Source organism: Aeromicrobium halocynthiae, assembly GCF_039531385.1.
GTDB lineage: Bacteria > Actinomycetota > Actinomycetes > Propionibacteriales > Nocardioidaceae > Aeromicrobium > Aeromicrobium halocynthiae.
In genome coordinates this window covers 113062-167258 of record NZ_BAAAPY010000005.1, presented here as the reverse complement: position 1 = coordinate 167258, position 54197 = coordinate 113062, and the positions used below count along the sequence as shown (strand labels likewise).

63 protein-coding genes and 1 riboswitch (2 of these 64 only partly in view) are annotated in these 54197 nt (G+C 71.7%); of the genes, 44 read left to right on the top strand and 19 right to left on the bottom strand.

What is annotated here, in order from left to right:
- The 6 genes from ABD213_RS09230 to ABD213_RS09205 all read left to right on the top strand — a co-directional run.
- On the top strand, positions 1–2134 hold the 3' portion of the coding sequence (locus ABD213_RS09230; RefSeq protein WP_344327235.1) for a molybdopterin cofactor-binding domain-containing protein. Its footprint begins 242 nt before the window's first position; 2134 of the gene's 2376 nt are visible here — the last part of the coding sequence; its start codon lies off the left edge, out of view; it ends in the stop codon at positions 2132–2134.
- A gap of 8 nt (positions 2135–2142) precedes the next feature.
- Positions 2143–2625 carry a (2Fe-2S)-binding protein gene (locus ABD213_RS09225; RefSeq protein WP_344327232.1) on the top strand — a complete coding sequence of 161 codons (483 nt, stop codon included), beginning with the start codon at positions 2143–2145 and terminating at the stop codon, positions 2623–2625.
- Between the two features lie 2 nt (positions 2626–2627).
- Complete coding sequence (locus ABD213_RS09220; RefSeq protein ID WP_344327230.1) at positions 2628–3788, top strand: XdhC family protein; 1161 nt, start codon at positions 2628–2630, stop codon at positions 3786–3788.
- A gap of 97 nt (positions 3789–3885) precedes the next feature.
- A complete protein-coding gene (locus ABD213_RS09215; protein WP_344327228.1) occupies positions 3886–4215 on the top strand; it encodes a WhiB family transcriptional regulator in 330 nt (109 codons plus the stop codon).
- 298 nt (positions 4216–4513) lie between these two features.
- Positions 4514–5230 carry an ANTAR domain-containing protein gene (locus ABD213_RS09210; protein WP_344327226.1) on the top strand — a complete coding sequence of 239 codons (717 nt, stop codon included), beginning with the start codon at positions 4514–4516 and terminating at the stop codon, positions 5228–5230.
- A 36-nt stretch (positions 5231–5266) separates the two neighbouring features.
- Positions 5267–6493 (top strand): FAD-binding domain-containing protein, encoded by a 1227-nt coding sequence (locus ABD213_RS09205; RefSeq protein ID WP_344327224.1) that lies wholly within the window; start codon positions 5267–5269, stop codon positions 6491–6493.
- A 21-nt stretch (positions 6494–6514) separates the two neighbouring features.
- Here the strand turns inward: ABD213_RS09205 and ABD213_RS09200 are convergent, their stop codons facing one another.
- On the bottom strand, positions 6515–7678 hold the full coding sequence (locus ABD213_RS09200) for a PQQ-dependent sugar dehydrogenase (RefSeq protein WP_344327222.1): 1164 nt from the start codon (positions 7676–7678) through the stop codon (positions 6515–6517).
- Between the two features lie 97 nt (positions 7679–7775).
- On the opposite strand from ABD213_RS09200, the gene ABD213_RS09195 reads away from it, so the two are divergent.
- Genes ABD213_RS09195 through ABD213_RS09185 form a run of 3 tightly spaced genes read left to right on the top strand, consistent with a single transcriptional unit; the run spans position 7776 to position 9664 of the window.
- Positions 7776–8210: an SRPBCC family protein gene (locus tag ABD213_RS09195; RefSeq protein ID WP_344327219.1), complete on the top strand. Its 435-nt coding sequence runs from the start codon at positions 7776–7778 to the stop codon at positions 8208–8210.
- A gap of 42 nt (positions 8211–8252) precedes the next feature.
- A complete protein-coding gene (gene nadE / locus ABD213_RS09190) occupies positions 8253–9077 on the top strand; it encodes an ammonia-dependent NAD(+) synthetase (RefSeq protein ID WP_344327217.1) in 825 nt (274 codons plus the stop codon).
- Positions 9065–9664: a cysteine hydrolase family protein gene (locus ABD213_RS09185; RefSeq protein ID WP_344327213.1), complete on the top strand. Its 600-nt coding sequence runs from the start codon at positions 9065–9067 to the stop codon at positions 9662–9664. Before nadE ends, ABD213_RS09185 begins: the two co-directional genes overlap by 13 nt.
- Positions 9665–9673: 9 nt before the next feature.
- On the opposite strand, the gene ykgO is transcribed toward ABD213_RS09185, so the two are convergent.
- The 4 genes from ykgO to ABD213_RS09165 are packed head-to-tail and all read right to left on the bottom strand — an operon-like array spanning position 9674 to position 11389.
- Entirely contained in the window at positions 9674–9796 is a 123-nt protein-coding gene (gene ykgO / locus ABD213_RS09180) for a type B 50S ribosomal protein L36 (RefSeq protein WP_344327211.1), read from the bottom strand.
- Entirely contained in the window at positions 9793–10008 is a 216-nt protein-coding gene (gene rpmF, locus ABD213_RS09175) for a 50S ribosomal protein L32 (RefSeq protein WP_344327208.1), read from the bottom strand. Before rpmF ends, ykgO begins: the two co-directional genes overlap by 4 nt.
- A gap of 38 nt (positions 10009–10046) precedes the next feature.
- A complete protein-coding gene (locus ABD213_RS09170) occupies positions 10047–11132 on the bottom strand; it encodes a GTP-binding protein (RefSeq protein WP_344327206.1) in 1086 nt (361 codons plus the stop codon).
- Positions 11129–11389 (bottom strand): type B 50S ribosomal protein L31, encoded by a 261-nt coding sequence (locus ABD213_RS09165; protein WP_344327204.1) that lies wholly within the window; start codon positions 11387–11389, stop codon positions 11129–11131. The genes ABD213_RS09170 and ABD213_RS09165 overlap by 4 nt, the downstream gene beginning before the upstream one ends.
- A gap of 54 nt (positions 11390–11443) precedes the next feature.
- On the opposite strand from ABD213_RS09165, the gene rpmB reads away from it, so the two are divergent.
- Both rpmB and rpmG read left to right on the top strand, forming a co-directional pair.
- Entirely contained in the window at positions 11444–11680 is a 237-nt protein-coding gene (gene rpmB, locus ABD213_RS09160; RefSeq protein ID WP_344327201.1) for a 50S ribosomal protein L28, read from the top strand.
- A complete protein-coding gene (gene rpmG, locus ABD213_RS09155) occupies positions 11680–11850 on the top strand; it encodes a 50S ribosomal protein L33 (protein ID WP_344327199.1) in 171 nt (56 codons plus the stop codon). The genes rpmB and rpmG overlap by 1 nt, the downstream gene beginning before the upstream one ends.
- A gap of 20 nt (positions 11851–11870) precedes the next feature.
- Here rpmG and ABD213_RS09150 read toward each other — a convergent pair whose 3' ends face one another.
- Genes ABD213_RS09150 through ABD213_RS09135 form a run of 4 tightly spaced genes read right to left on the bottom strand, consistent with a single transcriptional unit; the run spans position 11871 to position 15094 of the window.
- Positions 11871–12317, bottom strand: a complete 447-nt coding sequence (locus ABD213_RS09150) for a hypothetical protein (RefSeq protein WP_344327197.1) — start codon at positions 12315–12317, stop codon at positions 11871–11873.
- A 49-nt stretch (positions 12318–12366) separates the two neighbouring features.
- Entirely contained in the window at positions 12367–13323 is a 957-nt protein-coding gene (locus tag ABD213_RS09145; RefSeq protein ID WP_344327194.1) for a glucosyl-3-phosphoglycerate synthase, read from the bottom strand.
- On the bottom strand, positions 13316–14182 hold the full coding sequence (gene folP / locus ABD213_RS09140; RefSeq protein ID WP_344327192.1) for a dihydropteroate synthase: 867 nt from the start codon (positions 14180–14182) through the stop codon (positions 13316–13318). Before folP ends, ABD213_RS09145 begins: the two co-directional genes overlap by 8 nt.
- 9 nt (positions 14183–14191) lie before the next feature.
- Entirely contained in the window at positions 14192–15094 is a 903-nt protein-coding gene (locus ABD213_RS09135) for a MerR family transcriptional regulator (RefSeq protein WP_344327190.1), read from the bottom strand.
- Between the two features lie 116 nt (positions 15095–15210).
- Between ABD213_RS09135 and ABD213_RS09130 the strand changes: the two genes are divergently transcribed.
- Complete coding sequence (locus ABD213_RS09130) at positions 15211–15498, top strand: WhiB family transcriptional regulator (RefSeq protein ID WP_344327188.1); 288 nt, start codon at positions 15211–15213, stop codon at positions 15496–15498.
- A 12-nt stretch (positions 15499–15510) separates the two neighbouring features.
- Here the strand turns inward: ABD213_RS09130 and ABD213_RS09125 are convergent, their stop codons facing one another.
- Both ABD213_RS09125 and ABD213_RS09120 read right to left on the bottom strand, forming a co-directional pair.
- Positions 15511–16746 carry an AI-2E family transporter gene (locus ABD213_RS09125; protein WP_344327186.1) on the bottom strand — a complete coding sequence of 412 codons (1236 nt, stop codon included), beginning with the start codon at positions 16744–16746 and terminating at the stop codon, positions 15511–15513.
- 9 nt (positions 16747–16755) lie between these two features.
- Positions 16756–17472, bottom strand: coding sequence for a uracil-DNA glycosylase (locus tag ABD213_RS09120; protein ID WP_425546045.1), 717 nt, complete (start codon positions 17470–17472; stop codon positions 16756–16758).
- Between ABD213_RS09120 and ABD213_RS09115 the strand changes: the two genes are divergently transcribed.
- Positions 17462–18676, top strand: a complete 1215-nt coding sequence (locus ABD213_RS09115; RefSeq protein WP_344327182.1) for an MFS transporter — start codon at positions 17462–17464, stop codon at positions 18674–18676. The two genes, ABD213_RS09120 and ABD213_RS09115, sit on opposite strands and share 11 nt — an antisense overlap.
- Positions 18677–18685: 9 nt before the next feature.
- On the opposite strand, the gene ABD213_RS09110 is transcribed toward ABD213_RS09115, so the two are convergent.
- Positions 18686–19276: a GNAT family N-acetyltransferase gene (locus ABD213_RS09110; protein ID WP_344327180.1), complete on the bottom strand. Its 591-nt coding sequence runs from the start codon at positions 19274–19276 to the stop codon at positions 18686–18688.
- Positions 19277–19455: 179 nt separating this feature from the next.
- The gene (locus ABD213_RS09105) at positions 19456–20067 is read right to left on the bottom strand and encodes a TetR/AcrR family transcriptional regulator (RefSeq protein ID WP_344327178.1); all 612 of its coding nucleotides are present in this window, start codon (positions 20065–20067) and stop codon (positions 19456–19458) included.
- A gap of 69 nt (positions 20068–20136) precedes the next feature.
- On the opposite strand from ABD213_RS09105, the gene ABD213_RS09100 reads away from it, so the two are divergent.
- Positions 20137–20853 (top strand): GAP family protein, encoded by a 717-nt coding sequence (locus ABD213_RS09100; protein ID WP_344327176.1) that lies wholly within the window; start codon positions 20137–20139, stop codon positions 20851–20853.
- An 11-nt stretch (positions 20854–20864) separates the two neighbouring features.
- Here ABD213_RS09100 and ABD213_RS09095 read toward each other — a convergent pair whose 3' ends face one another.
- On the bottom strand, positions 20865–22301 hold the full coding sequence (locus ABD213_RS09095; protein WP_344327174.1) for an alpha,alpha-trehalose-phosphate synthase (UDP-forming): 1437 nt from the start codon (positions 22299–22301) through the stop codon (positions 20865–20867).
- Positions 22302–22347: 46 nt separating this feature from the next.
- Positions 22348–23304 (bottom strand): Gfo/Idh/MocA family protein, encoded by a 957-nt coding sequence (locus ABD213_RS09090; protein WP_344327172.1) that lies wholly within the window; start codon positions 23302–23304, stop codon positions 22348–22350.
- 54 nt (positions 23305–23358) lie between these two features.
- Between ABD213_RS09090 and ABD213_RS09085 the strand changes: the two genes are divergently transcribed.
- From ABD213_RS09085 to otsB, 3 genes are read left to right on the top strand one after another with little or no spacing between them, the layout of a single operon-like run.
- Positions 23359–23655, top strand: coding sequence for a DUF3263 domain-containing protein (locus ABD213_RS09085; RefSeq protein ID WP_344327170.1), 297 nt, complete (start codon positions 23359–23361; stop codon positions 23653–23655).
- A gap of 15 nt (positions 23656–23670) precedes the next feature.
- Positions 23671–24225, top strand: a complete 555-nt coding sequence (locus ABD213_RS09080; protein WP_344327168.1) for a LytR C-terminal domain-containing protein — start codon at positions 23671–23673, stop codon at positions 24223–24225.
- Positions 24226–24233: 8 nt separating this feature from the next.
- Positions 24234–25058 carry a trehalose-phosphatase gene (otsB, locus tag ABD213_RS09075; protein ID WP_344327166.1) on the top strand — a complete coding sequence of 275 codons (825 nt, stop codon included), beginning with the start codon at positions 24234–24236 and terminating at the stop codon, positions 25056–25058.
- Here otsB and ABD213_RS09070 read toward each other — a convergent pair.
- Positions 25004–25432 (bottom strand): hypothetical protein, encoded by a 429-nt coding sequence (locus ABD213_RS09070; RefSeq protein WP_344327164.1) that lies wholly within the window; start codon positions 25430–25432, stop codon positions 25004–25006. The genes otsB and ABD213_RS09070 overlap by 55 nt on opposite strands.
- 184 nt (positions 25433–25616) lie before the next feature.
- A riboswitch (SAM riboswitch) is annotated at positions 25617–25729 on the top strand.
- An 11-nt stretch (positions 25730–25740) separates the two neighbouring features.
- On the opposite strand from ABD213_RS09070, the gene thrC reads away from it, so the two are divergent.
- The 12 genes from thrC to ABD213_RS09010 all read left to right on the top strand — a co-directional run bounded on the left by thrC (position 25741) and on the right by ABD213_RS09010 (position 36892).
- The gene (gene thrC / locus ABD213_RS09065; RefSeq protein ID WP_425546043.1) at positions 25741–27030 is read left to right on the top strand and encodes a threonine synthase; all 1290 of its coding nucleotides are present in this window, start codon (positions 25741–25743) and stop codon (positions 27028–27030) included.
- A 12-nt stretch (positions 27031–27042) separates the two neighbouring features.
- Positions 27043–27318, top strand: coding sequence for a ubiquitin-like small modifier protein 1 (locus tag ABD213_RS09060; protein ID WP_344327162.1), 276 nt, complete (start codon positions 27043–27045; stop codon positions 27316–27318).
- Between the two features lie 299 nt (positions 27319–27617).
- Positions 27618–27818 (top strand): cold-shock protein, encoded by a 201-nt coding sequence (locus ABD213_RS09055; RefSeq protein ID WP_344327160.1) that lies wholly within the window; start codon positions 27618–27620, stop codon positions 27816–27818.
- 97 nt (positions 27819–27915) lie between these two features.
- Positions 27916–29760 (top strand): hypothetical protein, encoded by a 1845-nt coding sequence (locus ABD213_RS09050; protein WP_344327158.1) that lies wholly within the window; start codon positions 27916–27918, stop codon positions 29758–29760.
- Complete coding sequence (locus ABD213_RS09045) at positions 29757–29936, top strand: hypothetical protein (RefSeq protein WP_344327156.1); 180 nt, start codon at positions 29757–29759, stop codon at positions 29934–29936. Before ABD213_RS09050 ends, ABD213_RS09045 begins: the two co-directional genes overlap by 4 nt.
- Entirely contained in the window at positions 29933–30361 is a 429-nt protein-coding gene (locus ABD213_RS09040; protein ID WP_344327154.1) for a hypothetical protein, read from the top strand. Before ABD213_RS09045 ends, ABD213_RS09040 begins: the two co-directional genes overlap by 4 nt.
- A gap of 15 nt (positions 30362–30376) precedes the next feature.
- Positions 30377–31666: a hypothetical protein gene (locus ABD213_RS09035; RefSeq protein WP_344327152.1), complete on the top strand. Its 1290-nt coding sequence runs from the start codon at positions 30377–30379 to the stop codon at positions 31664–31666.
- A 178-nt stretch (positions 31667–31844) separates the two neighbouring features.
- Positions 31845–33476, top strand: a complete 1632-nt coding sequence (gene groL, locus ABD213_RS09030) for a chaperonin GroEL (RefSeq protein ID WP_344327150.1) — start codon at positions 31845–31847, stop codon at positions 33474–33476.
- A 247-nt stretch (positions 33477–33723) separates the two neighbouring features.
- Positions 33724–34101 carry an MmcQ/YjbR family DNA-binding protein gene (locus ABD213_RS09025; protein ID WP_344327148.1) on the top strand — a complete coding sequence of 126 codons (378 nt, stop codon included), beginning with the start codon at positions 33724–33726 and terminating at the stop codon, positions 34099–34101.
- 139 nt (positions 34102–34240) lie between these two features.
- Positions 34241–35167, top strand: coding sequence for a MetQ/NlpA family ABC transporter substrate-binding protein (locus ABD213_RS09020; RefSeq protein ID WP_344327145.1), 927 nt, complete (start codon positions 34241–34243; stop codon positions 35165–35167).
- 7 nt (positions 35168–35174) lie between these two features.
- A complete protein-coding gene (locus ABD213_RS09015) occupies positions 35175–36233 on the top strand; it encodes a methionine ABC transporter ATP-binding protein (protein WP_344327143.1) in 1059 nt (352 codons plus the stop codon).
- Positions 36233–36892 carry a methionine ABC transporter permease gene (locus ABD213_RS09010; protein ID WP_344327141.1) on the top strand — a complete coding sequence of 220 codons (660 nt, stop codon included), beginning with the start codon at positions 36233–36235 and terminating at the stop codon, positions 36890–36892. Before ABD213_RS09015 ends, ABD213_RS09010 begins: the two co-directional genes overlap by 1 nt.
- A gap of 3 nt (positions 36893–36895) precedes the next feature.
- Here the strand turns inward: ABD213_RS09010 and ABD213_RS09005 are convergent, their stop codons facing one another.
- Together ABD213_RS09005 and ABD213_RS09000 are read right to left on the bottom strand one after the other, a co-directional pair.
- The gene (locus tag ABD213_RS09005) at positions 36896–37606 is read right to left on the bottom strand and encodes a hypothetical protein (protein WP_344327139.1); all 711 of its coding nucleotides are present in this window, start codon (positions 37604–37606) and stop codon (positions 36896–36898) included.
- Positions 37607–37675: 69 nt separating this feature from the next.
- The gene (locus tag ABD213_RS09000) at positions 37676–38836 is read right to left on the bottom strand and encodes a class I SAM-dependent methyltransferase (RefSeq protein WP_344327137.1); all 1161 of its coding nucleotides are present in this window, start codon (positions 38834–38836) and stop codon (positions 37676–37678) included.
- 46 nt (positions 38837–38882) lie between these two features.
- On the opposite strand from ABD213_RS09000, the gene ABD213_RS08995 reads away from it, so the two are divergent.
- The 14 genes from ABD213_RS08995 to ABD213_RS08930 all read left to right on the top strand — a co-directional run bounded on the left by ABD213_RS08995 (position 38883) and on the right by ABD213_RS08930 (position 52875).
- Complete coding sequence (locus tag ABD213_RS08995; protein WP_344327135.1) at positions 38883–39287, top strand: VOC family protein; 405 nt, start codon at positions 38883–38885, stop codon at positions 39285–39287.
- 3 nt (positions 39288–39290) lie between these two features.
- Positions 39291–39650, top strand: a complete 360-nt coding sequence (locus ABD213_RS08990) for a hypothetical protein (RefSeq protein WP_344327132.1) — start codon at positions 39291–39293, stop codon at positions 39648–39650.
- Positions 39651–39797: 147 nt separating this feature from the next.
- Positions 39798–40088: a co-chaperone GroES gene (gene groES / locus ABD213_RS08985; protein WP_344327130.1), complete on the top strand. Its 291-nt coding sequence runs from the start codon at positions 39798–39800 to the stop codon at positions 40086–40088.
- 79 nt (positions 40089–40167) lie between these two features.
- A complete protein-coding gene (gene groL, locus ABD213_RS08980) occupies positions 40168–41769 on the top strand; it encodes a chaperonin GroEL (protein WP_344327128.1) in 1602 nt (533 codons plus the stop codon).
- Between the two features lie 191 nt (positions 41770–41960).
- The gene (locus ABD213_RS08975) at positions 41961–42893 is read left to right on the top strand and encodes an AurF N-oxygenase family protein (protein ID WP_344327126.1); all 933 of its coding nucleotides are present in this window, start codon (positions 41961–41963) and stop codon (positions 42891–42893) included.
- 7 nt (positions 42894–42900) lie between these two features.
- The gene (locus ABD213_RS08970; RefSeq protein ID WP_344327124.1) at positions 42901–44529 is read left to right on the top strand and encodes a 4Fe-4S binding protein; all 1629 of its coding nucleotides are present in this window, start codon (positions 42901–42903) and stop codon (positions 44527–44529) included.
- A 76-nt stretch (positions 44530–44605) separates the two neighbouring features.
- Positions 44606–45589, top strand: coding sequence for an ABC transporter substrate-binding protein (locus ABD213_RS08965; protein WP_344327122.1), 984 nt, complete (start codon positions 44606–44608; stop codon positions 45587–45589).
- Positions 45586–46578, top strand: a complete 993-nt coding sequence (locus ABD213_RS08960) for an ABC transporter substrate-binding protein (protein ID WP_344327119.1) — start codon at positions 45586–45588, stop codon at positions 46576–46578. The genes ABD213_RS08965 and ABD213_RS08960 overlap by 4 nt, the downstream gene beginning before the upstream one ends.
- Before the next feature lie 2 nt (positions 46579–46580).
- Positions 46581–47348 (top strand): SIP domain-containing protein, encoded by a 768-nt coding sequence (locus tag ABD213_RS08955; RefSeq protein ID WP_344327117.1) that lies wholly within the window; start codon positions 46581–46583, stop codon positions 47346–47348.
- Between the two features lie 85 nt (positions 47349–47433).
- Entirely contained in the window at positions 47434–48192 is a 759-nt protein-coding gene (locus tag ABD213_RS08950; RefSeq protein ID WP_344327116.1) for an ABC transporter permease, read from the top strand.
- Positions 48193–48407: 215 nt separating this feature from the next.
- Positions 48408–49922 carry an IMP dehydrogenase gene (gene guaB, locus ABD213_RS08945; protein ID WP_344327114.1) on the top strand — a complete coding sequence of 505 codons (1515 nt, stop codon included), beginning with the start codon at positions 48408–48410 and terminating at the stop codon, positions 49920–49922.
- A 6-nt stretch (positions 49923–49928) separates the two neighbouring features.
- On the top strand, positions 49929–50426 hold the full coding sequence (locus ABD213_RS08940) for a hypothetical protein (protein ID WP_344327112.1): 498 nt from the start codon (positions 49929–49931) through the stop codon (positions 50424–50426).
- A gap of 152 nt (positions 50427–50578) precedes the next feature.
- Positions 50579–51706 carry an HNH endonuclease signature motif containing protein gene (locus tag ABD213_RS08935; protein WP_344327110.1) on the top strand — a complete coding sequence of 376 codons (1128 nt, stop codon included), beginning with the start codon at positions 50579–50581 and terminating at the stop codon, positions 51704–51706.
- 62 nt (positions 51707–51768) lie between these two features.
- Entirely contained in the window at positions 51769–52875 is a 1107-nt protein-coding gene (locus tag ABD213_RS08930; protein WP_344327107.1) for a GuaB3 family IMP dehydrogenase-related protein, read from the top strand.
- Position 52876: 1 nt separating this feature from the next.
- Here the strand turns inward: ABD213_RS08930 and ABD213_RS08925 are convergent, their stop codons facing one another.
- Positions 52877–53122 carry a hypothetical protein gene (locus ABD213_RS08925; RefSeq protein WP_344327105.1) on the bottom strand — a complete coding sequence of 82 codons (246 nt, stop codon included), beginning with the start codon at positions 53120–53122 and terminating at the stop codon, positions 52877–52879.
- Positions 53123–53211: 89 nt separating this feature from the next.
- Between ABD213_RS08925 and ABD213_RS08920 the strand changes: the two genes are divergently transcribed.
- On the top strand, positions 53212–54197 hold the 5' portion of the coding sequence (locus ABD213_RS08920; protein WP_344327103.1) for a succinic semialdehyde dehydrogenase. 565 nt of this gene lie beyond the right edge of the window; 986 of the gene's 1551 nt are visible here — the first part of the coding sequence; the start codon lies at positions 53212–53214; its stop codon lies off the right edge, out of view.

Here is a 54197-nt window from a genome sequence, read left to right as displayed (position 1 = left end):
GTGCGCGCTCCCGACGTCCAACCTCATCGCGATCGAGATCCGCGAGGACGGCGACGCCTACTTCGCCCTCCCGCGCGCCGAGGTCGGCCAGGGCATCGTCACGTCGACGGCGATGATCATCGCCGAGGAGCTCGACCTGCCGCTGGAGCGCGTGCACGTCGAGCTCGCGCCGGCGCGCCCCGAGCTGCTGTTCAACCAGCTCACCGGCGCGTCCAACACGACGATCTCCACCTACACGCCGATCCGCACCGCCGCGGCGATCGCCCGGCAGTCGCTGCTGGAGGCCGCCGCCATCTCCCTCGGCGCGCAGGTCGACAGCCTCGTCATCCGGGCGGGCACCATCCTCGACTCCCTCGGCTCGTCCCTCAGCTTCAGCCAGGCGTCCCAGCTCGCGGCGGCCTCGGAGACCCGGGAGGTCGAGGTCGACCTCGAGCCGCCGTCGGGCAACAGCGTCGTCGGCACCCACCAGCGTCGCACCGACGCCCGCGAGGCCGTGACCGGTGCCAAGAAGTTCACGCTCGACCTCGACGTCGAGGGCGCCCTGCCGACGATGGTGTGCCGCGCCCCCGACCTCAACGGCAGGCCCCGCGCGCTGAACAACCGTGCGGCGATCCTCGCGATGCCCGGCGTCACGCACGTCGAGGTGATCCCCACCGGCGTCGCGGTCCGGGCCGCCACCTTCGGCCAGTGCATCGACGCGATCCGCGCCATGGATGTCGAGTGGAACCCCGGCACCGTGGCCGGCAAGGACGCCGACGACATCCTGCGCGAGCTCCGTGCGGCCGAGCTGCCGCTCGCCGCGCCCGCGCTCGGCGCCCTGAGCGTCGAGGGCAACTTCGTCTTCCACTTCCGCAGCGGCTCGCCGCTGGAGCCCAACTGCGCGATCGCCGACGTCCGCGCCGGGTCCGCCGAGATCTGGTCGGGACTCAAGTCGCCGATCGACGCGCAGGGCAAGGTCGCCAAGGCCGTCGGACTGCCGCAGTCGGCGGTCACGATCAACGTCGTCACCTCCGGCGGCTCCTTCGGGCGCAAGCTCTTCAGCGACGGCGCAGTCGAGGCCGCCACCGCCTCCAAGGCGTTCGGCGCCCCGGTCAAGCTCATGTGGCACCGCGCCGACGAGCCCCGCCAGGGCCGGGTGCACCCCATGACGACGTCGCGCATCCGCGCCACCATCGCGCTCGGCACGGTCGCCACGTTCGAGCAGCGGCACACGTCGGTCACGACCGACTACACCCACGGTCTCGGCGAGCGGATCACCGCGGAGGCGTCGGCACTGCCCACGGGCCTGGCCAACCAGGGCTTCGCCCAGACGATCTTCCTGCTCACCCAGGAGCTGCCGTACAACTTCGGCGTCGTCACCCAGCTGCTGAACGAGTCGAACTTCGACTTCCAACGCTTCAACACCAGCAGCGTGCGCAACATCTACTCCCCGGAGGTGCGCGTCGCGAACGAGCTCATCGTCGACCAGCTCGCGAAACGGATGAGGCGCGGTCCCTACGAGTTCCGGATGTCGTTCCTCAAGAGCAGCCTCGTCAAGCGGGTCCTGAAGCGGGCCGCGGAGCTGGGGGAGTGGGGCAAGTCGATGCCCGCCGGCACCGCCCAGGGCATCGCGATCCACAAGGAGTACAAGGGCGCCACCGCCGTGGTCGTCGAGCTCGACTGCCGGCCCGAGACCGTGAACCGGCAGGTGCGCGACGCCGTCACCGGGCCGCGCGTCACGAAGGCCACCGTGGTCATCGACTGCGGCCTGGCGATCAACCCGCTCGGGGTCGAGGCGCAGATGATGGGCGGCTTCAGCGACGGCATGTGCCAGGTGCTGTCGTACTCCAACCACCTCGTCGACGGTCGCTTTCTCGAGGCCAGCTGGGACAACTCGGCGTACACCCGGCAGTGGAACACGCCGTTGGAGTTCCAGTGCGAGGTCATGGAGTCCGACCGCTTGGAGCCGGGCGGTGTCGGCGAGGCCGGAGTCGCCGCCTCCGCCGCAGCGGTCGCCTGCGCCTACGCCCGCGCCACCGGCACGATGCCCACCGAGTTCCCGATCAACTTCCGGGACCCGCTGTTCTTCGAGCCCAAGTCCTTCGTCCCGCCCGTCCCCGAGTCGCCGACCAACGGCCTCGACGTCGTCTCCTGAGGTGCCTGATGCCCCGATACAGCTTCCAGCTCAACGGTGAGAACGTCACGGTCGACGTCGAGGAGGGCGTGCGCCTGCTGTGGGTGCTGCGCGACGTCCTCGGCGTCACCGGCCCCAAGTACGGCTGCGGGATCAACGTCTGCAAGGCGTGCACGTCGCACATCAACGGCAAGGCGTTCAACCCGTGCGCCGTCCCCGTGGAGCAGGTCACCGAGACCGACGAGATCACGACGATCGAGGGGCTCGCCGACACCGTGCCCGGCGACGGCCTGCACCCCATGCAGGAGTCGTGGATCGAGAACGACGTCGCGCAGTGCGGCTACTGCCAGCCCGGACAGATCATGACCGCCGTCGACCTCGTCCGCCGGGTCCGGGCCGAGGGTCGTGCGATCACCGACGCCGACCTCGACGCCATCCGCAACGTCTGCCGCTGCGGCACCTACTCGCGGATCCGCGACGCGATCCGCGACGGCGAGCGGGCGATGCAGTAGTCATGGCGGTCGCGGACGACGTCCTCGCCGACGCGGCGCGCTGGGTCGCCGACGGTCCGGTGGTCCTCGCCACCGTCATCGGCGTCTCCGGGTCGGCACCGCGCACCCCGGGGGCCTCGATGGTCGTGGCGGCCGACGGTCGCGTGTCCGGCTCCGTCTCCGGTGGGTGCGTGGAGTCGGCGGTCTTCGAGTCGGCGCAGGAGGTCCTCGTGTCGGGCCGCCCGAGGCACCACACGTTCGGGGTCGCCTCCGACGACGCCTTCGAGATCGGCCTGACGTGCGGGGGAAGCATCGAGGTGCTGGTCCAGCGACTCGAGGTCACCGACGGCCTGGACCGGCTCTCCCGTCAGGTCGACGCCGGAACCCCGGCGGCCGTCGTGACCGTCGTCGACCACCCCCGGGCCGAAGTCGTCGGCACGCGCATCACGCTCGACGCGCCGGCGTCGGCGCCGCTCGGCGCGGTGTCCCGCACGCTCCGCCGCGCTCTCCTCGCACGCGCCGAGGCGATGGTGTCCGCCGGCACCAGTGGTCAGGTCACGTGTGGTGCGGACGGCTCGCCGCTCGGCGACGAGGTGCGTGCGTTCGTCCAGACCTGGAGCCCGCCCCCGCGACTCGTCGTGGTCGGGGCCGTCGACTTCGCCAGTGCCCTCGCCGGCGCGGCCAGGTTCCTCGGGTATCGCGTCACGGTCTGTGACGCTCGCGCCACCTTCACGACGGCGCAGAGGTTCCCCCTGGCGCACGAGGTCGTCGTCGACCAGCCGCACCGCTATCTCGCCGCCGAGCAGGCGGCAGGGCGGATCGACGGCCGTACGGCCCTGTGCGTCCTGACGCACGACAGCCGGTTCGACGTCCCGGTGCTGGTCGAGGCCCTTCGACTGCCCGACATCGGGTACGTCGGCGTGATGGGGTCCCGGCACACGCACGACGACCGTCTCGCCCGTCTTCGGGCGGCAGGGGTGAGCGACTTCCAGCTCGCTCGTCTGCGCTCGCCCCTGGGGCTCGACCTCGGCGGGACCACACCGGAGGAGACGGCCCTCAGCATCGTCGCCGAGCTCGTCGCCGACCGACGCGGTGGGACGGGTCGGCGTCTCGGGCAGCTGCGCGGCGCCATCCACCACGGCGGCCGTGGGGGTCGGGACCGGACGGACGTCGTCACGGCGTGAGCGCCCCCTGCGCCGGCGTGCATGAGCCTGCGGACGCGGGGTACTCCCGCTGCGTCGAGCACTGACGTCTCGACGTCGTCGAGCACAGGAGACACCGATGGTCCGCCGGGATCCGCTGGTCCACAGGCTGCCGAGTGCCACCCAGGACGACTGGGAGTGGCAGTACCAGGGCCTGTGCGTCACGCTGGACTCGGACATGTTCTTCGCGCCGTTCAACGAGCGCGGTGAGGCCAAGCGGTTGCGCGAGCAGGAGGCCGTCCAGGTCTGCGAACGGTGCCCCGTCCTCGCGCGGTGTCGTGAGCACGCCCTGACCGTCCGCGAGCCGTACGGGGTCTGGGGCGGCCTCACCGAGGAGGACCGCGCCGCACTGCTGCCCGGGGGCGCTGCGAGCACGGACCCTGGACTCGACGGCGTCCGGACGCCCTGAGGACAGGGCAGTGACCCGGCGGTGTCGAGCACCGGTCGATCCGGTGACGGACCGCGGTGCGGCGTCACTTATGATCTGGCATCGAACCGCTGATGCCACCGGCGGCGCCGCTCTCTCCTGCAAGGGTTCGACGTCGAGTGAACGAGCTGATCAGAAGGTGTCCGGCATGCCGCGAACGTGCGGCCGTGGAGCTGGGTAGGGACGCCCGTTCGCGGGTCTTCTCCTGCGGAGTCTGCGCGCACGAGTTCGTCGATGCCGGGTCCGACGACCCGACCGTCGACCAGCCCGGGGTCGAGTCATGAGGGACCCGCAGTCGGTGACGCCTGAACGCCTCGCCGAGCAGCTCGCCGCAGCCGCGACGGTCGAGGACTCCGTCCGCGAGCTGGTGGTCTTCCTCGGCGAGGCGCTGGGCAGCGAGCACGTCAGCCTGACCCGGACGGCGCGGTCGCGACTGCGGCCCGTAGCCCGGACGTCCGAGCTGGTCGGTCGCGCCGACGAGCTCCAGGTCACGACGGGTGAAGGCCCCGGGTTCGACCTGACGCCGGGAAACGTCGCCCCGATGGTCGTCGATCTCGGGGGCGACCCGCGCTGGCCCGAGTGGGGCCCGGCTGTCGCGGCCCTGGGTCTCACGGGGGTCCTGTGGGTGCCTCTGCAGGCCGGCGGACGTCGGATCGGGACACTGACGGTCTACGCGGTCGGACCCGAGGGCTTCGGCACCGACGAGCTCGACGCGGCGCAGCGGCTCGCTCCCCAGGCAGCCGCGACGCTCCGTGCCGCACGCGAGGTCGAGGGTCTCACCCTCGCCCTGGACTCCCGCACCCTCGTCGGCCAGGCCCAGGGGATCTTGATGGAGCGCTTCGGCGTGGACGACGCGCAGGCGTTCGCCTTCCTGCGCCGGTACTCCCAGGACCACAACGTCAAGCTGACGGAGGTGGCGCGGGGGATCGTCGATTCCTCGGTCCTGCCCGACGGCCGACGCCTGGTCGGAGGGGCGGACGAGCCGCCCGGCGACTGACCCGCGGCGGGCACCGTCTGCTGGCACCCTGGGCGAGTGCCCGTCCTGCCACCGCTGCCGCCGGTCGACGACACCGCGGGCGTCGTCGCGTGGGTGGCCGAGCACCTCGGTCACCTGACGCTGGAGAGCCCGGACCGGATCGCGCCGGGCGGTCACCGGGGTGGGCAGACCGCCGCCGACGTCGCGCTGGCCGGCCTCGACGTCGCGGGGTACGGCCGGACCCGCTCCACCGTCCTCCCGATCGAGGCGCGCGGCGCCAGCCGTCTGTCGCCGTACATCACGCACGGCCTGCTCGACCTGCCGACCGTCTGGTCCGCCGTCGCGGACGCACCCGCCCCGGACCGACGGAAGTACCGTGACGAGCTGCTGTGGCAGGAGTACGCGCGCCACGTCTACGCCCGTCTGGGCGACGCGACCGGCGAGCCGCTGCGCTTCGAGCCGCCACGTCCGGCAGTCGAGCCCGACTGGGACGAGCGGATGGCCTGCACGGCCGCGGTGTGGTCCGAGCTCGAGACCGACGGCTGGCTGGTCAACCAGACCCGCATGTGGTGGGCGTCGCACTGGACGGTCCGCCATGGGCGGGACTGGCGCGAGGGCGAGGACGTGTTCTTCCAGCACCTGCTCGACGGCTCCCGCGCCGCCAACCGTCTCGGCTGGCAGTGGACCGTCGGCACGGGGACCGGCAAGCCCTACGGCTTCAGCCGGTGGCAGGTGGAGAAGCACGCTCCGGAGCTGTGCGCCTCGTGCGCCCTCCGGGACGCCTGTCCCATCCAGGAGTGGCCCGACGCCCGGACGGGGCCCCGCATCGAGGACGCGCCGGTGAGGATGGGCAGCGCGCCGGGAGCACCCGGTCCTGGGCCGGACGAGCCTGTCGTCGACGGCGAGCCGGAGGCGGTGTGGCTGACGGTCGAGTCGCTCGGTGACGCCGATCCGGCGCTGGTGGCGCATCCCGACCTGCCGGTTGTCGTGGTCCTCGACGAGCCGGCACTCGCCGAGCTGCGGCTGTCGGGCAAGCGGCTGGTCTTCATCGCCCAGTGCCTCGCCGACCTCGGCGCGCGGCGCGACCTCGAGGTCCGCCTCGGGGAGACGGCGGTCGAGCTGGCCGGCAGGCCGCTGTCCGTCACCTTCGCACCCGTGCCGGTCTTCGCCCGCCGCGCGGCGAGCGTCGAGGTCGTGCAGACCCATCCCTGGCCGTGGCTGGCCAGACCGACGTCCCAGCGCCTCACGTCCTTCAGCGCATGGCGCAAGGGCGTGGCGCTCTGATCGGGCACCGGACGGTCGGTGTCACGAGGTGGGGGGCGTGAGCCTCAGCAGCCGGCCCGCGCCGGCGTCCTCGAGCAGCCAGATCGCGCCGTCGGGACCCTCGACGACCTCACGGATGCGCTCGCCCATCTCGAAGATCTCGTCGTCGCCGGCGGTGGTCCCGTCGAGGTCGACGCGCACGAGCGCCTCGCCGGAGAGCGCCCCCAGGAAGGCGTCGCCGGTCCAGTCGGGGAAGAGGTCGCCGGAGTAGATCATCAGGCTGCCGGGGGAGATGGCCGGGTTCCACCACGCCTTGGGCGCCTCGAACCCGTCGCCATCGGCATGGTCGGGAATCTCGCCGCCGCCGTACTGACTGCCGTAGGAGGCCTCCGGCCAGCCGTAGTTCGCACCCTCGACGACGAGGTTCAGCTCGTCGCCGCCCTCGGGGCCCATCTCGCTGGACCAGAGCTCGCCGTCGGGCGCGAACTGCAGTCCCAGCGGGTTGCGGTGGCCCCAGCTCCAGATCTCCGCGGAGACGCCACCCTGGTCGGCCAGCGGGTTGCCCGGCGCCGGCTCCCCGTCGAGCGTGAGACGCACGATCGTGCCGATGGTGTTGGACGTGTCCTGCGCCGGCGTCTGGGCCTGGCGGTCGCTGGAGGTCACGAACAGGTGCTCGCCGTCGGGGTCGACGGCGATGCGGTGGCCGAAGTGTCCGTCGCCGGAGACCTTGGGCGTCTGGCGCCAGATGACCTCCAGGTCCTCCAGCGACGCCGATCCGTCGCCGGTCCGCAGCTGCGCGCGACCCACCGCGGCGCCGGACCCGCCGGACCCGGCCTCGGCCCAGCTGAGGAAGACGGTGCCGTCCTCGGCGAAAGACGGTCCGACCACGACGTCGCCGAGCCCGCCCTGCCCGGCCACGACCACCTCGGGGACGCCCTCGACCTCGAGGCGCTCGCCGGTCTCACCGTCACGCAGGTAGAGCGTTCCACTGCGCTCGGTGACCAGGAGGTCGTCGGTCCCGGGCAGGAACTCCATCGCCCACGGGTCGTCGAAGGAGTCGACCTCCTCGACGTCGAAGGGTCGGTCGGTCTCGGTGACCGTCTGCGACGCAGCCGCGTCGCCACCGCGAGCGGGTTCGGAGTCGCTGCCGCATCCGGCGGCGACGAGTGCGGTGGCCAGTCCGAGGCCGAGTCCGAGGCGCTTCATCGTTCCACTGTGCCGGAGGCCGGCAAGGCGCGCAGACCGTGACGTCGCCCGAGATCGCTCGAGTGGCGGCGCCGGGGGGAGCCGTCACGCTGGAGACATGACCAACGTCTCCCGGACCTTCGTCGTCGAGGCAGCGCCCGACGTCGTGATCGACTACCTCAAGGACTTCTCCCACGCCGAGGCATGGGATCCCGGCACCGAGTCCTGCACGCGCCTCGACGACGGTGAGATCGCCGTCGGCAGCCAGTGGCACAACACCTCCACGATCGCGGGCGTCTCGACCGAGCTCGTCTACGAGCTGACCGAGCTGCGCGCGGACTCGGTGACCTTCGTCGGCGAGAACGACACCGCCAAGACGACCGACGTCATCACCGCCACACCCCACGGCACCGGCACCGAGCTGACCTACGACGCGACGATCGAGATGAAGGGTGCGGCCAAGCTCGGCGCCCCGGCGGTCAAGGTCATCTTCGAGAAGGTCGGCAACGACACCGAGGACGACCTGACGCGGGTGCTGAACCAGCTCGCCTGACCACGAGCGCATGCACGTCCGGTCGGCGGGTACGGCGCACGCATGCGTCCACGACAACGAGACATCATCAGCGAGATGTCGGTGGCCCCGACGATCGATCCCGACCACGAGGTCGAGCGGCGGGTGACGTTCCTCGCCGACTACCTCGCAGCGACCGGTGCTGCCGGCTACGTGCTCGGGATCTCCGGTGGGCTGGACTCCACGCTCGCGGGTCGCCTCGCCCAGCTCGCGGTGGAGCGGCGGCGGGCAGCGGATGCCAAGGCGACCTTCGTCGCCGTGCGGTTGCCGCACCACGTGCAGCACGACGAGGAGGACGCCCGCGCGGCGTTGCAGTTCATCGCCCCCGACGAGGTCGTGACGTTCGACATCGGTGCCACGATCGACGCGATCGCCGGGCAGGTCGAGAGCGCCACCGGCGTCGCGATGAGCGACTTCACGAAGGGCAACACGAAGGCCCGTGTCCGGATGGTCGCCCAGTACGCCCTCGCCGGCGATCGCGGTCTGCTCGTCCTGGGGACCGACCACGGCGCCGAGGCCGTCGCGGGCTTCTTCACGAAGTTCGGGGATGGCGCGGCCGACGTGCTGCCCCTGCACGGGCTCGACAAGGGCCAGAACCGGGAGGTACTGCGCACACTCGGCAGTCCCGAGCAGCTGTGGCGCAAGGTGCCGACGGCCGACCTGCTCGACGAGAGTCCCGGCCAGAGCGACGAGGACGAGCTCGGGCTGTCCTACGACGACATCGACGCCTACCTCGAAGGACGGGACGTGGGTGACGACGTGGCGGAGCGCATCGAGACCGTGTGGTCGCGCACGCGGCACAAGAGGGCCCTCCCCGTCACTCCGCAGGACGACTGGTGGACGTCGTGAGCGCCCCCGGGCAGGAGGTGCCAGTGCGTGCGCTGCTGCTGATCGACCTGCAGAACGCCTACTTCGAGTTCCCCGAGCTGGCCGCCGAGCGCGAGCGGGTCGTGGACCGCTCGAACCAGCTGATCGCCGCCGCGCGCAGCGCGGGGCTGCCGATCGTCCTCGTGCGCACCGAGCACGAGCCGGACGGGTCCACCTGGACGATCAGCATGCTCGACGACGGCCAGGGGTTCGCCTTCCCGGGCACGGAGCAGGCGGCCTACCTCGACGACCTCGACTGCGACGGTTGCAGCGACGTCACCAAGACGCGCGACGACGCCTTCTTCGGCACGCGTCTGCAGGAGCACCTCGAGTCGATGGGCGTGACGCACGTGCTGATCGGCGGCGTCTCGACGCACAGCTGCGTCGCGCAGACCGCGACGTCGGCCTTCGCCCGCGACCTGCGGGTCAGCGTCGCCGGGGAGGCCATCGCCTCGGACAACAGCGAGCTGTCCGAGGCGATGCTCGACTTCCTCACCGACGCGTTGCGCCAGCCCGTCCTCGACCAGGAGCAGAGCCTGGCGTGGTTGCGCGAGGGACCGTCGCGATGAGCCGCGACGTCAACCCTGCCGGGCCTTGAGACGCGGGTTGTTCTTGTTGATCACGTAGGTGCGGCCACGGCGGCGCACGACCTGCGAGCCCGGCTGGTTCTTCAGCGAGCGGAGCGAGTTGCGGACCTTCATGCTTTCCTCCTGGTAGACGAGCCGGCCGCGGCTGCGGTCGGTAGGGAGTCGACGTCGACGAGGCCGCGGTGCACGGCCGCGACGAGCGGGCGGGGCACCCGTACGTCGCGGCCGTCGACGCGAACGGTCACGAGCTGGGGGGCCGTGGCCTTCCAGGCCGATCGACGGTGCCGGGTGTTGGATCGGGACAGCTTGCGCTTGGGAACGGCCATGGTGGTCTCCTGTGACGGGTCTCGGGTGGGTCTGGGCGTCAGGCGGCGCGACGGATCGGGCCGAGCCAGGGTTCGAGACCGTCCTCGCCGACCTCCCAGAAGGTGCCGCGGTGGGCGATCTCGGTGTCGCTGAGCAGACAGGCGTCGAACGCGGCGCGGATGTCGGCGGCCCCGTCGTCCAGACCCGTGACGACGATGCGGGTGAGCGGGTCCTTCAGCCCCCAGCTGGACGAGTGGCCGATGCTGACCTGGCCCCCGGCGCCGTCCCAGACGCAGACGTCGCCCGGACGGCTCGGCAGCCAGAAGCACCCGCGGGAGCGGCGTGGTCCGCCGCCGATCGCCTCGATTTCGGCGAGCAGCCGGCCCGGGTGCAGGGGTCGGTCCGAGCGCAGGTCGAGACGCCAGACGTCACGTCCGACGAGGTCCGGCAGCCGCCCGCGTCGCACGACGTCGACCCACTGCTCGGTGCGGCGGTGGTCGTGCAGCGATCCGTCCACCAGCGCCGCACCGTCGAGGGCGCACGGGTCACCGACGACGTCCACGCCGGGTCGGGCGAGTGCGCCGACCACCTCGAGGGCCTGCTCGTCGGCCGGGCCGGAGACGACGACCGCGTCGGCGTACTCGACCATCGCGGCGAACGTCTCGGCCGCTCCGCGGTCGTCCTCCTCGCTGGTGTGCAGACCCCGATCGCGCAGGAGGTCGTCGCCCAGCAGGTCGTCGCACGCCTGCTCGCCCTCGACGGCCGCGACCACCGCGGCGATCCGCACATGGGGTGCGGGGGAGGGCTGCAGGGACACGACGCGGCAGACCTGGAGCGCCTCCGCGGCCACGGGCAGGTGGACCACGATGGCGCCCCAGCGCCGCGAGCGCGCCAGTCGTTCGAGCGTGGGCACGACGTCCTCGCGCAGCGCGCAGCTCACGCAGGCGTGCTCGAGGTCGTGGTGCACGTGCTCGATGACGCCCGTGACGTCGCTGACGATGCGGGTGAGGCGTTGTGTCCGGACGTCGAGCGTGTGCTGCACGACGACCGCCGACGGGAGGTCGAACTGCAGTCCGACGGTCGTGGCGGCCATGGCGTCGGGAGAGACGCCGGTGACCAGGACGGTGGGCGTCGTGAGGCTCATCGCTCGCCCCCGTAGCGCCGCCGGAACGCCTCGACACGCCCTTCGGTGTCGACGACGCGGCCGCGCCCGGTCCAGAAGGGGTGGCTGGCGCTGGAGATCTCGACGTCCACGACGGGGACGGTGGTGCCGTCGACCTCGACGGTCTCGGCGTCCGAGGGCAGCGTGGACACGAGGGTCGATCGGGTGGTCAGCAGCAGGTCGCCGGACCGGTCGCGGAAGGCGACGGGTCCGTAGGCGGGGTGCGAGTCTCGGCGCATGGGATCTCCGATAGAGTTGTTGATAACGATTCCCAATATACAGAAGGGTCGACCATGTCGCGAACCTGCCAGGTCACCGGAGCCACGCCGGGCTTCGGGCACCACGTCTCCCACTCCCACCGCCGCACCAAGCGCCGCTTCGACGTCAACGTGCAGTCCAAGCGCTACTGGGTCCCCTCGCTCAACCGCCACGTCACCCTCACGCTGAGCGCCCGCGGCATCAAGACCATCGACGTGCGCGGCATCGACGCCGTCGTGGCCGAGATCCTCGCGCGCGGGGAGAAGCTCTGATGGCCAGGAGGGGCAACGACGTCCGCCCGATCATCACGCTGCGCTCCACCGCCGGGACGGGCTACACCTACGTCACGCGCAAGAACCGTCGCAACGACCCCGATCGCATGACCGTCCGCAAGTACGACCCCGTGGTGCGGCGCCACGTCGACTTCCGCGAGGAGCGCTGACGCTCCTGCAGGACGCCTGCTCAGCCCCCGAGCAGCCCGCCGACCAGGCTCTCGATCACGCCGCGTTCGCGCTCGGCCTGCGGCGAGGGTGAAGGGCTCGGCGACGGTGACGGGTTCGCCGACCGTGTCGGCGCCGGGGCTCGTGGGGTGGACGTGCCGCTGCCCTGGCCCGGGCCCGACGTGGCCGCGCCGGAGGATCGTGTGCCCGGCCCCGCGGGTCCGCTCGATCCGGAGGACGAGGCGCCCCGGGGAGCCTCGGCGGCCTCCGGCCCGGTGCTCTCCTCCGGCTCGGGGCCCGGCCCCGGCGAGGCCGACGGGGCGACCCCCACTCCGTCGGTGCGGACCTCGGGCGCCTCGCCGGCGGAGGGCGTCGCCTCGTCGTCCTCCACGGCGATCGCGACGGTGCCGGCGGCGAGCATGACCATGACGGCGCCGACGGCGGCGCGCTTGGCGGACGAGACCCTCACCGCGACCTCCTGGCTCGACTCGGCGAAGGGACCAGGCTAGCGACCGACCTCACGCGCGAGAAGGAGCCAGGTCACAGCCGGGTGCGGGCAGGCGGCGGGTCAACACCGTCTCCGGCTCCAGAGCGACCCGCCCGTCGTCACCGCGTCGCACCGCCATCCGCTGCGTCCGGACCGCAGGGACGTCGGCCCCGACGATCTCGAAGGCGGCCTCGACCTGCAGGGCCATGCGGCTCAGCGCGTCGAGGTCCTGGTGGCGGTGCAGTCGTCGACCGAGGTCGGCCTGGGCCACGGCGTCGAGCCCGTGCTCGCGCACGACCTGCCACAGCAACGCGATGTCGACGCCGTACCCCGAGGTGAACGGCAGGTCCGCCAGGACGGTCCGCACGAAGGCGCACTCGCCGGAGAGCGGCTGCACGAAGCCGGCGAGCTCCGGAGCCCGTCGAGCGATGAGCGGACGCGCCACCAGCTCGGTCACCCGCCCACCGCCGGAGCTGCCGCTCGGCACGTCGCCGGGCAGGTTCCACGGCCGGTCGTAGAAGGCCTTCACGAGGCGGAGCCGGTCGTCGCGCAGCAAGGGTGAGAGCAGGCCCCGCACGAAGTCGGTGCCGAACTCGCGGACATCGGCGTCGAGGAACACGCCCACGTCGCCGGCCATCGCGGCGACGCCCGTCCGCAGGGCACCGCCCTTGCCGTCGTCGAGCCCGGCGGTGCAGTCCCTCGCCGGGACGACCACAGCACCGGCGGCTCGCGCGACCTCCACGGTGTCGTCACGGCTGTGGGAGTCGACGACGAGGATCTCGTCGACGAGTCCTGCCGTGCCGAGCTCGGTGCGCAACGCGGCGACGATGTCGCCCACGGTCGCCGCCTCGTCCCGCGCGGGAAGGACGACGCTGACGCGACGCCCACGCTTGAGCCCGACGAGCTCGTCGGTCCCGGCCGGTGGGCCGTGGTGGGTCGAGCCGGCGAACCAGTCGCGGACCTGCTGGTCGACGTCGGTCTCAGGCAAGGCCGCGCACCGCCCTGGCAGGAGGGCGGTCGCCCAGGATGGACGCGGTCATCTGCAGGACCCGTCGCGTGGCCGCGACGTCGTGGGTGCGGAACATCGCACAGCCGGCGAGCGCCGCGACCGTGGTGGCGGCGAGCGTGCCCTCGAGCCGGTCGGCCGGGGGCAAGTCTAGCGTCTCGCCGACGAAGTCCTTGCGCGACAGCGCCATGAGCACCGGCCGCCCGGTGGCCACGAGCTCGTCGACACGGCGCAGCAGCTCCAGGCCGTGGTGGGTGTTCTTGCCGAAGTCGTGGGTCGGGTCGATCAGCAGCCCCTCGCGAGGGACGCCGGCGCGCTCGGCCGCGTTCGCGGCTCGTGTGGTGGTGCGCACGACGTCGGCGACGACGTCCTCGTAGGCGACGCGGTGCGGCCTGGTCCGCGGCACTGCTCCCCCCGTGTGGGAGCAGACGAAGCCCGTGCCGTAGCGGGCCGCGACCGCCACGACCGCGGGGTCGTGCCCGGCCCACGTGTCGTTGATGATGTCGGCGCCGGCGAGCACGGCCTGCTCGGCGACGTCCGCACGCCAGGTGTCGATGCTGAGGATCGCGTCGGGGAAGCGGTCGCGGACGACCTCGACGAAGGGCACCGTGCGCTCGATCTCGGCCGCCGTCGAGACGTCGTCACCGGGGCCGGCCTTGACGCCACCGATGTCGACCACGTCGGCCCCCTCGTCGATCGCCCGGTGCACCGCGGCGAGCGCGTCGGAGGGGTCGAAGGTGGCGCCGGCGTCGTAGAAGGAGTCCGGCGTCCGGTTGATGATCGCCATGACGGCGCTGTGGTCCGCGCGCACGGCACGGCCGCGGAAGGTCAGAGTGGTCACCGGTGCTGCTCAGTTCCGTTCCACGGCGTCGCGCACGGCCTGCAGGGCCTCGTCGATCGTCGCGCACCGTCGCGCCGTGCCGACGTCCATGTCGTCCCACCCTGGCCCGCCGAGCAGCACGACCGTCCGCTCCGCGGCGGAGGTGATGACGCGCGAGAGGGTGTCACCCTCCGATCGTGGCAGGGAGGCCCACAGGAAGACCGCCGCGGGGCGCAGGCGCAGCGTGACGCCGGCGACGCTCGAGGCCGGTGTCCGCGAACCGAGCAGGTGGCAGTAGATGCCCTCGTCGACGAGGGCGGCCTGGACGGCGAGGAGCGGCAGGGCGTGCTCGTCGTCCTCGGCGCTGGCCAGCAGCACCGAGCGGTGGTGGGACGGTCCGGACATGCGCTCGTGGGCGTACGCACGCAGCACCGTGATGAGGTTGTCGCTGACGAGGTGCTCGCCGCCGACGCTGAGTCCGCCGGTGCTCCACTCGTCGCCGACGCGACGCAGTGACGGGGCGAAGAAACGGTGCCACGCGACCGTGACGGGGTGCTCCACCAGGCAGCCCAGGAAGAGCTGGCGGATGGCGTCGCTGTCGTAGGCCCGGGCGGCGGCGACGATCGCGTCGGCGAACTCGCCCGTCTCCTGCGGGTCGCGCACGATCTCCTCGTGCGCCGCGCTCGCGGCCCGGTGCACGGCCCGCGCGGCCTCGGCGGCCGGCACGCCCTGGGCGACGAGCGTCGCCATGTGCTCGAGCTGGACGGCGTCGTCGGCGATGTAGCGACGGTGACCGCCCGCGCTGCGCGCGCTGGGTCCGATGCCGTAGCGACGCTCCCACGTTCGCAGGGTCGAGGCGGGCAGGCCGAGCCGGCGGGCGACCTCGCCCACCGACCACATCTCCTGGTCGGCCCAGGAATCCACTCTCGACATGCCTCCCAGGATACTTTCTTGTTCAGGGCCTTGCTCGAATGAACAACTTGGAGGTACCTTCAGGTACCGAAACCTCTGCAGAACGTGTGCACGACCACCGCAGAAAGGTGGACAGCATGGCCAACCTCACCAACCTCCCGATGCCCCTGCAGGAGTCATACGACTGGCAGTACGAGGGCGCGTGCCGCGGCACGGACTCCGCCCAGTTCTTCTCCCCGGACGCCGAGCGCGGCTCGCGGCGACGGTTCCGCGAGAGCCAGGCCAAGCTCCTGTGTGCGACGTGTCCGGTGCTCGAGAAGTGCCGCGACCACGCGCTCTCCGCGCGCGAGCCCTACGGCGTGTGGGGCGGCATGACCGAGCAGGAACGGGCCGAGGTCCTCGCCCGCCCCACGCTGGCCGGCTGACCGTCCGGCGCGTCACTGCTGCTCGCGCAGGATCTGCGCGGCATGGGAGTCCTCCGGCGGGGCCTCAGGGTCGACGCCGGCGTCGATCTGCTCGTTCATGTAGCGCAGGCACTCGGCGACGACCGCCGCGACCGGGACGGCGAGGAACGCGCCCGTGACCCCGAAGAGGGTGCCCCCCGCAGTCACCGACATCAGGACGACACCGGCGTGCAGGTTCATGCTCTTGCCCTGCAGCCATGGTGAGAGGACGTTGCCCTCGAGCTGCTGGACGGCGAGGACGATGATCGCCGCGATGACGGCGGCGCGGACGTCGACGGTCACCAGCGTCACGAGCACCGCCAGGAAGCCGCTGACGACGGCGCCCACGATCGGGATGTAGCCGGCGAAGAAGATGATGACGGCGAGCGGGACCCACAGCGGGACGCCGAGGATCGCCAGGCCGATGCCGATGATGACGGCGTCGATGAGGGAGACGAGGGTCTGCGTCCGGATGAACCCGCCGAGCGTGCGCCACGAGCGTGACAGGAGCTCGGCGGCACGGTCCCCGGCGCGCCGACCGCCGAGGGTGCGCAGCCACGGCAGGAACCGGTGGCCGTCCTTGATGAAGAAGAACGTCAGCATGAGGGTCAGGACCAGGTTGATGATGGCGTTCGTCGCGGCGCTGAGGCCCGTGAAGACTCCCGCGCTGATCGCGCTGGCGCTCTCCTGGAGCCGGTCCTCGACGGCCTCGATCGCCGTGGTGATCTGACCCTCGGTGACCTCCAGGGGCCCCTCCACGAGCCACACCTGGATCCGCCGCAGGCCGTCGCCGGCCTGCTCGGCGATCGCGGGCACCTGCCCGGCCACCTGCGGCGCGAGGATCGTGATCACGCCGATGATGAAGCCGATGAAGGAGAGCATCACGAGCGCTGCCGCGAGCGCATCGGGCACGCGACGGCGCCGCAGGAACCGCCCGGCAGGCTCGAGGACGGTGGCCAGGACGAGGGCGAGGGAGATCGGGAACAGCACCATCCAGAACCGTCCGGCCACCCAGCCCAGCACGTAGAGGGCCGCCGCGACGACGATGAGCCGCAGGCCCCATGTCTGCGCCGCCGCCGTCCACACGCCGATCACGTCGCCGCGGTCACGGTAGGTGCGGCTCTTGGGCCGGTCGTCCGGATGGGTGGTTTCGGACCGCGTCGACGCGACCGCCCGCTCCGTCGGGTCGTCGGCCTCGTCGGTCCCGGACCCCCTGCGCTCGTCGCTCACCACCCCAGACTAGGTGGTGACGGTCCAGTCGATCACCGGCGCGCCCTGGGCGGCCAGCAGCTCGTTGACTCGGCTGAACGGGCGCGACCCGAAGAAGCCGCGGGAGGCCGCGAGGGGGCTCGGGTGGGCGCCGGTCACGACGGGTGTCGGGCCGAGCATCGGTGCGAGCGCCTGCGCGTGACGGCCCCACAGCACCGCGACGAGCGGCCCGCCGCGCTCGACGAGAGCCTCGATGGCCCGGGCGGTCACGTCCTCCCACCCGCGACCCCGGTGGCTGCCGGCGTCTCCTGCACGCACGGTGAGCGTCCGGTTCAGCAGCAGCACGCCCTGGTCGGCCCACGCGGTGAGGTCGCCGTGGGGCGCGGGGGCGATGCCGAGGTCGTCGTGCAGCTCCCGGTAGATGTTCGCGAGGCTGCGTGGCAGCGGACGCACGTCGCGCCGGACGGAGAAGGCCAGGCCTGTCGCGTGGCCCGGCGTCGGGTAGGGGTCCTGGCCGACGACGAGGACCCGCACGTCGGCCATCGGCCTGGCGAACGCACGAAGGATCGCGTCGCCCTCCGGCAGGTAGGCGTGCCCGGTGGCCAGCTCCTCGCGCAGCATCGTCCCCAGGGCGGTGAGGTCGTCGGCCACCGGCTCGAGGGCCCGTGCCCAGTCCGCCGCGACGAGGTCGGGCAGGGGCTGGCGGTCCACGTCGGCAGCGTAGACTGCGCGCGCCGTGTCAGCCATCGCCGCCTATCGCACGCTCCTCGCGACCGTCGGGCCCGCCTACGTCCTCGTAGCCTTCCTCGGGCGGGTCCCGCTTGCCATGAGTCAGATGGGCACGCTGCTGCTGGTGAGCGACGCGACCGGCCGCTACGCCCTCGGTGGTGCCGCGGCCGGGGCGCTCGCGGTCGCCAACGCCGTGGGTGCGCCGTTCTTCGGCTCGCTGGCCGACCGCATCGGGCAGCGACCGGTGGTCCTCGTGCAGTCCGCGGCGGGTGCGGCCGGGCTCGTCGGCGTCGTGCTGGTGACCCAGTCCGGTGCGCCGGCGGCGGCCGTCATCGCCACGGCCGCGCTCGCCGGGCTCGCGACTCCCCAGATCGGCCCACTCGCTCGCGTCCGCTGGGCTCAGGTCCTCCAGGAGCGGGCCGACAAGGACCGCCTCGTCGACGCGGCGTTCTCCTACGAGGGTGCCGCCGACGAGGTGTCGTTCGTGGCCGGGCCCGCGACGGTCGGCCTCGTCGCGGTGCTGCTCGACCCCGGCGGTGCGCTGCTGGTGGCGGCCGGCGTGCTCGGGCTCTTCGGCACGGCCTTCGCCCTGCACTCCACGGCCGCGCTCACCGTCCCCCAGCCGGGGGAGACGCGCTCGACCACGCGGGTGCTCGGCGCACTGCTCGTGGCACTGGCCGTGGCCCAGTTGCTCATCGGGGTGCTGTTCGGCGCGACGCAGACCGGCTCGGCGGTGCTGGCCACGCAGGAGGGACAGCCGGGCCTCGCCGGCCTCATCCACGCCACGCTCGGGATCGGCAGTGCGATCGCGGGTCTGGCCGTGGCGGCGCTGCCCGAACGCATCGGCTACCCGACGCGGATGGTCGCCTCGGCCGTCGGCCTGCTGGTGCTCTCGGCTCCCTTGCTGCTCGTGCAGTCGGTGGCGCAGCTCGTCGTCGTCATCGCCTTCCTCGGCTTCGCCGTCGCGCCCTACATGATCAGCAACTTCGCGATGGCCGGCCAGGTGGTCGAGCCGGACCGTGTCGGGCTGGCGATGACTCTGCTCGCCGGCGCGACCGGCATCGGCTACGCCCTGGGGTCGTCGGTGGCCGGGCGTCTGGCCGACATCGGCGGTCACACCCCGGCGTTCGCGGTCACGGTCACCGCGACGGCGTGCGCGGTGGTGCTGTCGATCGCGGTGGCCTGGCGCGCTCGGGTGCGTCGGCCGGCGCTCGAGGGGTGAGCGGGCCGTTCAGCGCCGCAGGCGTGACTCGAGGCGCTCCCTCGCGGAGGGCCAGTCGTCGTCGGTCATCGCGAACTGCACGGTGTCGCGCCACGAGCCGTCGCGGCGACGCTTGTGCTTGCGCATCAGCCCCTCGCGGTCGGCGCCGAGGCGGGTGATGGCGCGCTGGGACCGCTCGTTGCGCACGTCGGTGTGCCACACCACGCGCACGCAGTCGAGCGCGTCGAACGCGTGTCCCAGGAGCAGCAGCTTGGCCTCGGTGTTGAGCGGTGTGCGCCAGTGCCGGCGGGCCAGCCAGGTGTGGCCGATCGCGACGGTGCGCAGGTCCTCGTCCATGTCGTAGGACGTCGTGAAGCCGGCGACCTCGCCGCTCTCCACGTCGATCTGTGCCCACGCCCACAGCGGCATCCGCAGGTAGCGCTCGACGAGCGCGTCGGCGTCGTCGAGGTCGAGCGAACGGGCGACCGAGAGGTGCTCGAAGACCGCGTCGTCGTCGGCCGCGGCCAGCAGGCCCGGCGCGTGGGCGTGCGCGACGGGCTCGAGCCGGACGTGCCCGCCCTCCAGCGCAGGCTGCTCCCCCCACGGACCCCGCTCAGCCACGGATCGGTCCATCGAAGAAGGTCCCCGGCAGCCGTGACGCGGTCCCACGCGAGTGGCGCACCGCGGGGGTCCCGAGACGGCGTGCCCGACCAGGACGCGCCACTCGAAGGCACGAACGCGCCACTCCTCGCCGACCGGTCGTCCCAGGCATGCGTCAAGGGTAGGCACGACGTCGCCTCTCACGACCAGGTCCCGACCTCGGCCACCACCTGGTCGTGCAGGGCAGACGCGTCGACGAGGTCGGGATAGCTGATGCCATGGACGGCCCATCCGTCGATCAGGACGTGCAGCCGGGCCGCCCGGGCCTCGAGCGCCGGGTCGGCGAGCTCGTCCTCCAGGCCCAGGGGTCGCGCCGCGCGCGCGGCCTCGGCGACCGCCAGCCGCGCGATGTGCCGCGTGCCGAGCCAGCCCTGGCGGCGGACGTCGCCGAGCACGGCGTCGAGCCGTGCCCGATCGGCGAAGGCGTACCAGACGAGGCACTCGCTGCGGCGCTCGTCGTCGAGCGGCAGCAGCTCCTCCACGAGCGTGACGGCACGCTCCGTCGGCGATCCGTCCTCGGACGCGAGCCAGCGTCGGACCCGCACGACGGTCTGCTCGAGCATCGAGCGCAGGGCGAACGCATGCAGGTCGTCCTGCGTCGCGAAGTAGTGCCGCAGCGCCCCTGCGGACCAACCGGCCTCGGCGGCGACGGCGCGCACCGACGTCTGCTCGACGCCCTGGGTCCGGACGACCCGCCAGAGCGCCGCGGCGATCTCGCGGCGCCTGGCCTCGTGGTCGACGAAGCGGGGCATGTCGACATCTCAACACGGATGTGCTGGGATGTTCGCAACACGACTGTGTGAAAAAGGAGGGGGGTCGCGATGACCGTCGCCGAGCTCGGTGGGCTCGTCGTCCTGGCGCTCATCGACAGCACGAGCTTCGGCACCCTGCTGATCCCGCTGTGGCTGATGCTCGCGCCGCGCGTCCGGGCGGGCCGACTCCTGCTCTACCTCGCCGTGGTGGGCGGCTTCTACCTCGCGTTCGGACTGCTGCTGCTCGCCGGCCTGGACGCCGCCGTCGCCGCGTTCGGCGGTCTCGAGCGGACCCGGGGCCTGCTCATCGTCCAGCTCGCCGTCGGGATCGCGCTGGTGCCGCTCAGCTACGTGGTCGATCCCGCTTACGACGGTCTGGGGCGCAAGAAGCCGGAGGGTGAACGCGGCCCCAGCCCTCGAGCGCTGCGTTGGCAGAGCCGACTCACCCGGTCGGACGTCTCCGTCCGGGCGGTCGTCGCCATCGCCCTGACGGCGACCGTCCTCGAGGTGGCGACGATGCTGCCCTACCTCGCCGCCATCGGCCTCGTCGCGACGTCGGGCGAGCCCGTCCCGACACAGGTTGGCCTCGTGGTCGCGTACGTCCTCGTCATGGTCCTGCCCGCCCTGCTGCTGCTCGGCACCAGGCTCGCGGCACGGCGGCTCGTCGAGCCCCTGCTCGAGCGGGTCAGCGACTGGATGACGCAGCGGGCCGGGAGTGCCGTCGCCTGGGTGGTCGGGATCGTCGGCGTCCTCGTGGCCGTCGACGCCGCGAGCCGGCTGTCCTGATGTTCGGTGGTTCAGCGTGAGCGGGAGGGCCGGACCTTCTTGTCGTGCGTGCCGCTCACGGCGTCGAGCTCCTCGAGGAAGCGCGAGGCCCACGCCTCGATGTCGTTCTCCACGACCTGCTTGCGCAGCGCCTTCATGCGGCGCCGGCTCTCGCGCGGCGTCGCCGTGATCGCCTCCATGATGCGGGCCTTCAACCCGTTGATGTCATAGGGGTTGACCCGGTAGGCCTGCTTCAGCTCGGCCGCGGCACCGGCGAACTCGCTGAGCACCAGCGCGCCGTCGTCGTCGAACCGACACGCGACGTACTCCTTCGCGACGAGGTTCATGCCGTCGCGCAGCGGCGTGACGACCATGACGTCGGCGGCGCGGTAGAGCGCGGCCATCTCCTCACGCGGGTAGGAGGCGTGGAGGTAGGTGACCGGCTGCTGGCCGATCCGGCCGACGTCGCCGTTGATCCGGCCGACGAGCCGGTCGATGTCGTCGCGGAGGATCCGGTACTGGTCGACCCGCTCGCGCGACGGCGTGGCGACCTGGACGAAGACGGCGTCGTTGACCTCGAGGGCGCCCTCGGTGATGAGCTCGCCGAAGGCGCGCAGGCGTTGGCGCAGACCCTTGGTGTAGTCGAGCCGGTCGATGCCGAGCAGCACGTGACGCGGGTTGCCCAGGCTCTCGCGGATCTCCTCGGCGCGCTGCTGCACGGCGGGGGAGCGGGCCAGCTCCTCGAAGCCCGCGGTGTCGATGGAGATGGGGTACGCCCGGGCGGTCACCGTGCGGTTGTCGGGCAGGTAGACGGAGTCGCGGTGCGTCTTGTGCCCGACCCGCTGCCGCACGAGGCGCACGAAGTTCTGCGCAGCGCCTGGCAGCTGGAAGCCGACGAGGTCGGCCCCGAGCAGGCCCTCGAGGATCTCGACGCGCCAGGGGAGCTGCTGGAACAGCTCGGTGGGCGGGAACGGGATGTGCAGGAAGAAGCCGATCCGCAGGTCGGGGCGCAGGGTGCGGAGCATCTGCGGGACGAGCTGGAGCTGGTAGTCCTGGATCCACACGATCGCGCCCTTGCGGGCGACCTTCGCGGCGCGCTGGGCGAAGCGTCGGTTCACCTCGACGTAGGAGTCCCACCACTCGCGGTGGAACTCCGGCGGGGCGACGACGTCGTGGTACAGCGGCCAGAGCGTGGCGTTGGAGAACCCCTCGTAGTACTCGGCGACCTCCTGGCTGGTCAGGTGCACCGGGACGAGCTTGATGCCGTCGTGCTCGAAGGGGCGCAGACGTTCGTCCGCGGCTCCGTGCCAGCCGATCCACGCTCCGCCGTTGCGCCGCATGACCGGCTCCAGCGCGGTGACGAGCCCACCGGGGGACGTGCGCCACGTGGTGCTGCCGTCGGGCTCGATCTGTCGGTCCACGGGCAGGCGGTTGGCGATCACCACGAACTCCGCGGTTGCCGGCGCCATGGCTCCACCCTATCCACGCGACCGGGTGGGCGCGCCCCGGCGCTCCTCAGGAGGCTGCGGCGATGCGGGCGAGCTGCTCGGCCACGGCGAGGGAGTCGTCGAGGTCCAGCAGGGCGGACTCGGTCCGGCCCTCGGCCAGGCAGCGGCCGACCTCCTCGATCTCGTGGGCGTAGCCACGTCCGGTCCGGGGCAGGTGCACCGACTCCGTACCCGACGAGGTCGTGACCGTGAAGCCGTCGGGGTGGTGGAACGGTCCCTCGATCTCGAGCAGGCCCTCGTCCCCGGCGATGCTCGCGCGTCGGTCCGACTGCGCCACCTGCGTCCAGCTGAGGGTCGCGATCGCTCCGCCGGCGTGGACCTGCGTGGCCGCGCCGGCGAGCACGACGCCGTGCTCGTCGCGGTGGGCGACCGCCCGGGTGTGCTCGGCCGGGCCGAGGACGAGGTGGGCGAACGTCACGGGGTAGATCCCGAGGTCGAGGAGGGCGTCGGCCCCGAGCTCGGGTCGCCACAGTCGCTCGCGCTCTCGCGGCGCCACGAACCCGAGGTCGGCGCGGACCTGCGTGATCGTGCCGAGGCGGCCGGAGCGGGCGACGTCGACGGCTGCCCGGACTGCTGGGATCGTGCGCATCCACATCGCCTCGGCGAGGAAGAGGCCGGCGCCGCGCGCCGTCTCGATCATGCGCCGCGTCGAGGACTCGTCCATCGTCAGCGGCTTCTCGCACAGGACGTGCTTGCCGGCCGCGAGGCACAGCTCCACGTCCTCGAGGTGGCGCGTGTGGGGCGTGGCGACGTAGACGACGTCGACGTCGGGGTCGCCCGCGAGGGCCTCGTAGGAGCCGTGGGCGCGCGTGTGGGATGCTCCGTGACGGGCGACGAACGACTGCGCCGCGGCCTGCGAGCGGGAGCCGACGGCCGAGAGGCGGTGTCCCTCCACGAGTGCCAGGTCGGTGGCGAAGGCCTCGGCGATGCGGCCGGTGGCGAGGATGCCCCAGGAAACGGTCACGGGACCAGGCTATGTGAATGACAGTGCTGTCATTCGTGTCGTAGACTCGCGGGCATGAGCGCAATGGAGAAGTCGACGCAGGCGACCTCGGCCGATCCGGGCTCCCTGAGCGAGCGGGACCGCGACATCCTCGCCCTCGAGCGACTGTGGTGGCAGTACGCCGGGGCCAAGGAGCAGGCCATCCGCGAGAAGTTCGACATGTCCACGACTCGCTACTACCAGGTCCTCAACGCCCTCATCGACCGCGACGACGCCCTCGCCTTCGACCCACTGCTGGTCAAGCGCCTGCGACGTCTGCGCGCCCAGCGTCAGCGCAGCCGCTCCGCGCGGCGCCTCGGCTTCGACGTCTGAGCACGGCGCGGGCGGGTGGTCGAGCACCGTAGGACGGTCAGCCGACGAGGATCGGTCCTGCCCGCCTGGTTCTTCGTCGTCGTCGCCGTGGTGAGCCTCGGTGGGGTGGCGGTGGCCGGTGCCGCCGCCTGGGACATCACGCGTGCCGGTGACGAGCCGGCATCGGCTGCGCCCTCGCCGGACCCGGTGCCGACGACAGGACCCGAGCCGACCGGGACCGAGCCGGTCGAGCCCGAGGAGACCGAGCCCACGGCCGAGCCGGAGCCCACGCCCTCGCCCAGCCCCACGCCGAGCGTGTCCCGGTCCGACGTCGCGGTCAGCGTGCTGAACGCCACCCGCACGCCCGGCCTCGCCGCGCAGGTCTCCGGGCGGGTCAGCGCCGCCGGGTGGACGGTCGCGGCCACCGGCAACTGGGCCGGGGGTGCCGCGCAGACGGCCGTGCACTACCCGCCCGGTCGCGAGGCCGAGGCGCGGCTGCTTGCCGACGACCTCGGCATCCCTGCCGTGGTCCCGGCGGTGCAGGGCATGAACACCGAGCGACTCACGGTGCTGCTGCTGTCCCTGCCATGATGGCGCTCATGCGTGTGCCCTCCGACCGCTCCCCGGACGCCGCCCTCCTCGCTGACCCGGCCGGGACCCTCATGGCACTGGACTTCGACGGCACCCTCTCCCACGTCGTGCCCGACCCCGCCCGGGCGTTCGCCCATCCCGACTCGGTGGCGGCGTTGTCCCGGCTCGGCCGGCACCTCGGAGCGATCGCCGTCGTGACCGGCAGGCCCGTGCGGCAGGCGCGTGAGCTCGGTGGGTTCGCCGGACTCGCGGGCCTGGAGAACCTGGTCATCTGTGGTCAGTACGGTGCGGAGCGCTGGGACGCCTCGACCGACCGCATCACCGAGCCCGAGCCGCCACAGGCCGTGGTCCGGCTGGCCGACGAGCTGCCGACATGGCTGGCCGACCACGGGGCCGAGCAGGCGCTCATCGAGGACAAGGGGCTGGCCCTGGCCGTGCACGTGCGCGGACTCGCAGCCGACCTGCAGGCCGCGCTGGAGCCGCCGTTGCGGCGGCTCGCCCAGGAACGTGGACTCGCCGTCGAGCCCGGGCGCCAGGTGATCGAGCTGCGCGCTCCCGGGGTCGACAAGGGGATCGCCCTGACCGGGCTGGTGCACGAGACCGCTGCCCGTCACGTCGTCTACGCCGGCGACGACCTCGGTGACCTGCCCGCCTTCGAGGCCGTCGAGGCACTGCGCCGCGACGGCGGGAGCGGGTTCCTGGTGTGCTCGGCCTCGGCCGAGCAGGACGCGCTCGTCGCTCGCGCCGACCTCGTGCTCGACGGTCCCGACGCGGTCGCTCAGTGGTTGACCGCCACCGCCGACGCCTTGGACGGGGCCGACCTGCCGCGGTGAGTGCGGCGGTCCTGGCGACCGTCACGCTCCGACAGCGCCCACGAGAGACTGAGCTGGTGCTCGGCGAGCGCGTCGAACCGTGCGCGCGTCTCGGCCAGGCAGACGGCGACGGCCACCTCGGTGTCGTACTCCTCGCACTCGGCGGTCGTCTCCGACGCGGTTGGTGGGTGGTCGCTGGTGCCGTCCAGGCGGTGGATGGAGAAGCCGTTGGCGGCGTCGCCCTCGATGGCGACGACGGTCTCGCCCGGCCGCGGTGACGGGGCCGGCGCCAGCGCGGCGCCGGCGCCGGACGTCTCGGCGAGGACGGCGCACCCGGCGGTGACGAGGGCGAGCACGAGGCCCGCGGGACGGGCGAGGGGGCGAGCGTGGGACATGAGACTTCCTGGTCGCGGCGCCGACGGTCGGCGCGTGCGTCGACGCTAGGCGCGGTCGGCCGACCCATGGGTCTTCACGCCGACGCCCTGTGGACCGGCGCCGCGGACGTCTCGCCCTGTGGAGAGATCCGTCTCACAGGTCGGAACGAGTGGACGCATGATGAGACGAGCCCTACGCTGGAGCCACTCATCCAGAGGGGTGGAGGGAACGGCCCTACGACACCCCAGCAACCAGCTCGACCAGCGAGCCAGGTGCTAACTCCGTCCCGGCGCGAGCGCGACCGGGAAAGATGACCAGGAGGTCTCACGTGACCATCACGTCCGCCCGCGAGACGGGCAACGCCCCGTCCGGGACCCCTACCCTGCGCGACGGCGCCTTCGGCCCGGCCCGCGAGCTGGTCTGTCGCGAGTGCGGCACGACGCGCGAGCTCGGCCCCCACTACGCCTGCCACGAGTGCTTCGGCCCGCTCGAGATCGGCTACGAGTTCGGCACGGTCACCCGCGAGCAGATCGAGGCCGGTCCGGCCAACATCTGGCGCTACAAGGCGCTGCTCCCGGTCCCCGACGACATCGAGACCAGCCCGAACACCGAGCCGGGCTTCACCCGGCTGCTGAAGGCCGAGCACCTCGCAGCCGAGCTCGGTCTGTCGTCCCTGTGGGTCAAGGACGACAGCACCAACCCCACCAACTCCTTCAAGGACCGGGTCGTCGCGTGCGCGCTCAGTGCCGCTCGCGAACTGGGCAGCACGGTCTTCGCGTGCCCGTCGACCGGCAACCTCGCCAACGCCGTCGCAGCAGCCGGTGCCCGTGCCGGCATCGAGACCGTCGTGTTCATCCCGAGCAACCTCGAGACCCCCAAGCAGGTCAACTCCGCGGTCTTCACCGAGAAGCTGATCGCCGTCGACGGCAACTACGACGACGTCAACAAGCTCGCCAGCGAGATCGCCGGTGAGGAGGACGGGTGGGCGTTCGTGAACGTCAACGTCCGCCCGTACTACGCCGAGGGCTCCAAGACGCTCGGCTACGAGATCGCCGAGCAGCTGGGCTGGCGTCTGCCGGAGCAGATCGTCATCCCGGTGGCCTCCGGTTCCCAGCTGACGAAGGTGCACAAGGCCTTCCAGGAGCTCATCGCCCTCGGGCTCGTCGAGGACACCCCGTACAAGGTCTTCGGAGCCCAGGCGCACGGGTGCAACCCGGTCGCGACCGCCTACAAGGACGGGGTCGACGCGATCCGTCCGGTCAAGCCGGACACCATCGCCAAGTCGCTCGCGATCGGCAATCCCGCCGACGGCATCTACGTCCTCGACATCACGCGGGCCACCGGCGGCGCGGTCGAGGAGGTCAGCGACGAGGAGATCCGCGAGGCGATCGTCCTGCTCGCCCGTGCCGAGGGCATCTTCACCGAGACCGCGGGCGGCACGACCGTCGGCGTGCTGAAGAAGCTCGTCGAGACCGGACAGCTGGACCCGGCTGCCGAGACGGTCGTCATCAACACCGGTCACGGCCTCAAGACCCTCGACGCGGTCTCCTCCGCCGTCGGCCCGTACGCCACCATCGCCCCCACCTACGCCGCGTTCACCGCGGCCCGCATCGCCTGAACAGGAGTCACCGTGTCCGTCTCGGTCCGCATCCCCACCATCCTCCGCAGCTACACCGGAGGGGAGTCGCAGGTCAGCGCCGACGGCGCCACCCTCGCCGACGTGCTCGACTCCCTCGAGTCGGCCCACCCCGGCATCAAGGCTCGCGTGGTCGACGACAACGGCGCCCTGCGCCGCTTCGTCAACGTCTACGTGGCCGAGGAGGACGTCCGGTTCAGCGACGGCCTGCAGACCCCCACGCCCGACGGGGCCCAGATCTCCATCATCCCCGCTGTAGCGGGAGGGTGAAGGACAACTGTCGCTCGATGAGGGGCGAAGCCCCGCTGTGGCCGGGGGTTAGAGGGCAACCGCAGACTGATGAGGGGCGAAGCCCCGCTGTCGCGGGAGGGTGAAGGATCCCTCTCGTCCGACGCGGGACGAGCCCCTGATGTGGCCGGCGGCCGAGTGAGGACGTCGGTCACCGGGCACCCTGTCGAACGGTGGGGGTCCGGTCGGCAAACCGACGGTGAAGTCCGCGTGTCGGCGCGCTAGGATCGGTCCGTGATCCGCCCGGGCAGGGGTGGTCGAACAGCAGCTGGGAGCGCGTCATGGTGCAAGGCACCGTCAAGTGGTTCAGCCCCGACAAGGGCTACGGGTTCATCGAGGTCGAGGGCGAGGAGGACGTCTTCGTCCACTGGTCGAAGATCCGCTCCGACGGCTTCAAGACCCTCGACGAGGGCCAGAAGGTCGATCTCGACGTCGTCGATGGCCCCAAGGGTCGCGAGGCGAGCGACGTCGTCGGGCACTGAACCTCGCCGTCGTCGATGTCACATCGGTGGCGGCGTGATGACGGGCGTGTGACCGCACGCTCTTGTCACGCCTGCGTCCGGGCCTCATACTCTCGGTATGTTGCTCGCTGCCGAACCCGCCGCAGGCGGTGCCGCGCTCGACCAGGTGATCGGTCTGAGCGTCGGAGCCTCCATCATCTCCGCCGTGCTCCTCGTCCTCGCCTGGGCGCACCGCACCCACCGCATCGAGTGGATCCAGCGCGCCGGCGAGCGGCTCACCGCCCGCACCGGCCAGCCCGGATGGGCGGCCATCCCGGCTCTGTTCGTCGCCAGCTCGCTCGTCGTCGCCCTGCTCGGCTTCATGTGGGACGTGAGCCTGCACGCGGGCCGCGGCCGCGACGAGGGTCCGCTCGCCAACCCCGCGCACTACCTGATCCTGTACGGGCTGTTCGCGCTGTTCATCGCCGGCATGTCGGCGGTCATCTTCACGCGCGACGGCGAGAAGCCCGGCATCGCCGCGGTGCGCATCACGCGCCGCTGGTACGCGCCCGTGGCCGGCATCTACATCGCCGCGTGCGGCTTCTACGCCCTCATCGGGTTCCCGCTCGACGACGTGTGGCACCGACTCTTCGGCCAGGACGTGACGCTGTGGGGCCCGACGCACATCATGCTGATCGGCGGCGCGGGCCTCTCCACGGCCGGGATCATCCTGCTCCACCGCGAGGCGGAGTTCTCGCAGGAGTGGCGCACGAACTCCGCCAACCCCGCCTACCAGACCCTGCACCGGCTCACCGTCTCCATGGCGTTCGGCGGCCTGCTCATCGGTCTGTCGGTCTTCCAGGCCGAGTTCGACTTCGGCGTGGCCCAGTTCCGCATGGTGTTCGCGCCGATGATGATCGCTGCCGCAGCGGCCCTGGCGCTCGTCGCCGCACGTCTGTACATCGGACCCGGGGGTGCGCTCTTCGCCGCGTTCTTCTTCGTGATCGTCCGGGGCGTCGCCTCCTTCATCGTCGGTGACGTGTTCGGCCAGGCGAGTCACGTCTTCCCGCTGTACCTCGGGTGCGCGCTCGTCATCGAGCTGATCGCGCTCAGCCGGCTCAAGGACCGGCCGCTGGCCTTCGGCGCGGTCGCGGGGCTCGGCGTCGGAACGGTCGGCCTGTACACCGAGAAGCTCTGGAACGACGCGGTCTTCGCCTTTCCGTGGCCGCAGGACATGTGGCTCGAGGGTCTCGCGATGGCCGTGCCGGTCGCCGTCGGTGGCGGCCTGTGCGGCGCCCTGTTCGCGATGGGCCTGCAGGGCCGCCTGCCGGAGAACCGGGCCATCGGTCGCAGCATCGTCGCCGGCTCGATCGTCGTCACCTCCCTCGGGGTCGCCAACGGCCTGTGGGCGACGGTGCCGGAGGACGCGACGGCCACCATCACCACGCAGGAGGTCGGCACTCCCGACGAACGTGCCGTGCTGATCGAGATGACCACGACGCCGGGCCTCGTCGACGACGACCCCACCTGGGTCCAGGCCACCGCGTGGCAGGGCGGCGGCGAGGGCATCGTCACGCAGGAGCTGCGCCGCACCGGTCCCGACACCTGGGTCAGCGACTCCCCGATCCCCGTCGGCGGCACGTGGAAGACGCTCGTGCGGGTCCAGGACGGACGCATGCTCACCGCCGTGCCGATCTTCCTGCCGGCGGACCCTCCGATCGGCGCCGAGGAGCTGCCCGTCGAGGCGAGTGCGACCCGCGACTTCGTCCCCGAGATCGAGATCCTGCAGCGTGAGCGCAGCTTCGACCACCCGGCGTGGCTGTGGGCCGCCGCCAACGCGATCGTCCTGCTGTGCAGCCTGGCGATCCTGGCCGGCATCTCGATCGCGGTCGCCCGCGTCGGCCGTCGCATCGCCGCCCACGGGCTCACCGACGAGGAGACCGACGAGGACGGCGTGACGGCACGTCCTACCGTGTCCTCATGACGCCCGTCGGCGAGCAGCTGCTCGCCCACCACCCCGTGCTGTTCGCGGTCCCGGCGTTCGTGCCGGCGGTCGTGGTGGTCGCGGTGGTGCTGTACATCGCCCGCAAGGACCGCCGCGAGGAGGCCGAGGAGCGCGAGCTCCTCGAACGCGGCCTCGACGACCAGGAGGACTCGTGACCCCCACCAGCTCGACGCTGACCCGCTCGACCGCCCTGGCTGCCGCCGGCGCCCTGCTGCTCGTCGGCTGCGGCAGCGACGACGACGCCGAACCGGTCGTGAGCCCCGCCGCGACCGCGTCGGCCCCGTCCGCCGAACCCACCGAGGAGGCAGCGGAGGGTGTCCAGGTCGACATCACGATCGCCGACGGCGCAGTGAGTCCGCAGGGCGAGCGCGTCGAGGTCGGGGTGGGGGAGCCGGTCACGATCTCGGTCACCTCCGATGCCGTCGACGAGATCCACGTCCACTCCGACCCGGACGTGACGATCGACGTCGAGGCCGGCGGTTCGGCCGAGGAGACGTTCACCATCGACACGCCCGGCCAGGTCGCGGTCGAGTCGCACGAGCTCGGCGTGACGATCGTCCAGCTCGTCGTCCGCCCCTGATCACGGAGGCCTGAGGTGCTCTCGGGGGCAGCGGGAGCGGTCCAGGCCGGGCTCGCCCAGCCCGGACTCGTGCAACACGGTGTCGGTGGTGCGACCGACCTGCCGATCCCGTTCTTCTACGCCGTCGTGGGGGCCACCTGGGCCCTGACGATCTCCTTCGCCGTGCTGGCACTGGCCTGGCGCACGCCGCGGCTGCAGGGGCCCGCGCCCACCGAGCCGGAGCCGCCTCGACGACCCTGGCTCGCGGTCGTCGGGATGGTGCTGACCCTCTGGTTCGTCGGCGAGCTGTTCCTCGGCCCCGACGAGTCGGCGAACGGGGGCATCGGCGCGCTGTACGTGCTCGTGTGGGTCGGCCTGGTGCCGCTGGCCCTGCTCGCCGGCCACGTCTGGAAGGACCTGTCGCCCTGGCGCACGGTGCAGTGGGCACTCGGGCGACTGACCGGTCGGCCCGACGGGTTCGTCCGGCTCCCCGACGCCTGGGGCGTCTGGCCCGGTGTCCTGGCGGTGTTCGCCTTCGTCTGGCTCGAGCTCGCCTCGCCCGAGGCCGGCGACATCACCACCGTGCGCACCTGGGTGGCGTTGTACGTCGGCTGGGTCGTCATCGGCGGGATCGTCGCCGGACCCCGCTGGCTCGACCGCGCCGACCCCTTCGACCTCTACAGCTCGCTCGTCGCCCACCTGTCGCCGTTCGTCCAGGGACGGCGGACCCACCTGCACAACCCCCTGCGCAGCCTGCCGCACGTGCCGGTGCGCCCGGGTCTCGTCGCGCTGATCGCGACGCTCCTCGGATCGACGGCCTTCGACAGCTTCTCGGCCTCCCAGCCGTGGCAGAGCAGGTCGCCGTCGGTCCTGGCCGACACCCTCGTGCTGCTGCTGTTCTGCGTCGTCGCGGCGCTGGCCTTCCAGGCCGCGGCCCGCGCCACGGGCGGTGTCTCGAGGTCCGAGCGCGGTGCACTGCCCGGTCTGCTCGCGCACTCGCTCGTCCCGATCGTGGTCGGCTACATCTTCGCCCACTACCTGTCCTACCTGCTCGAGCGCGGCCAGGGCGTCGTCTTCGCGCTGCTGCGCCCGACCGGGTGGGCCGACGACGCCTCCATCGCCTACTTCCTGTCCAGCCGCCCCGACCTGCTGGCGACGCTCAAGGTCGGCTTCGTCGTGCTGGGTCACGTGCTCGCCGTTGTCGCCGCCCACGACAAGGCGCTCGAGGTGCTGCCACGCAGCCACCGGCTGACGGGCCAGCTCGCGATGCTGCTGCTCATGGTCGACTACACGTTCACCGGGATCTACCTGCTGCTCAGCGTCTGAGCCGGACCGGGCCCCGGCGTTGCGCCCCGTTGATTAGCACTCCTATAGTGAGAGTGCCAGTCATTCGGACGGTCGGATGAGGGCGTGGGCGAAGGCGGGAAGGGACCGCTGACGCAGCGCTCGTCCGTCGCGGGCATCGGACCGTCCACCCACACCACGTCGAACCGGAGAGTTCCACATGGCCAAGTCCATTGCGTTCAACGAAGAGGCCCGTCGCGGCCTCGAGCGCGGCATGAACCAGCTTGCCGACGCCGTCAAGGTCACGCTCGGCCCCAAGGGTCGCAACGTCGTCCTCGACAAGAAGTGGGGAGCCCCCACGATCACCAACGACGGCGTGTCCATCGCCAAGGAGATCGAGCTCGAGGACCCCTACGAGAAGATCGGCGCCGAGCTCGTCAAGGAGGTCGCCAAGAAGACCGACGACGTCGCGGGCGACGGCACCACCACCGCCACCGTGCTGGCCCAGGCGCTGGTGCGCGAGGGCCTGCGCAACGTCGCGGCCGGCGCCAACCCGATGGGCCTGAAGAAGGGCATCGAGACCGCCGTCGAGGCCATCAGCAGCCAGCTGCTGGGTCTGGCCAAGGACGTCGAGACCAAGGAGCAGATCGCCTCCACCGCGTCCATCTCCGCCGCTGACACCTCCGTGGGCGAGATCATCGCCGAGGCCATGGACAAGGTCGGCAAGGAGGGCGTCATCACGGTCGAGGAGTCCAACACCTTCGGCCTGGACCTCGAGCTCACCGAGGGCATGCGCTTCGACAAGGGGCACCTGTCCGGCTACTTCGTGACCGACCCCGAGCGTCAGGAGACGGTCCTCGAGGACCCGTACATCCTGATCGTCAACAGCAAGATCTCGACCATCAAGGACCTCGTCCCGGTCCTGGAGAAGGTCATGCAGTCGGGCAAGCCGCTCGCGATCATCGCCGAGGACGTCGAGGGCGAGGCCCTGGCCACGCTCGTCGTCAACAAGATGCGCGGCACCTTCAAGTCCGTCGCCATCAAGGCGCCCGGCTTCGGCGACCGCCGCAAGGCCATGCTCGCCGACATCGCGATCCTGACCGGCGGCGAGGTCATCAGCGAGGAGGTCGGACTCTCCCTGGAGGCTGCCGACCTGTCCCTGCTGGGCCAGGCGCGCAAGATCGTCACCACCAAGGACGAGACCACCATCGTCGAGGGCGCGGGCTCGCAGGACCAGATCACCGGACGGGTCAACCAGATCCGTGCCGAGATCGAGAACAGCGACTCCGACTACGACCGCGAGAAGCTGCAGGAGCGCCTCGCCAAGCTGGCCGGCGGCGTCGCCGTCATCAAGGTCGGCGCAGCCACCGAGGTCGAGCTCAAGGAGCGCAAGCACCGCATCGAGGACGCCGTGCGCAACGCCAAGGCGGCCGTCGAGGAGGGCATCGTCGCCGGTGGTGGCGTGGCGCTCGTCCAGGCCACCGCGGCTGCGTTCGAGAAGCTGCAGCTCGAGGGTGACGAGGCCACCGGTGCCGCCATCGTGCGCGCCGCTGCGTCGGCCCCGCTGAAGCAGATCGCCGTCAACGCCGGCCTCGAGGGCGGCGTCGTCGCGGAGAAGGTCGCCGGTCTCGAGCCGGGCCACGGCCTGAACGCGGCCACGGGCGAGTACCAGGACCTCATCGCGGCCGGCGTCATCGACCCGGCCAAGGTGACCCGCTCGGCCCTGCAGAACGCCGCCTCCATCGCGGCGCTGTTCCTCACCACCGAGGCCGTCGTGGCCGACAAGCCGGAGCCCGCTCCGGCCGGCGGCGGCGCCCCGGACATGGGCGACATGGGCGGCATGGGCTTCTGACCTGCTGACCCCACCCCCGACGAGGGCCCCGACCGGTTCGCCGGTCGGGGCCCTCGCACGTCCCCCCTCTCCCGCGAGTGGCGCGAACTGGGGAAAAAGAGACGGCGTGTCCTGCCAGTTCGCGCCACTCGAGGGCGGCTGTGCGCCACTCGAGATCAGGTGTACGCCACTCGAGGTCGGCGATGGCGTCGGCGACCTGTTGGTCGGTGCCCCTCGAACCGTCGGTGAGCACTGCGACGATGGACCCGTGGCCAGAGCCGAGGTGCCGGACGCCTGGGTCCGTCGTGTCCGCGCGATCGTGGCGGACCTGCCACAGGTCGTCGAGGAGAGGGCCTGGACCGGGACCCGATGGGTCGTCGAGGGCGCCACCTTCGCCCACCTCTTCGGCGGTGAGGACCAGCTGCTGCGGATCACCTTCCGCGCCGACATGGTCGAGGTGCCGGCGTTCGAGCACCTCGGCCCTCCGTACTTCCGGGCCGGGTGGAGCGGCAACGCCGTCGGCATGGTCGTCGACGAGACCACCGACCTGGACGAGCTGGCCGAGCTGCTGACCGACTCCTTCTGCGTCCAGGCGCCCGCGGCGCTGACCAAGCAGGTCGCGCGCCCCGACCACCGGGCGACCTGACCCGGCCGGACCGCCGTGGCGGTTCCCACATCGTGGAATCGGTCAGGAGCAGCGCTCGTTGGCTCCTAGCGTGGTCAGGCACTCACACCCCCGAGTGCACCCCGCACGAGCACCGGAGACCCCCGGAGAGAGGACCCCCATGTCCGAGAACACCCCCACCATCGAGGCCCCGAAGAGCCGCGTCCCGCTGATCGCGGGCGTCGTCGCGCTCGTCGTGGTGGCCGCCGCAGTCGTCCTCTTCCTGACCCGTGGTGGCGACGACACCGCCGCCGACGGCGAGACCGTCCGCATCGGCGTCGTCGGCGCCAGCGACCCCTACTGGGACGAGTTCGTCGCCGCCGCCGCCGAGGAGGGCATCGAGGTCGAGCTGCGCGACTTCACCGACTACACCCAGCCGAATCCTGCCCTGGCGGCCGGCGAGCTGGACCTGAACCAGTTCCAGCACAGCGCCTACCTGGCCGACTACAACGTCGCCGAGGGCCAGGACCTCACCCCGATCGGGTCCACGGCCACCTACCCGCTGGGCCTGTACTCGACGCAGTTCGACTCCGTCGAGGACATCCCCGACGGCGCCACCGTCGCGGTGCCCGACGACACCACGAACCAGGCACGGGGACTGCTCGTGCTCCAGGAGGCCGGCCTCATCGAGCTCGCGGACGGCGGCACGATCTTCTCCGACCTGCAGGACGTCGAGGACTCCTCGCGCGTCGAGGTCACGCAGCTGGCGGCCGACACCACCGTCACGAGTCTCGACGACGTCGCCGCCGCGATCGTCAACAACGACTTCGTGGAGCGCGCCGGGCTGAGCTTCGACGACGCACTCGCCACCGATGACGCCGACTCCCCGGAGTCGCTGCCGTACGTGAACATCTTCGTGGCTCGCGCCGAGGACGCCGAGAACCCGACCTACCTGCGACTCGTGGAGATCTTCCAGGAGACCCAGTCCGTCACCGACGGCCTGCAGGAGGTCTCCGGCGGCACCGCGGTGCTGCTGCAGACCCCGGCAGAGGAGCTGCAGGCCAACCTGCGCGACGTCGAGGAGCTCACTCGCGAGCAGCGCGGCTGACCGTCCCATGGCCATCATCGAGATCGAGGGCGTGACCAAGGCGTACCCGGCCCGCAAGGGCGGGTCGCCGGTCACGGCCGTCGACGACGTCTCCTTGTCGATCGAGGCGGGGGAGATCGTCGGCGTCGTCGGTTACTCCGGCGCGGGCAAGTCGACGCTCGTGCGCCTCGTCAACGCCCTCGAGCCGGCGACGTCGGGCACGATCCGCGTCGACGGCACGGAGGTCACCGGTCTCGGTGAACGTGGCCTGCAGAAGGTCCGCCTCGGCATCGGGATGATCTTCCAGCAGTTCAACCTGATGCACTCGCGCACCGTCTACGGCAACGTCGCGTTCCCGCTCGTGGTCGCCGGGCTCTCCCGCCAGGAACGACACGAGCGGATCGTGGAGCTGCTGACGTTCGTCGGGCTCGCCGAGAAGGCCCATGCGTGGCCCGAGCAGCTCTCCGGTGGTCAGAAGCAACGGGTGGCGATCGCCCGTGCGCTTGCGACGAACCCGTCGATCCTGCTGGCCGACGAGGCCACCAGCGCTCTCGACCCCGAGACGACCGTCGAGGTGCTCGACCTCCTGCGCCGGGTCAACGACGAGCTCGGCATCACGATCGTGGTCATCACGCACGAGATGGAGGTCGTGAAGAGCATCGCCGACCGCGTCGTGGTGATGGAGCAGGGGCGCATCGTCGAGGAGGGTCCGGCCTTCGACATCTTCGCCCGCCCGCGGCACGAGGCCACGCGTCGCTTCGTGCGGACGCTGGTCGACGACGTGCCCGACGAGCGTGCGGTCGAGCACCTGAGGACGCGTCACCGCGGCCGGCTGGTCACCGTCACCTTCCGCGACGACGAGGCGACGTCGGGCGGCAGCGCACAGACGGCGGTCTTCGCCGAGCTCGTCGCACGGAGCGTGGAGTTCGAGATCGTCTTCGGCGGGATGGAGGACGTGCAGGGACGGGCGTTCGGGCACCTCACGCTCGAGCTGCGCGGAGCCGACGCCGACGTCGACGCCGCGCTCGGCAGGCTGCGCGAGCTCGTGCCGCTGACCGAGGTCGACCCGGCGAGGGAGGTCGGCTGATGGATCGCGTCTGGGAGCTGCGGGAGCAGTACGTCTCCGACTTCTTCGTCACCCTCTACCTCGCCGCTGGTGGTCTGCTGCTGGGTGGCCTCCTCGGTCTGGTCGTCGGCACGGCGCTGTACGTGACGAGGTCCGGAGGCATCGCGCCGAGCCGCGCGGTGCACACCGCGCTGAACCTCGTGGTGAACGTCTTCCGTCCCATCCCGTTCATCCTGCTCGCGATCGCGCTCCAGTCCGCGGTGCGCGGGCTCGGCGTCACCGCCATCGGCAACACCTACGCCATCATCGTGATCGTCGTGGCGTCGACCTTCGGGATCGCCCGCATCGTGGAGCAGAACCTGCTCAGCGTCGACACCGGCGTCCTCGAGGCGGCCCGGTCCATGGGCGCGAGCCGTACCAGGGTGGTCTTCACCGTGCTGATCCCCGAGGCCTACGGCTTGCTGGTGCTCGGCTTCACGTTCGCGACGGTCGCGATCGTGGACATGACGGCGGTGGTCGGCGTCATCGCCGCCGACGGGCTCGGCAACCTCGCCCTGACCTACGGCCAGCGGCAGTTCAACCCGTGGGTCACGTGGACGGCGATCGCGCTGGTCATCCTGATCGTCCAGACGGTGCAGTTCGCCGGCAACGCCTGGGCGCGGAAGGTGCTGCGCCGCTGAGGGTCAGCGCGCGGTCTCGCGGTCCAGCAGCTCCTGCAGCAGCTCCGACGGGCTCACGCCGCGACGCTGTGCCTCCAGGCTCAGCCGCTGGAGCACCACCGGGTCGAGGGTCGGCAGCGCGGTGGCGCCGCGCGTGTCCGCCTCGCCGGGGCGGGCGGAGACGAAGCGTGCCAGCACGATGGTGACGATCGTCCCGAGGACGTCGAGGATGGCGACGACGCCGAAGAGGCGCCAGTACACGTCACCGGTGTCCAGCTCGCCGACGATCGGCACGATGATCATGACCGCCACCACGGCGACGGCCACCAAGGTGGCGCCGAGCAGGCGGGAGACGACCGGTCGAGGTCGCTGCGTCGCTGCCAGCAGGAGGCACACCTGCGCCAGGGAGGCCGCGAGGGTCAGGCCGACGCCGAAGGTCCTCCACGGGAAGTCCAGGCCGGTCTCCGGCATCCAGATCGCCCACAGGACGATGCCGAACGGGACGAGGGAGACGACACCGCCGGCGACGCCGACCCAGGAGCGTCGGGAGTCGGCGACCGCCAGGTAGCACAGGATCGCGACCGCCTCGACGCCCACGACGCCCGTCGTGCCGAGCACCTTGCCCGCCGTCCCGTCCAGGCTGCCGCCGAACAGCAGGGCGGCGATGCCGAAGAGTGCGGTGATCGTGAACGAGCCGACGACGACCTTGACCATGAGTGAGCGGAGGTCCTTCATGGGGCGATCATCGCGCACGGACCGCCCCTCGTCCGCGAGATCGACGAACTGGGCGGGACAGGAGTGGACTCAGCCGCCCGCAGGCTCCACGAGGAAGGCTCGTGCGCCCGAGCCGACCCGCGCCAGCACCACGACGGCCGTCCGGCTGCCGTCCAGCCGCAGGCGCCGGACGAGCCTCTCGGGGGAGACGTCGACGCCTCGCTTCTTGATCGTGAGCGTCCCGACGTCGCGGGCCACGAGCGCGGCCCGCAGCTGCTTCTCGCGGTAGGGCAGCTCCTCGACGACGCGGAAGGAGCGAGCCAGCCCGTCGGTGCTCGGGCCGTCGGAGGTCAGGTAGGCGAGGTGGGGGTCGAGCAGGCGCGCGTCGAGCCGCTGCGCGAGGGCGCCGACGAGGCCGGCGCGAGTCACGGCGTCGTCGGGCTCGTGCAGCCACGTGCCGAGGGGGCCCACCTCGGCGGGGGAGCCGTCGCCGGTCAGCTCCAGCGGGCCGGGCAGGAGCGTGGCGCGGCGGGAGGTGGTGGCGAGGTCGGGGCTCCACAGGCAGGCCTCGACGAGGTCTCCGCCGTCGCTGACCCACTGCGCCTCGACGCCGTCCGGCAGGTGGCGGTGCTCGATCCCGGGCATCGTCTTGACCACCGCGCGCTCCTCGAGACGCGCCGTGACGAGCGTCCAGGGCGGTTCCATGGCCTCGACGTCGAAGACCCGACCGGTGCCCGAGCGGCGGGCCGGGTCGAGGAAGACGACCTCGTCCGCTCGTGCCTCGACCTCGGCGAGGTCGGCGGTCGACACCTCCCCGTCCAGCCCGAGTGCCGCGAGGTTGGCGCGGGCGATGGCCGCCCGCACCGGGTCCTGCTCGACGCCCCTCACCCGCAGGCCCACGCGAGCGAGGGCGAGGAGGTCCCCGCCGATGCTGCAGCCGAGGTCGAGGACGCCCGGCACCCCGTGGTCGAGCAGGCGTTCGGCGCGGGCCGTCGCGACGGTGTGTCGGGTGCTCTGCTCCAACGCGTCGTGGGTGAACCACAGGTCTGCGGCGTCGGGCCCGAACTTGGCGACGGCCTTGCTGCGCAGGTGGTTCTGCGTGACGGCGGCGGCGACCAGGGCCGGGTCGTGCTCGCGACGCAGGCGGGTGCCGAGGGCCAGGTCGGACTCGACGCCGGCGCGGGCGTGGACCTCGGCGACGAGCGCTCGCCCCTCGTCGGTGAGCAGCCGCTCGAAGGTCGCCAGGTCCACCGCCACATCGTCGCACCCGCCGTCGACGGGGGTGCATGATGGCGGGATGGTCAGCTTCGTCTCGCACACGACCGTCGACTGCCGCGACGCCTATGCGCTGAGCGAGTGGTGGCGCCAGGTGCTGGGCTACGTCGACGATCCGTCGGACCCGAACGCGCCCGGACACGAGGAGTGCGCGATCCACGATCCCGCCGGTGGGCCGTGGCCGCACACGCTGTTGTTCATCGAGGTGCCGGAGGCCGAGCTGCCGCCGAAGCGGATCCACCTCGACCTGCGGCCCGCCGATCGGACCCAGGATGCCGAGGTCGAACGGCTCGAGAGGCTCGGCGCGACGGTCGTGGCCGACCGCCGGGGCATCTACGGGGAGGGAACCGGCTGGGTGACCTTCGCCGACCCGGAGGGCAACCAGCTCTGCGTGCTCCGCTCGCCGGCGGAGCTGGCCGGAGGCTGAGCCGTGCCCTGGGGAGTCCGCGCCGACGAGACGCCGTCGCACGACCCTGCCCTCGACCGGTACCGCGGCGCCGTCGCCCGGCTGCTCGACCACGACCGCCACGCCGGGCACGCGATCACCGTGGTCGGCACCGGGTGGCGCCTCGTCGGCTGGGCCGGGTGGCGACCGCGGTGGGGTGCGCCCTTCGAGCAGGTGGAGGTGCTCGTCGCCCCCGAGCCCGAGCACAAGCGACGCCTGCTCCACCGCCTGGTGCCCGGCCCGGGGTGGGACGGACGCACGATCACGGTCGACGGCCGCCGGCTCGTGCTGGAGTGGATCGACGGCGACGAGGCCGAGCGGGCGCGCGAGCGTTTCCGACGCTGACCACTCCCTCTTAGCACTCCTGGTCGGGGAGTGCTAGATTCGGAACTGGCACTCGCCCCGTGCGACTGCCAACCGTGCACGACCCCCGCGACGGCGTGCACACACCGAACTCCGTCAGTTGAACACCGCCTGAAAGGGGAGTCGACAGTGTCGACCATCAAGCCACTCGAGGACCGCGTCGTCGTCAAGACCGTCGAGGCCGAGCAGACCACCGCGTCCGGACTCGTCATCCCGGACACCGCCAAGGAGAAGCCGCAGGAGGGTGAGGTCGTGGCCGTCGGTCCCGGCCGCATCGACGACAACGGCAACCGCGTCCCCGTCGACGTCGCCGTCGGCGACCGCGTCCTGTACAGCAAGTACGGAGGCACCGAGGTCAAGCACGGGGGCGATGAGTACCTCATCCTGTCCTCGCGCGACCTCCTCGCCGTCGTCTCCTGATCCGTGACCCTGGGGACGCCGACGGCGTCCCCAGGGCCCGGACCACTCCACACACCCCTGCACCACGGAAGGAACCCGGATGCCCAAGATCCTGGAGTTCGACGAGGCCGCACGCCGCGCCCTCGAGCGCGGTGTCGACAAGCTCGCCGACACCGTCAAGGTCACCCTCGGCCCCAAGGGCCGCTACGTCGTCCTCGACAAGAAGTGGGGCGCCCCCACGATCACGAACGACGGTGTGACCGTCGCCCGCGAGATCGAGCTCGACGACCCCTTCGAGAACCTCGGCGCCCAGCTCGCCAAGGAGGTCGCCACCAAGACGAACGACGTCGCCGGTGACGGCACCACCACGGCCACCGTGCTCGCCCAGGCGATGGTCCACGAGGGCCTGCGCGCCGTGGCCGCCGGCGCCAACCCGGTCGGTCTGAAGAAGGGCATCGAGGCCGCCGTCGAGGCCGTCTCGAACAAGCTCCTCGAGACCGCCCGCCAGGTCGACGACGTCAAGGACATGACGTCCGTGGCCACCGTCTCCTCGCGCGACGCGCACATCGGTGAGCTCATCGCCGAGGCCTTCGACAAGGTCGGCAAGGACGGGGTCATCACCGTCGAGGAGTCCAACACCCTCGGCACCGGCCTCGACTTCACCGAGGGCATGCAGTTCGACAAGGGCTACCTGAGCCCCTACATGGTGACGGACACCGAGCGCATGGAGTCCGTCCTCGACGACCCGTACATCCTGGTCAACCAGGGCAAGATCTCCAACGTGGCCGAGGTCCTGCCGCTGCTGGAGAAGGTCATCGGCGAGGGCAAGAGCCTGTTCATCATCGCCGAGGACGTCGAGGGCGAGGCGCTCAGCACGCTCGTCGTCAACAAGATCCGCGGCACGTTCACCTCGGTCGCCGTCAAGGCGCCTGCGTTCGGTGACCGTCGCAAGGCGATGCTGCAGGACATCGCGACCCTCACGGGCGCGACCGTCGTGACGCCGGACGTCGGCCTCAAGCTCGACCAGGTGGGTCTGGAGGTGCTCGGCACCGCCCGTCGCGTCGTCGTCACCAAGGACGACACCACGATCATCGACGGAGGCGGTGAGACCGCCGAGGTCGACGGTCGCGTCGCGCAGATCAAGGCCGAGATCGAGAACACCGACTCCGACTGGGACCGCGAGAAGCTCCAGGAGCGTCTGGCGAAGCTGGCCGGTGGCGTGTGCGTCATCCAGGTCGGCGCGGCCACGGAGGTCGAGCTCAAGGAGAAGAAGCACCGCATCGAGGACGCCGTCTCGGCGACCCGCGCGGCCATCGAGGAGGGCATCGTCGCCGGTGGCGGCTCCGCCCTCGTCCACGCCGTCGCGGTGCTCGACGACGACCTCGGCCTGTCCGGTGACGAGGCCGTGGGCGTGCGGATCGTCCGCAAGGGCGCCGACGCCCCGCTGGAGTGGATCGCCCGCAACGGCGGCGTCTCCGGCGAGGTCGTGGTCTCCAAGGTTCGCGAGTCCGGTGACGGCTACAACGCCGCCACCGACACGTACGGCGACCTGCTCGCGCAGGGCATCCTCGACCCGGTCAAGGTCACGCGCTCCGCGCTGGCCAACGCCGCGTCGATCGCCGCGATGCTGCTGACCACCGAGACCCTCGTGGCGGACAAGCCCGAGGACTCCGAGGACGAGCACGCCGGTCACTCGCACTGAGTCACCGCCGGCTCGACGACGCCCGCTCCCTTCGGGGGCGGGCGTCGTCGCGTCCGGACGTGGGCCTCGACACGGTCGCTTGCGGGCAACACGACGTTCACATACCGTAGGTATGGATACGACATCGACGATGGCACATGTCCGACGTCGAACGTCGTGCGAGTCCGCCGAACCCCGCAGAGGAGCCCGACATGACGCTCACCGACCCGGAGACCACCACCGTCACCGCAGAGCGCTTCCGCGACGCCGTGGACAGTGACGGCGTCCTGGAGCGGCTCCTGTCGTCGTCGGCCACCCTGTCGTACGACCCCGAGAAGGAGGTCGACTGGGACGCTCCGCTGGAGCCGCTGCACGACGGCGTGAACCCCGAGTGGTGCACGCTGTACGGCACCGACCTCTGGGAGCGCATGGGCCCCGAGCAACGCGCCCTGCTGACCCGCCACGAGGCCGCGAGCGTCGCGAGCATCGGCATCTGGTTCGAGATGCTGCTGCAGCAGATGCTGCTCGAGGACATCTACGCCAAGGACTACGCGTCGCCGGAGTTCCAGTTCGCGCTCACCGAGATCGCGGACGAGTGCCGCCACTCGATCATGTTCGCCCGGGGATCCCAGCTGATCGCGGGTCGCTCCTACAAGCCGGCGAAGGGCTTGCACCGCGCCGCGCGTCTGCTGAAGTGGATCGCCAAGGGCGAGGTCGCCTACACCTCCATCCTCGTCGCCGAGGAGGTCCTCGACGTCATGCAACGCGACTGGATGCGCGGCGAGAGCGTCAACCCCGCGGTCAAGACGATCTGCAAGATCCATGTCGTCGAGGAGTCGCGCCACATGAAGTTCGCGCGCCACGAGACCCTCGAGGCGATGAAGGGCGCGGGCCGGATCCGACGCCAGGTGAGTGCCGCGATGATCGCGATGGTCGGCTACTTCATCGTGAAGAGCCTCGTCCAGCCCGACGTCTACGCCGAGGCGGGCCTGGACGTCAAGGAGGCCAGGAAGGCCGCCGCGTCCAACAGCCACCACCAGTCGCTCATGCGCCTGTCCTGCGTGCACCTCATGGACTTCCTGTCCGAGGCCGGACTGCTGACGAGCTTCGCGAAGCGCATGTACCGCCGCGTGCACATGATCTGATCAGCGCATGGCCTTCGCGATCACGCAGAGCTGCTGCGCCGACGCCTCGTGCGTCGAGGTGTGCCCCGTCGACTGCATCCACCCCACGCCGGACGAGCCGGACTTCGGCACCACCGACATCCTCTACATCGACCCGGACTCGTGCATCGACTGCGGCGCCTGCGCCGATGCCTGCCCGGCGTCGGCCGTCAAGCCGGTCGAGACGCTGCGCGGTGGCGAGGTCGTCTTCGCCGAGCTGAACGCCTCCTTCTACAAGGAGCGCCCGGACCGCGAGATCCCCAAGCAGCAGACCCATGTCAGGGTCCGGCCCGGGGTGCCGAGCGGGCTGCGCATCGCCGTCGTCGGGACGGGGCCGGCAGCGACCTACGCCGCGCGCGAGCTGCTGGCCGCCAGCGACGCGGACGTCGACTTCGTCGACCGGCTCCCGGCCGCGGGCGGCCTGCTGCGCGCGGGCGTCGCCCCCGACCACGGCGACACGAAGAAGGTCGGGGACACGTTCCGCTGGACGTACGCGCACCCGCGGGTCCGGATGTTCATGAACGTCGAGGTCGGCACGCACGTCTCCCACGAGGAGCTGCTCGAGCACCACGACGCGGTGGTCTACGGCGTGGGCGCACCGAACGACCGCCTCCCCGGCATCGAGGGACAGGAGCTCGACGGCGTCCTCGGAGCCACGCAGGTCGTCTCCTGGTACAACGGCGACCCGGAGGTGGCCCCGACCGACGTCCAGGTGCGCGGCTCGCGGGTCCTCGTCATCGGCAACGGCAACGTCGCCCTCGACATCGCCCGTCTCCTGCTGAGCGATCCCGACCGGCTCGCCGGCACGGAGATCGCCGACCACGCGCTGGAGGCCATCCGCGCCGCCGACGTACGAGAGGTGGTGCTGCTGGGTCGTCGTGGGCCGGAGCACGCCGCCTTCACCCGGCCGGAGCTGCTCACCCTGCCCGACGGCATCGAGCTGCTCGTCGAGGACGACGCGGCCACGGCCGCGACGCTCGACGCCGCGCGCTCGGAGCCGCCGCTGTCCAGCAACGCAGCCGTCCTGTCGGGTCTGCCACGGGTCAGAACCGACTTCTCGGGCGAGCCCGTAGAGGGACGACGTCTCGTGATGGCCTTCGGCCGGTCGGTCGTCCGCGCCGCGGGAGAGGGACGGCTCGAGTCGGTGACGCTCTCGGGTCCCGACGGGGAGGTGCAGGCCCCGGCGCAGGTGCTGGTCTGCTCGACCGGCCGCCAGGGCCGCGCCGTCCCCGGTCTGCCGTTCGACGAGACGCGGGGCGTCATCCCGAGTGCCGAGGGTCGGGTGGTCGATCCCGCGACGGGGGAGCCGCTGCCGGGTGCCTACGTCGTCGGCTGGGCCAAGCGCGGCGCCAGGGGAGGCATCGGGGCCAACCGCGCGTGCGCGGGGGAGACGGTCACGTCGCTGCTGGCCGACGCCGCCGACGGCGTGCTGCGCGCGCCCGACCGCAAGCCGAAGGCGTTCGCCTCCCTGCTCTCGTCCCGCCAGCCGCGGCTCGTCCGGTCCAGGGGAGTGAGCGCCATCGAGGCGGCCGAGCAGAAGGCGGGTCGAGCCGCCGGCCGGCCCCGCGTCAAGCTCACCACCATCGAGGACCTGCTCGGCGCCGCCGGGCGCCGCTGACGACGAGGGCCGGAGGTGGTGCACGTCACCGCCCCGGCAATGTGAGGAAGGCCTAACATAGGTTAGCCTCACCTCCATGACACTTCGACGCACGGCCGCGAGCGCCCTCCTGGCGCTCGCGCTCCCCCTCTCCCTGGCAGCCTGCGGGTCCTCCGACGACTCTGCTGGTGCCGATGGCTGGACGTACACCGACGACCTCGGCACCGAGATCGCGCTCGACGAGCTGCCCGACCGCATCGTCGCCCAGTCCTCCGTCGCGGCCGCGCTCACCGACCTCGGCCTCGGCGACAAGATCGTGGGCGTCTTCGGGCCCGTCCGCAACGCCGACGGCGAGGTCGACACGCAGGCCGCGGGACTCGACGTCGACGCGGTCGAGGACGTCACCGGTGGTGGCGACTACGGCGACGTCGACCTCGAGGCGCTCGCCGGGCTGGAGCCCGACCTGGTCGTCACGAGCTCCTACCTCGAGCCCGACCTCTGGTACATCAACGCCGACGTCCAGGCACGCCTCGAGGAGGCCTTCCCGATCGCCGTCATCAGCTTCGACGGCAAGACCCTGCCCGAGATCTTCGACTCCACCGAGCGCATGGCCGAGGCGCTCGGCGCCGACGAGGACGACTTCGCCGCGGGGCGCGAGGCGTTCGACGCCGCCTCCGAGCGGCTGTCGGCGATCGCCGAGGAGCAGGACCCCAGCATCCTCGCCGTCTCCGGCTCGCCTGACACCTTCTACGTCTCCAACCCCGAGGTCAGCCCTGACCTGAAGTACTACCGCGACGAGCTGGGCCTGAACCTCATCGCGCCGGACAACCCCGACGAGGGCGGCTACTTCGAGTCCCTCAGCTGGGAGAACGCCGACACGTACGACGCCGACATCGCCTTCTGGGACGACCGCGTCGGCCAGGCCGGCCTCGACGACCTCAAGGCCCAGCCCGTGTGGGGCCGCACGACCGCCGCGCAGAACGACGCCTACGTCCCGTGGACGTCCGTCGCGCCGCCGACCGCCCAGGCGTACGCCGACGTGTTCGACCGCTTCGCCGACGGTCTCGAGGAGAACTCGTGACGCGCACCTCCCTGCGGCTGCTGCTGCCCGCCGCGGCCCTGACGCTGCTCGCGGCCTGCGGGTCCGGTGGCGGCGAGGACTCCGGCGACGGCTGGACGTACACCGACGACACCGGCACCGAGATCACCCAGGACGCCGTGCCGGAGCGGATCGTCGCGCACAAGGACAGTGCCGCCGCCCTCGCCGACATGGGTCTGGGGGAGAAGGTCGTCGGCGTCTTCGGCGCCCCGACCGGCGAGGAGACCGAGTACGCCCTGCAGTCGCCGAACCTCGACCTCGCCTCCGTCGAGGACGTCACCGGGGGTGGCGACTACGGCGACATCGACCTCGAGAAGCTGGCCGGGCTCGAGCCGGACCTGATCGTCACCACGACGTACGGGGGCGACACGCTCTGGTACATCAACGACGAGGTCCGCGAGCGTCTGGAGGGCACCTACGACGTCGCCGCCATCAACGTCGAGGGCGAGACGGTCGACGGCCTGCTGGAGAACTCCGAACGGCTCGCGTCCGCGCTGGGCGCCGAGGAGTCCGACTTCGAGGAGGGCCGCGCGGCCCTCGCCGAGGCGGGCGAGCGCGTCCGTGAGGTGGCCGCCGAGGCGGGCGACCCGAGCATCCTGGCCGTCGCGCCGAGCCCCGACGTCCTCTACGTCGCCAACGCCCCGGCGTACATCGACCTGCTCTACCTGCGCGACGAGGTCGGGCTGGACATGATCACGCCCGAGGAGGGCGACGTCGACGAGGGCGGGTACTGGCACAACCTCAGCTGGGAGAACGCCGACACCTACGCCGACGCCGAGATCGTCATGTGGGACACGCGCGGCGGTTCGGCGAACGTCGACCTGCTCGAGGACCAGCCGGTCTGGCAGCGCGTGCAGGCCGCGGCCGACGACGCCTACGTGCCGTGGCGGGTCGAGGTCGCTCCGAGCGCCCGCGGGTACGCCGACTCGCTGCAGTCGTTCGCCGACGACCTCGAGCGGCTGCAGGGCTGATCGTGGGCCGCACCCTCGGACTCATCGCCGACCGCGTCGACGCGGCGTCGCACGAGTGCGAGGTCGCGGCCAACGAGGTGATCTCGCCCGGGCTGCGCAGGCTCGTCCTGCGCAGCCCGGAGCTCGTCGGCCTCACCACCGACCCGTGCGACGTGACGGCGTTCCGCGTCTCGCGCACGGACTTCCGCCACTACACGCCCGCGCTGCTCGACGAGACGTCCGACGGGTCCGCCGAGGTCACGATCGTCGTGCAGCGCCACGGCGACGGCGTCGCCGATGACGTCCCCACGCCGGGTCACGACCTGGTCGAGGCCCTGACCGCCGACGACGACGTCCGGCTGTGCCAGTGGTCGTCGACGCGGGCCTTCCACTGGACGACCGAGGAGCGACCGGTCCTGCTCCTCGGCGACGCCACCGTCATCAGCCTCGCGCTGGCGATGGACCGTCGGGCCCGCGCCGAGGGGCGCGACCTCATGACGGTCCTCGAGGTGCCGGCCCCCGACGTCGGCGCCGTCCGCGGGCTGCTGCCGGAGGCGGTCGTCGTGGCGGCCGGCGACGAGCCGGGCTCGGCCACCGACGCCTGGCTCGCGGTGAACCTCGTCGCTCTGCGGGCCCTCGGACGCCAGGGAGCGGTTGAGCCGGTCGCCCACCTCGCCGGCCACGGACCGTCGATCCAGCGCCACCGTGCGTTCCTGCGCGAGCACGTCGGACTCGACCGTCGCTCGATCCGCACGCAGCCGTACTGGGCGCCCGACAAGGCAGGTCTCTGAGGGGTTGCTTTCGCGGGGCTCTCCGAGGGGTTGCCTCGCGGGGCGACGGGCTGCCGGGACCGGCCGGGCGTCCTAGTGTTCTGCCGTGGACATCGAACCCGGCCTGCCCGTCGCGCTCGCCCTCGCGGGCCTGCTCGCGCTGGCGATCGGCGTCCACCGGTGGGCGGGGTACGGACTGGAACGGTCCGCCCTCGTCGCCGCCGCCCGCGCCATGGCCCAGCTGAGCGTCATCGCCCTCGTCATCGGTGCCGTCGTCGGGAGCCTGTGGCTCACCGCGCTGCTGGTGCTGGTGATGTTCGCCGTCGCCGTGCTGACGACGTCGCGCCGCGTGGGCGACGTGCGCCTCGCCGGCCCGGCGGCGCTCGCGATGGGTGCGGGCCTGGTGCCGGTGCTCGCCATCATCCTCGTCACCGGCTCGGTGCCGCTGGAGGGCATCGCCATCATCCCCGTCGCCGGCATCGTCATCGGCAACACGATGAGCGCGCACACCCTCTCGGCCCGACGCGCTCTCGACGCCCTGCGCGACGAGGCGTCGCAGTACGAGGCGGGGTTGTCCGTCGGGTTGCTCCCCACCCAGGCGATCCGCGAGGTCGTGCACGACCGGGTCCCGGAGGCGCTCATCCCCGACCTCGACAAGCTCCGCACCACCGGGCTCGTCACCCTGCCCGGCGCGTTCATCGGCGTGATGCTCGGCGGGGGCTCACCCGTCCAGGCCGCGACCGCGCAGGTCCTCGTCCTGTTCGGCATCCTCGCCGCGCAGGTCATCACCGTCGCCCTCGTCGAGCGGCTCGTCGCGGCCCGTGTGCTCATGCCCGACGACGTCCGCGAGCAGCTCATCGCCTGACGCCGTCCCGGGCCCGGGTGCTGATCGGTGTCTCTGCAACCTTGTGGCCGACCTTCGGGTTGCCCAGGCACCGATCGGGAGGGTATGCGCTGATCGGTGCCTCCTCAACCGTCTCGAGCGCCTCTGGGTTGCCGAGGCACCGATCGGGCAGGCAGCCGGCCCGCACGCCCCACGCGGGGCGACGGTGGCCTGGCTCACGGGCGTACGATCGAGGCATGGACCAGCCGGGCATCCCAGACAAGTTCGCCGCCCTCGGGCTCACCTACGACGACGTCCTGCTGCTGCCGGGCGAGACCGACGTCGTCCCCAGTGACGTCGACACCACCGCCCGACTGACCCGCGAGATGACCCTGCGCATCCCGCTGCTGTCCAGCGCCATGGACACCGTCACCGAGTCGCGCATGGCGATCGCGATGGCCCGCGAGGGCGGCATCGGCATCCTGCACCGCAACCTCTCCATCGACGACCAGAGCTACCAGGTCGACCTCGTCAAGCGCACCCAGACCGGCATGATCCCCAACCCGGTCACCATCGGCCCCAAGGCGACGCTGGAGGAGCTCGACGAGATCTGCGGCGAGTACCGCGTCTCCGGTCTGCCCGTCGTCGACCCCGACGACACCCTGCTCGGCATCATCACCAACCGCGACCTGCGCTTCACGCCCGTCGCGGAGTGGTCGAACACCCTCGTCGCCGACGTCATGACCCCGATGCCCCTGGTCGCCGGTCCCGTCGGCATCAGCCGCGAGGACGCCTCGGCCCTGCTGCGCCAGCACAAGCGCGAGCGCCTCCCGATCATCGACGAGGACGGCAAGCTCACCGGCCTCATCACCGTCAAGGACTTCGTCAAGTCCGAGCAGTACCCGATGGCCAGCAAGGACGCCGAGGGTCGACTCCTCGTCGGCGCCGCCGTCGGCTTCTTCGGCGACTCCTGGGAGCGCGCCAACGCACTGCGCGAGGCCGGTGTCGACGTGCTCGTCGTCGACACCGCCCACGGCCACGCCCGCCTGCTGCTGGACATGATCCGCCGCATCAAGGCCGACAAGGTCTTCGACGGCATCCAGGTCATCGGCGGCAACGTCGCCACCCGCGCCGGTGCCCAGGCGCTCGTCGACGCCGGCGTCGACGCCGTCAAGGTCGGCGTCGGGCCCGGTTCCATCTGCACCACGCGTGTCGTCGCGGGCGTCGGCGTGCCGCAGGTCTCGGCCGTGTACGAGGCGTCGCTGGCGGCCAAGCCGGCCGGCGTCCCCGTCATCGCCGACGGCGGCCTGCAGTACTCCGGCGACATCGCCAAGGCGCTCGTCGCCGGCGCCGACACCGTCATGGTCGGGTCGCTGCTCGCGGGCTGCGAGGAGAGCCCCGGCGAGCTGATCTTCGTGAACGGCAAGCAGTACAAGACCTACCGCGGCATGGGCTCCATCGGCGCCATGGCCTCGCGCGGCAAGAAGTCCTACTCCAAGGACCGCTACTTCCAGGCCGACGTCGCCAGCGACGACAAGATCGTCCCCGAGGGCATCGAGGGCCAGGTGGCCTACCGCGGCCCGCTGGGGGCGGTCGTCCACCAGCTCGTCGGCGGGTTGCACCAGTCGATGTTCTACGTCGGCTCGCCGACCATCCCCGAGCTGCAGGAGCTCGGCCGGTTCACGCGCATCACGACCGCAGGGCTCAAGGAGAGCCACCCGCACGACGTCCAGATGGTCGTCGAGGCGCCCAACTACTCGGGCCGTCGCTGACCCCTCGTGCTGGCTGACCGCTGGGGCGTCGACGAGCGGGACATTCGGCGACGCTACGGCTGCGACGAGCTCCTGCCGGACGCGCCGATGCGGGTGCTGCGCGGGGTCGACGTCGACGCGCCGGTCGACGTGCTGTGGCGGTGGGTCCGGCAGCTGCGCCTCGCGCCGTACTCCTATGACTGGATCGACAACGGCGGACGACGCTCGCCCCGGACCCTGCGCGACCTGCCGGAGCCGGACGTCGGTGACCCGTACACGGCGTTCCGGGGTCGTCCGATCGGCCGCGTCGAGGCCGTCGACCCGCCGCGCGAGCTGACGGTCTCGTTGATCGGTGCGGTGATGACCTACCCGCTGACCGAGCGCCCCAGGGGTGGATCTCGGCTCGTGTTCGTGATGCTCGCCCGCGGCCGCCGCCCCCTGCTCGACCTGCTGAGTGCCGGCGACCTCGTCATGGCCCGCCGCCAGCTCCTCACGCTGAAGGAACTGGCCGAGGAGACGATCTGACCCCCGGTGGTCTGGGGGTCCCCCCTGCACGGAGTGCTCGGGGGCGTAGCGCGGACCGCGCCGAAGGCGCTGGTCCGCGCGCATCAAGGCCACGCCCGGACACCGCGGACTCTCCGAAACCGACTGTCGGTGGTCGAGCGTATGTTTGATTCATGGACATCGGGGAGAGCACGAGCGAGGAGGCCATGACCGCGGCCACTCGCGCGGTGGCGCGGGCCGAGGCAGTTCAGTACTGCTCGATGCTCGCGTTCCGCGACGCCGAGGAGGCCCGCATCAGTCGGCTCGACGGCTCGATGCGTCAGCTCGTGGAGCGCTCGGCGATCCCGATGTCGATCGGTCAGGCGATGGGCCTCTCGGAGAACCAGGTCTGGTCGCGGCTCGCGATCGCAGACCGGATGGTCGCCCACGCCCCCGCCTGCTGGGCGGCGTTCTGCGACGGTGTCATCGATGCCGCCCGGGTTCGGGAGATCTCCGCCGGGCTCGATCGGTTGGAGCGCGAAGAGTCCTGGCAGCGGCTCGACGAGACCGTGCTCGCCTACGCCACCACCCACACCACTGCTGAGCTGCGTTCCTGGATCAAACGGTTCGTCACCCGCGTCGAACCCGACGAAGCACTCGAACGAGCAGAGAAGGCCCGCGAACAGCGCTACGTCGCCCTGCACCACCTCGAGGACGGCATGTCCTGGCTCTCGGCCTACCTGCCGTCCCACCAGGCAGCGGCGGTGATGAAGCGCCTCGACCGCGCCGCCCGCATCCCCGTCGACGACGAGGACGATCGCACGTTGCCGCAGCGGACCGCCGACCTGTTCGTCTCCTGGCTCACCCACGGCGAGACCACCGACCTCCCCACCGTCACCGGCGACATCGCCGTCACCATCGAGGCGGACGTCCTCACCGGACTCATCGATGGGCACGCCGGATCCAGTGATGGCGAATGGTCCGCCCCGACGTCGTGGATCCTCGACGACCTCGACCCCGACGACACCTTCTGGCACCGCATCATCACCGACCCCGTCCACGGGAACACGCTGGCTCACGACTACGTCGGCAGATTCGCCCCCGAAACCCTGGCGAAGGCCATCAGGTTCAGGGACGGCGTCTGCCGCGCACCCGGATGTCGAGTCCCGGCGGAGAGATGCGACCTCGACCACCGAGAACCCTGGCCCACCGGCCCCACCAACGGGGACAACATGTGGGCACTGTGCAGGAGACACCACTCCATGAAGGGCCACGACGTCCTGCGATGGATCCTGCCCACCGGACGCACCGTCGCCGCCTGAAGGGCTGAGCACGCCCCAGACCGGGACCGCGGCGGAGCGCCCTCTGCCCGTAGGGTGTCGCCATGGCTGAGATCGAGATCGGGACCGCCAAGCGCGGCCGGCGGGCGTACTCCTTCGACGACATCGCGATCGTGCCGAGCCGGCGCACGCGCGACCCCGAGGAGGTCTCCACCGCCTGGCAGATCGACGCCTACCGCTTCGAGCTGCCGGTGATCGCCGCCCCGATGGACTCGGTCATGAGCCCCGAGACCGTCATCGCCCTCGGCCGGCACGGTGGCCTCGGTGTCCTCGACCTCGAGGGACTGTGGACCCGCTACGAGGAGCCCGAGACGCTGCTCGCCGAGATCGCCGGGCTCGACCCGTCGTCGGCCAACGCCCGCATGCAGGAGATCTACGCCGAGCCCATCAAGCCCGAGCTCATCACCGCACGCCTGCAGCAGATCCGCGACGCCGGCGTCACCGTCGCCGGAGCGCTCTCCCCGCAGCGCACCAAGCAGTTCGCCGACGTCGTCGTCGCCGCCGGAGTCGACCTCTTCGTCATCCGCGGCACCACCGTCTCCGCCGAGCACGTCTCCGGACAGACCGAGCCGTTGAACCTCAAGGAGTTCATCTACGAGCTCGACGTGCCCGTCATCGTCGGCGGGTGCGCCACCTACCAGGCTGCGCTGCACCTCATGCGCACCGGCGCCGCCGGCGTGCTCGTCGGCTTCGGCGGGGGAGCGGCGCACACCACCCGCTCCGTCCTCGGCGTCGCCGTCCCGATGGCCTCCGCGGTGGCCGACGTCGCCGCGGCCCGCCGGGACTACCTCGACGAGTCCGGCGGCCGCTACGTCCACGTCATCGCCGACGGGTCCATCGGCCGCAGCGGCGACATCGCCAAGGCCATCGCCTGCGGCGCCGACGCCGTCATGCTCGGCTCGCCCTTCGCGCGCGCCACCGAGGCCCCCGGGCGCGGCTTCCACTGGGGCGCCGAGGCCTGGCACGCGGAGCTGCCCCGCGGACAGCGCGTCGAGTTCGGCACGTCCGGCTCGCTGGAGTCGCTGCTGTTCGGCCCTTCGTCCGTCCCCGACGGCACGATGAACCTCATCGGAGCCCTGCGGCGCGCGATGGCCACCACCGGCTACACCGAGCTCAAGGAGTTCCAGCGCGTCGAGGTCGTCGTCTCCTGAGTCAGGTGAGGTCGACGCCCGCCGCCTCCACCAGCGCCTCGACCCGCGCCCGTTCGGCCAGGGCCTCGCCGCGGCGACGCTCGGCCTCCAGGCGCTCGGGGATCTCGAGCATCGCGCACAGCTCGGCCAGCACGGCGTCGTAGGCCAGGACGGTCGCTCCGGCGCTCGCGCTGGCGGGATCCAGCGTGCGCACGGCGCGGGCCAGCGTCCTCGCGTCCCGGGCGACGTCCTGCAGCGGTCGGACCATGACTCGACGCTACGACGGTCCTCGTCCGACTGCCGAGAGGATGCGCACAGCACCTGTACAACTGGCATACCGACGGTATCCTGAAAGGCATGTCCGTCGCGTCCGTCATCCCCGCCTCCCGCATCGACAGCCTCACCCGCCTGATTCGCAGCACCACGGGGGAGACGCGCACGACGATCACCCCGCTGACCGGCGAGGACGTCGCGAGGATCCCGTTGTCGAGCATCGACGACGTCGAGACGGCCTTCGACACCGCGCGCGTCGCCCAGGAGCGGTGGGCCCGCACCCCCGTCTCCTCCCGCTCGCAGGCGCTGCTCCGCCTGCACGACCTCGTGCTCGAGCACACCGACGAGCTGCTCGACCTGATCCAGGTCGAGTCCGGCAAGTCCCGCGCCCACGCGTTCGACGAGGTGGCCCACCTCGCCCTCACGGCGCGCTACTACGCACGCCGGCTGCGTCGCCAGGTCCGCCCCAGCCGCCGCAACGGTGTCCTGCCCGGCCTCACGAGCGTGCACGTCAACCAGGTCCCCAAGGGCGTCGTCGGCATCATCAGCCCCTGGAACTACCCCCTCACGATGGCCCTGTCCGACGGCCTGCCCGCCCTCGCAGCCGGCAACGCCGTCGTCCTCAAGCCCGACAGCCAGAGCCCGCTGATCGCCCTCGCCGGCGTCGAGCTCCTGCGCCGCGCGGGCGTCCCCGCCGACGTGTGGCAGGTGGTCAGCGGCCCCGGCTCCGTCGTGGGCACCGCGATCATCGAGCGCGCCGACTACATCTGCTTCACCGGATCCACCGCCACCGGCACGACCGTCGCCAAGCAGGCCGCCGAGCGGCTCGTCAACTACTCCCTCGAGCTCGGCGGCAAGAACCCGATGATCGTCCTGCCCGGCGCCGACGTCGAGCGCGCCGCCGCCGGCGCCGTCACCGGCGCCTTCTCCTCCGCCGGTCAGCTGTGCGTCTCCATCGAGCGGCTCTACGTGCACGACTCCGTGTACGAGCAGTTCCGCGACGCGTTCGTGCGCCGGGTGCAGGCCATCAGCATCGGGGCGTCGCTGGACTCGGACACCGACATGGGCTC

Excerpts from the sequence above, each read along its gene's own strand:
- ABD213_RS09005 (WP_344327139.1), bottom strand. The coding sequence starts at position 37,606 with ATGAAGGACCTCCGCTCACTCATGGTCAAGGTCGTCGTCGGCTCGTTC.
- ABD213_RS09215 (WP_344327228.1), top strand. The coding sequence starts at position 3,886 with ATGGTCCGCCGGGATCCGCTGGTCCACAGGCTGCCGAGTGCCACCCAG.
- ABD213_RS09070 (WP_344327164.1), bottom strand. The coding sequence starts at position 25,432 with ATGTCCCACGCTCGCCCCCTCGCCCGTCCCGCGGGCCTCGTGCTCGCC.
- ABD213_RS09085 (WP_344327170.1), top strand. The coding sequence starts at position 23,359 with ATGAGCGCAATGGAGAAGTCGACGCAGGCGACCTCGGCCGATCCGGGC.
- guaB (WP_344327114.1), top strand. The coding sequence starts at position 48,408 with ATGGACCAGCCGGGCATCCCAGACAAGTTCGCCGCCCTCGGGCTCACC.
- ykgO (WP_344327211.1), bottom strand. The coding sequence starts at position 9,796 with ATGAAGGTCCGCAACTCGCTCCGCTCGCTGAAGAACCAGCCGGGCTCG.
- ABD213_RS09055 (WP_344327160.1), top strand. The coding sequence starts at position 27,618 with ATGGTGCAAGGCACCGTCAAGTGGTTCAGCCCCGACAAGGGCTACGGG.
- ABD213_RS09020 (WP_344327145.1), top strand. The coding sequence starts at position 34,241 with ATGTCCGAGAACACCCCCACCATCGAGGCCCCGAAGAGCCGCGTCCCG.
- ABD213_RS09100 (WP_344327176.1), top strand. The coding sequence starts at position 20,137 with ATGACCGTCGCCGAGCTCGGTGGGCTCGTCGTCCTGGCGCTCATCGAC.
- ABD213_RS09015 (WP_344327143.1), top strand. The coding sequence starts at position 35,175 with ATGGCCATCATCGAGATCGAGGGCGTGACCAAGGCGTACCCGGCCCGC.
- ABD213_RS08975 (WP_344327126.1), top strand. The coding sequence starts at position 41,961 with ATGACGCTCACCGACCCGGAGACCACCACCGTCACCGCAGAGCGCTTC.
- ABD213_RS09165 (WP_344327204.1), bottom strand. The coding sequence starts at position 11,389 with ATGCGCCGAGACTCGCACCCCGCCTACGGACCCGTCGCCTTCCGCGAC.
- groL (WP_344327150.1), top strand. The coding sequence starts at position 31,845 with ATGGCCAAGTCCATTGCGTTCAACGAAGAGGCCCGTCGCGGCCTCGAG.
- ABD213_RS09195 (WP_344327219.1), top strand. The coding sequence starts at position 7,776 with ATGACCAACGTCTCCCGGACCTTCGTCGTCGAGGCAGCGCCCGACGTC.
- nadE (WP_344327217.1), top strand. The coding sequence starts at position 8,253 with ATGCGTCCACGACAACGAGACATCATCAGCGAGATGTCGGTGGCCCCG.
- ABD213_RS09130 (WP_344327188.1), top strand. The coding sequence starts at position 15,211 with ATGGCCAACCTCACCAACCTCCCGATGCCCCTGCAGGAGTCATACGAC.
- ABD213_RS09200 (WP_344327222.1), bottom strand. The coding sequence starts at position 7,678 with ATGAAGCGCCTCGGACTCGGCCTCGGACTGGCCACCGCACTCGTCGCC.
- rpmB (WP_344327201.1), top strand. The coding sequence starts at position 11,444 with ATGTCGCGAACCTGCCAGGTCACCGGAGCCACGCCGGGCTTCGGGCAC.
- ABD213_RS08995 (WP_344327135.1), top strand. The coding sequence starts at position 38,883 with ATGGTCAGCTTCGTCTCGCACACGACCGTCGACTGCCGCGACGCCTAT.
- rpmG (WP_344327199.1), top strand. The coding sequence starts at position 11,680 with ATGGCCAGGAGGGGCAACGACGTCCGCCCGATCATCACGCTGCGCTCC.
- ABD213_RS09095 (WP_344327174.1), bottom strand. The coding sequence starts at position 22,301 with ATGGCGCCGGCAACCGCGGAGTTCGTGGTGATCGCCAACCGCCTGCCC.
- ABD213_RS08970 (WP_344327124.1), top strand. The coding sequence starts at position 42,901 with ATGGCCTTCGCGATCACGCAGAGCTGCTGCGCCGACGCCTCGTGCGTC.
- ABD213_RS09120 (WP_425546045.1), bottom strand. The coding sequence starts at position 17,472 with ATGGCTGACACGGCGCGCGCAGTCTACGCTGCCGACGTGGACCGCCAG.
- ABD213_RS09050 (WP_344327158.1), top strand. The coding sequence starts at position 27,916 with ATGTTGCTCGCTGCCGAACCCGCCGCAGGCGGTGCCGCGCTCGACCAG.
- ABD213_RS08935 (WP_344327110.1), top strand. The coding sequence starts at position 50,579 with ATGGACATCGGGGAGAGCACGAGCGAGGAGGCCATGACCGCGGCCACT.
- ABD213_RS09225 (WP_344327232.1), top strand. The coding sequence starts at position 2,143 with ATGCCCCGATACAGCTTCCAGCTCAACGGTGAGAACGTCACGGTCGAC.
- rpmF (WP_344327208.1), bottom strand. The coding sequence starts at position 10,008 with ATGGCCGTTCCCAAGCGCAAGCTGTCCCGATCCAACACCCGGCACCGT.
- ABD213_RS09045 (WP_344327156.1), top strand. The coding sequence starts at position 29,757 with ATGACGCCCGTCGGCGAGCAGCTGCTCGCCCACCACCCCGTGCTGTTC.
- otsB (WP_344327166.1), top strand. The coding sequence starts at position 24,234 with ATGCGTGTGCCCTCCGACCGCTCCCCGGACGCCGCCCTCCTCGCTGAC.
- ABD213_RS08930 (WP_344327107.1), top strand. The coding sequence starts at position 51,769 with ATGGCTGAGATCGAGATCGGGACCGCCAAGCGCGGCCGGCGGGCGTAC.
- ABD213_RS08965 (WP_344327122.1), top strand. The coding sequence starts at position 44,606 with ATGACACTTCGACGCACGGCCGCGAGCGCCCTCCTGGCGCTCGCGCTC.
- ABD213_RS09135 (WP_344327190.1), bottom strand. The coding sequence starts at position 15,094 with ATGTCGAGAGTGGATTCCTGGGCCGACCAGGAGATGTGGTCGGTGGGC.
- ABD213_RS08925 (WP_344327105.1), bottom strand. The coding sequence starts at position 53,122 with ATGGTCCGACCGCTGCAGGACGTCGCCCGGGACGCGAGGACGCTGGCC.
- ABD213_RS09105 (WP_344327178.1), bottom strand. The coding sequence starts at position 20,067 with ATGCCCCGCTTCGTCGACCACGAGGCCAGGCGCCGCGAGATCGCCGCG.
- groL (WP_344327128.1), top strand. The coding sequence starts at position 40,168 with ATGCCCAAGATCCTGGAGTTCGACGAGGCCGCACGCCGCGCCCTCGAG.
- ABD213_RS09010 (WP_344327141.1), top strand. The coding sequence starts at position 36,233 with ATGGATCGCGTCTGGGAGCTGCGGGAGCAGTACGTCTCCGACTTCTTC.
- ABD213_RS09220 (WP_344327230.1), top strand. The coding sequence starts at position 2,628 with ATGGCGGTCGCGGACGACGTCCTCGCCGACGCGGCGCGCTGGGTCGCC.
- ABD213_RS09170 (WP_344327206.1), bottom strand. The coding sequence starts at position 11,132 with ATGAGCCTCACGACGCCCACCGTCCTGGTCACCGGCGTCTCTCCCGAC.
- ABD213_RS09210 (WP_344327226.1), top strand. The coding sequence starts at position 4,514 with ATGAGGGACCCGCAGTCGGTGACGCCTGAACGCCTCGCCGAGCAGCTC.